We start from the raw sequence: 56,023 nt of genomic DNA, 5'->3' as shown, positions 1-56,023 counted from the left end.
CTACCGCCTACGGCGAAGGATTCGCTTGTGGGGAGCCAAATCGACGTTCTCAGGACAACATTCCTCGCCTCCCGGCACAAGCGGGTTCCCTTGTCGTGCCACTCGTTTCGCTACGGGTGGCGACAGAGTCACGCTTCGGGTCGTTCGGACCCCTCTCAAACGGTCCACCCCACAGCCCATTACCCGCAACCACTCCAGCCAACGCATTCGCGCGCACCAACACCGCGCCCACCTTGCTTGAGCACGCCCGCACGGTACTTAGGATGCTCCCTTCACCGTTGTCCAGGCTGGGTTTCGCCCGCGCTCGGCCTGTTCCCGTCCATGTTCCCGGCCGGCTCCGGCCTGCGCCCGGCCTGGTCTCGCCCGTGTTCTGGCTGGTCTTGCCCGCGCTTGGCCTGGTCCCGCCCGCCGTGCTCAGGCTGGTCAAGGCCGTACGCACGGCCACTCCCCTTGCCGAGTCCGCCCACCCCCGGTCCCACCAGCCGGTCGCTCGCGACGTCCGACCCGCGCGACGGTCCCTGCCGGCAAGCCCTTGCCGCGTCGGCCTATGGCGGTGCGTACCGGCCAGGTCGCTTGCCGCGTCCGCCTACGCAGCGCGCTCCTGACCGGTTCGCGTGGCTGTTCACGGCGGTGCCGGCGGTGGGTCGTGACGCCGGATGTCTCGGTGCCGCGACCCACCGGGCCGTCAGGCGGGAACCGGCACCTTGCCCCGGTTGCGCCGGCGCCGGCCGCCGCTCGACTCCTCGGGCCCGTCCGTCGAGCTCTCGTCGTCGCCGGTGGAGGACCCCTCGTCGTCCGAGTCGGGGACCGCCGGGACCTCCGCGGTGTCGGCGTCGGTCGTGAGCTCCGCCGCGTCGTTCGGCGCGGTGAAGCCCTCCATCGCGGCGAACTCCGTGCCGTCGAACGCGGCGTTGATCGCGTTGTCGAGCTCGGTCAGGACGTCCTCCGCGAACGGGTCCCGGTCGGCGTCCGCCGGCTCCACCATGGTCGTGACGAAGCCGCCGAGCTCGGCGTCGTAGTCGCGCTGCCGCGGCAGCGCGTTGATCGCCACCACCGGTGTGCTCGGCTGGCCCGCGATGTGGGCGTCCGACAGCTCGTCGTCGATCGAGCTGGTCGCCGTGTTTGCCTTGACCCGGGCGAACTTCGCCCGGCCACGGGCCAGGTCGTGGCCGATGGAGGTGGCCTCCAACTCGTACGCCACCCGCTTGGCGTGGTCCTCGGTCTCCCAGTTGCGGCTCGACAGCTTGCCGGTGATGATCACCGGGTCGCCGACGTGGACGCTGCGGATCACGTTCTCCGCGAGGTTGCGCCAGCAGGTGACGCGCAGCCGGAGCTGGTTGCCGTCGACCCACTGCCCCTCGCTGCGGTCGTAGCGCCGTGACGTGGCGGCGACCTTGAAGGACGCGACCAGCGCCTTGCTCTCTTCCAGCCGACGGCAGTCAGGCTCGTTGAGCACGTTGCCGACGATGGTCATCGTCGTCTCGTTCATGTCCGTCTCCCTCCCGTGTTAAGGACTCGGGAGGAGCATCGGTCAGATCAGTCCTGCCCCGCTCGCGGCCGACGCCGGATCTGTGGATAACCGACCGCTTGTGGACAGGCTCACGTCAGCGCTGATGATCTGCTACGCGCTGGCCGTACACCTCAGAAAGCCGCATGGGCGAGGTTCGAGGTGAACACTTCCCAGACCCCGCGGCGGCGCACCAGCAACTTGCGCGACAGCAGGTGCGGGTCGCCGGCGAAGAAGATCCTGTCGATCGCGCGCCGGACCTTCGCGAGGCCGGGCGGGGACTGGGATCCGGTCACGATCACGGCGTCGCGCGCCGGCACACCGACCACGAGCTCACCGGGCACGGCACGCTCCAGCCCTGCCCAGAACGGCTCGGCGAGCAGCAACGTCGAGGCGACCCCGTCGAACTGGAGCATCAGCGCGGGCGGCGCCGAGCCGTTGGTCGAGGTTGTGCGCGGCCTGGCGGCGCAGCATCCGGCGGGGCATCTCCATGCGCTGCAGGTCGGCCCAGGTGACGAGGCGTTGTCCGAACGGCGGACCGTAGCTGTAACCGACCCCGAGGCCACCCATGAACTCGTCGACCACAGGCGCGAACACATCTTCGCGACGGATGTCGCGAAGCGGCGCGAGAACGGGGAGGAGCATGGGCTGCACGCATGCAAAGTAGGACGCTGACGGATGTGAGACAAGCTCTTGTTTTCGCACCATTTGCTTGCTAGTGCCCCGACGGGCCGCCACGAAAAATTGTCGGTGGGGGTCGGTAGTGTCCCGAGCATGGCGATTCGAAGACTCCACGCCGACGCGATCGGGATGTTGCTGGGCGGTGTGCTGGACGCTGTGTTCGGCGATCCGCGCAGGTGGCACCCTGTCGCGGGGTTCGGGCGGTTCGCAGGGGCGGTCGAGCGGCGCACCTATGCCGACGACCGGGCCGCGGGAGCGCGGTTCGCTCTTGTCGCCGTGGGTGCGCCTGTACTGGTGGCCGCGGCGACGGCGTGGTTGACCAGGCGAAGGCCGATCGCCCGCACGCTGGTTGTGGCCGGTGCGACCTGGGCCGCGTTGGGCGGCACGAGCCTCGCGCGGGAGGGACGGGTGATGGCCGACCGGCTCGACGGCGGCGACCTGGAGTCCGCGCGGGCGCAGCTGCCGAATCTCTGCGGGAGGGATCCGTCCGCGCTCGGCCCGCCAGAGCTGGCCCGGGCGACGGTGGAGTCCGTCGCGGAGAACACGTCGGACGCCGTCGTCGGCCCGCTGTTCTGGGGCGCGGTCGCGGGGCTGCCGGGCATCGTCGGGTATCGGGCGGTCAACACGCTGGATGCGATGGTCGGTCACCGCTCGGCTCGGTATGCGAGGTTCGGCACCGCCTCGGCGCGCCTCGACGACCTCGCCAACCTGGTGCCGTCGAGGGTGACGGCGGCGCTGACGGTCGCCGCCGCGCCGGCCGTCGGAGGGCGGGCCGGCGAGGCGCTGCGGGTGTGGCTGCGCGACGGAGGCCGGCATCCGAGCCCGAATTCGGGGCAGTGCGAGGCGGCCGCCGCCGGCGCGCTGGGGATTCGGCTGGGCGGCCGCAACGTGTACGGGTCCCGGGTCGAGCACAGGCCGCACCTCGGCGACGGCGGGCCGCCCGCACCGCGTGACGTCCGCCGGGCCGCGGCCTTGTCCGTCGTCGTCGGCGCGGCCGCTTTAGGCCTCGCGTGCGCGCTCCGGGTAGGCGCCGCTCGCCGCCGCGACAAGCCGACCGGTGTCAGGCTGCGGGGCGAAAGCGCGGCGTGAGCGGGAGCGGAAGGCGTAGTGCTTGGCGGCGGAGCGAGGCGGGAGATGCTGGCGTGAGCGGATCCGGGCGTAGCGGAAGGCAGCGAGCGGTGAGTGCAGCGCTTGGTTCGCGGTGGCGGTGGAGCGCGGCGGAGGGTGACGGCGTGAGTGGTTCAGGGCGGATCAGAGGGCTGCGAGCCGTGGGTGCAGCGCTTGGCCCGCGGCGGCGGCTCGGAGCGGAGGTGATGGCGTGAGCGGGCTGCTGGTTGCCGGCACGACGTCCGACGCGGGCAAGAGCATGCTCACCGCGGGAATCTGCCGCTGGTTGCGCAGGCGGGGCGTGGACGTCGCTCCGTTCAAGGCACAGAACATGTCGAACAACTCGGCGATCGCGGTGGACGGCGGTGAGATCGGCCGGGCACAGGCGCTGCAAGCGTATGCGTGCGGGTTGGAGCCCAGCGTCAGGTTCAACCCGGTGCTGCTCAAGCCGGGCTCCGACCGGCAGAGCCAGGTCGTCGTCCTCGGGCAGGCGACGGGGTATATCGGCGCTCGCAACTACCACGAGATCAAGGACCGGCTGCGCGGCACGGTGCTGGAGACGCTGCGCGAGCTGCGGGCCAAGCACGAGGTGGTGATCTGCGAGGGCGCCGGGAGTCCGGCAGAGATCAACCTGAGGGCCGGCGACCTGGCCAACATGGGCCTCGCCAGGGCGGCGGACCTGCCCGTCATCGTGGTCGGCGACATCGACAGGGGAGGGGTGTTCGCCGCGCTGTACGGCACGCTCGCCCTCCTCGACGCCGAGGACCAGGCGCTGATCTCGGGCTTCGTGATCAACAAGTTCCGCGGGGACTCGGGGCTGCTCCAGCCGGGCGTCGACTCGCTCACGGAGCTGACCGGCCGGCCGACGCTCGGGGTGGTGCCCTGGTCCACGGAGCTGTGGCTCGACGGCGAGGACTCGCTGGCGTACGACGGGCGGGTCCTCGGCCGGCCCGCGGCGCCGCGTGGCGGACAGTGGCTGCGGGTCGCCGTGGTCCGCCTGCCGAGGGTGTCCAACGCCACCGATGCCGAGGCGTTCGCCGCGGAGCCGGGTGTGCAGGTGCGGCTCACGGTCGAGCCCGCCGACCTCGCCGACGTGGACCTGGTCGTGCTGCCGGGCACCAAGTCCACTGTGGACGACCTGCAGTGGCTGCGGGAGCGGGGTCTGGCGGATGCGGTGCTGGCCCACGCGGCGTCCGGCCGGCCGGTTCTCGGGATCTGCGGCGGGTTCCAGATGCTGTCCGAGCGGATCTTCGACGACGTGGAGAGCCGCCGCGGCGCAGCGCCGGGGCTGGGGCTGCTGCCGGTGGAGGTCACGTTCGCGGACCGCAAGACCCTCGGACGCGTGACCGGCACGGGGCTCGGGTCGCAGCCGGTGCGGGGGTACGAGATCCACCACGGCGTGGTGAGCCGGGCGGCGGAAGGCCTGACGCCGTTGATCCGCCTGGCCGACGGCACGGGTGAGGGCGCCGTGTCCGGCAACGTGTTCGGCACGCACTGGCACGGAGCGTTCGAGACCGACGAGTTCCGGCGGGCGTTCCTGACCGAGGCCGCGCGCCTGGCCGGCCGGCACGGGTTCCAGGTCGCGCCGGACACGTCGTTCGCGGCGCTGCGGGAGCGGACCGTCGACGTGCTGGGCGACCTGGTCGAGGAGCACCTCGACACGACGGCGCTGTGGCGGCTGATCGAGGGCGGCGCACCGAGCGGCCTGCCGACCGTCGTCCCAGGTTTGAGGGCGCCCGCCCCGAGCGCACCTCGCGCCGAGCCCGCATCGGCCCCATCGCCGGTGGCGGCCGGCGACGTCTCGGGGTCGCCAGGTGGTGCGGGCGGCGGAAGTGCCATGGTGGATCGGGGGGTGTCATGAGCGCCGCGGGCGGGGGCATCGGGACGTACAGCGCGCTGGCCAAGGAGGTCCTCGGCCGGGAGGCGCGCCTGGGCGACGTGCGGCTGGTGGCGGTCGACGGGCGGGCGGGGTCGGGGAAGACCACGTTCGCGGGACGGTTGGCGCGGGCGTTGCGGCACGCGGGTGTGGACGTCGCCGAGTTGCACACCGACGACTTCCTGGACGGGTGGGCGGAGCTGGAGGCGTGGCGGCCGAGGCTGGAGCAGTGGGTGTTCGCGCCGTTCAAGGCGGGTGAGGACGCGCGGTACCGGCGGTATGACTGGGCGCGGGAGCAACTGCGCGACGAGTGGGAGCCGTTGCGGCGCCCGGACGTGCTGGTCGTCGAGGGGGTCGGCAGCGCGGGGGTGCGGGACCTGACGTTCGCCGTGTGCGTCCACGCGCCGCGGGCGCTGCGGCTGGAGCGGGGGCTGATCCGCGACGGCGAGGCGTTACGGCCGCAGTGGGAGCGGTGGATGGCCGACGAGGACCGGTTCTTCGGTGAGGGTGCGGCGCCGCGGACGGTCGACGTGCACGTCGACGGGGCGCCGGGTGAGGAGCACGACCCGCAGAATGAGTACTTCATCCTCGCGGGCGGGTAGACGGGCGTTGCGCAGGTGCGGGACGATCCGGGAGGCGGCCGGACACGATCCGGATGCGACGGGGAGGCGGAGCTAATGACCACGAACGACGTGCAACGCCGGCGGGTGGTGCTGACCGGGATCAGTTCTCGGGCGTGGGAGCACCCGGCGGACAGGGGCGCCCTGGTGGCGCTGCGGGAGTTGCGCGGGTTCGACGACGCGCTGAAGTCGCTGCACGCCCTGTGGAACGAGCGGGCGTGGCGGCTGGAGTTCCTCGGCAACGCGATCCGCGTCGACCACCGGCAGTTCCCGCGGGTGCACCGGCTGATGGCGGAGGCCGCGGCGTCGCTCGACATCGCCGACCTGCCCGAGCTGTACGTGCACAGCGACCGCTCGATCAACGGCATGTGCATCGGCATGTCGAAGCCGTTCATCGTGATCAACCGGGGCTGTCTGGAGCTGCTCGACGACGAGGAGCTGCGCTGCCTGCTCGGGCACGAGCTGGGGCACCTGGTGAGCGGGCACGCGGTGTACCGCACGATGGTGCTGATCCTGACGGACTGGGCGGTGCGGCTCGCGTGGCTGCCGGTCGGGTCGATGGTGCTGCGGGCGATCGTGGCCGCGCTCATGGAGTGGTGGCGCAAGGCCGAGCTGTCCGCGGACCGGGCCGGGCTGCTCGCGTGCCAGGACCCGGCGGCGTCGCTGCGGCTGTCGATGAAGCTGGCCGGCGGCGGTGACCTGTCCGAGGTCGACACGACCGCGTTCCTGGAGCAGGCCGCTGAGTTCGAGCGGGCCGGTGACCTGCGGGACAGCCTCATCAAGATCCGGATGGTGACGGCGCGGTCGCACCCGATGCCGGTGGCGCGGGCCGCCGAGGTCCGGGCGTGGATCGACCGCGGGGAGTACCAGCGCATCATCGGCGGCGAGTATCCGCGTCGCGCCGACGACGGGGACGCTTCGGTCAGCGAGGAGATCAAGGCGGCGGCCGCGTCGTACCGGGAGGCGTTCTCACGGTCGCAGGATCCGCTGGTGTCGCTGCTGCGCAAGCTCGGCGACGGGGCCTCGGAGGTCGGCGACTGGGTCGGCGCCGGCGCGGGCAAGATGCGCGGCTGGATGCGCGGAAACGGGTCCAACGGCACAGACGACCAGTCGGCGAAGTAAGTTCCGGGTATGACAGTGCTCACCGAAGAAGAGCTCCGCGCCGCGATCCGGCGGGAGATGCCCGGGGTCCGCGCCGATCTGGAGCGGCTCGTGCGCATCCCAGGCATCGCGTTCACGGGGTTTGACCACAGCCACGTCGAGCGTTCCGCCGAAGCGGTGGCGGAGCTGCTGCGCGGCGCCGGGATTCCGGATGTGCGGCTGGTCCGCAAGGGTGGGCAGCCGGCGGTGCTGGGTCGCAGGCCCGCGCCGCCCGGAGCGCCGACGGTGCTGCTGTACGCGCACCACGACGTCCAACCGGTCGGCGACCGCTCACAGTGGCTGAGCGACCCGTTCGAGCCCGAGGAGCGCGACGGCCGCCTGTACGGGCGCGGCACCGCCGACGACAAGGCCGGCGTCATGGCGCACATCGCGGCGCTGCGCGCGTTCGGCGACGACCTGCCGGTCGGCGTGGTGCTGTTCATCGAGGGCGAGGAGGAGTTCGGCTCCGAGTCGCTGGAGGACCTGCTGCGCGAGCACCGCGACGAGATCGCCTCGGACGTGATCGTGATCGCGGACTCGGGCAACTGGGACGTCGGGCAGCCGGCGTTGACGACCGGGCTGCGGGGCATCGTCAACGGGTTCTTCGAGGTGCGGGTCCTCGAGCAGGCCGTGCACAGCGGCATGTTCGGCGGTGCCGTGCCCGACGCGCTGATCACCCTGTCCCGGTTGATCTCGACGCTGCACGACGACGCGGGTGACGTCGCGGTGGAAGGCCTGATCAGCACGCAGTCGGCGCCGCTGGACTACCCCGAGGACCGGTTCCGCGAAGAGGCCGGCATGATCGACGGGGTTCAGTTCATCGGCAGCGGGCGGCTGGTCGAGCGCCTGTGGACGCGACCGGCGATCTCGATCCTCGGCATCGACGCGCCGGCCACGGAAGGCGCGCCCAACGCGTTGATCCCGGTCGCGAAGGCCAAGTTCAGCGTGCGGATCGCGCCCGGTGACTCGGCGCAGCGGGTGTACGACACGATGGTCGCCCACCTGGAGCGGCACGTTCCCTGGGGCGCGAAGGTCACGGTGACGCTCGAGCAGCTCGGTGAGCCGTGCGTGATCGACGCGACCGGGCCGGTGTACGAGGCGGCCCGCCAGGCGTTCACCGAGGCGTGGGACGGCGTGAGCCCGGTCGACATGGGCGTGGGCGGGTCGATCCCGTTCATCGCGACGTTCCAGGAGATGTTCCCCAAGGCGGCGATCCTGGTCACGGGCGTCGAGGACCCGAGCACCAGGGCGCACGGGCCCAACGAGAGCCTGCACCTGGGCGAGTTCGAGCGGGTCTGCATCGCCGAGGCACTGCTGCTGGCGAAGGTGGCCAAGGTCGCCGACACCGCCTGACGCAAACCCGGATCGTTCCGGCCCGGCCACTGAGCCGGGCCGGCACGCTCGCCCGCCCGGCGAGGACGAACCACCAGGCCACGAAGGGGCAGGCCGCGCCGCGCTGGGACGGATCGGGCCGCGACAGGTCAGACCGCGACGCTGACGGAACGCCACGCCTGAACCACCGCGCACGAATGTCAGATGACAAGGCCGCGGTGCTGAGGGGTCAGCGGGCCGCGGCCGGAACGTGTCAGAAGGCGGGGACGGTCAGCTGCGCGGGGGCAGCTTCACGACGCTGACGAAGAACTCGTCGATCTGGCGGACGACGGCGATGAAGCTGTCGAAGTCGACCGGCTTCGTCACGTAGGCGTTCGCGTGCAGGGAGTAGCTGCGCAGGATGTCCTCATCGGCCTGGGAGGTGGTCAGGACGACGACGGGGATGCGGCGCAGGTCCGGGTCCTCCTTGATGGCCTGCAGGACCTGGCGGCCGTCGACGCGGGGCAGGTTGAGGTCCAGCAGGATGAGGTCGGGCCGGGGGGCGTCCGCGTGCGGGCCCTCACGGCGCAGGTAGGCCAGGGCCTCCTCGCCGTCCTGGACGACGTTGAGCTTGTTGCGGACCTTGTGCTCCTCGAACGCCTCCTGCGTCATCAGCACGTCGCCCGGGTCGTCCTCAACCAGGAGCACCTCGATCGGCAGGGACGACTCCCTGGGTGCGGTCATTGAACGGACTCCTCAAGCGAAGACGGTGACGCAGACGAAGACGAAAGCGCGGCGGCGGGATCAGATGCAGGTACAGGTACAGGTACAGGAAGCGTGAACCGGAACAGCGTACCTTCGGCCTGCGACGGGTCGATCCAGATCCTGCCGCCGTGGTATTCGACGATTTTCTTCGCGATCGCCAGGCCGATGCCGGTCCCGGGGTAGGCGTCCTTCGCGTGCAGGCGCTGGAAGATGACGAAGACCTTGTCGGCGAATTCGGGCTCGATGCCGATGCCGTTGTCCTCGACGCCGAACTCGTACTCCTCGCCGACCTGCTGGCAGTCGATGAGGATGTGCGGGGTGCGGTCGGGGTGGCGGAACTTCAGCGCGTTGCCGATGAGGTTGCTGAAGAGGGCTCCGAGCAGCGGTTCCTCCCCTCGTACGACGGGCAGGTCGACGAAGGTGATCTCCGCGCCGGTCGACTCGCGCAGCGACTCGAACTGCTCGGCCGAGTCGACGACGACCTTGTTGAGGTCGATGTCGGAGAAGCCGCTGGTGAGCCGGCCGATGCGGGAGAAGGCGAGCAGGTCGTTGATCAGCCGTTGCATGCGCTGGGCGCCGTCGACGGCGAAGGCGATGTACTGGTCCGCCCGTTCGTCCAGCTGCCTGGCGTACCGACGCTGCAAAAGCTGACAGAAGGAGGCAACCTTCCGGAGGGGCTCCTGCAGGTCGTGGGAGGCGACGTAGGCGAACTGCTCGAGGTCGCGGTTGGATCGGGTCAGCTCGGCGGCCTGCTGTTCGAGCATCCGGTTGGCCTCCTCGACCAGCCGGCGCGCCTCGACGACGTCCTGCAGCTCGGTGTTGATCCGCCGGCGCATCGTGTCGACGTCGGCGGCGAGCGCGGCCAGCTCCGGGGGGCCGCCGCCGGTGATCGGGTGGTCGTAGTTGCCGCCCGCGACGATGCGCACCTCGGCGGCGAGCTCGGTCACGGGCTGGGTCACCAGCCGCCGCAGGAGCAGCGCCAGCGCGACGCCCGCGAAGATGATCACGATTCCGGCGAAGACGAGCAGCACGATCAGCACGTTGCCGGAGGACCGGACCTCGGCGGCGACGGTGTCGCGCCGGGTGTTCAGTCCGCTGCGCAACGCGTCGATCTGGCTGGAGGCCGCGGTGTAGACGGCCCGCGAGGCGGCGGTCGGCGTCGCGCGTTCGGCGCTGGGGCCGTCCGTGCGGGTCTGCGCGATCAGCGGTTCAGTGATCTCGCGTCGGAACCGTGAGGTCGCCGCCGCGACGTCGTGGACGGTGCTGAGCAGGGCGGGCTCGTCGGAGAGGAGCCGCTCGGTGTCGGCGAGGATCTCCGTCTCGGACTGCTGCGCGGCCTTGTACGTGTCGAGGTCACTCTCCCTGCCGGTCAGCAGGAACGTGCGGGCGCTCGTCTGCTGGCGCAGCAGCTGCGAGTTCAGCTGCTCGGTGTTGACGAGCGCGGGCGTGAGCCGGTCCATCACCTTCGCCGTGTCCGCCCGGTTGGCGGCCGCGGTGACGGTGGCGCTGACGGCGATGAGCCCGAGCAGCCCCGCGACGACCGCGCAGAGCGCGATGATCCGGCGCCAGAGCGACCATCCGGTCGGGTTCAACGAGAACTCCTCGGGTCCAGCAGCAGCACGGCGATGTCGTCGGACAGCGGCCCGCCGTTGTGGCCCTCGGCCTGCGCCGCGAGCCAGGCCGGCAGGTCGCGGGGGAGCGCGCGGCCGGGGTCCTTCAGCACGTCGACGATCCCTTCGATGCCGAGGCGTTCGCCGCCGGACGCGTCCGGGCCGGCGCTTCCTTCGATGAGGCCGTCGGTGTACAGCAGGAGCTGCCAGCCGGGTTCGCCCAGGCGCACCTCGGTGGCAGGGCGGGGGACGCCGGGCATCACGCCCAGCACGAGCCCTGGCCGTACGGCACACGGCTCGACCCGGTCGCCGGCGATCAGGATCGGGGGCGGGTGGCCGGCGAGCCGGATCCGGGCGGTGCCCTCGGCGAGGTTGACGGTGGCGACCGCGACCGTGGCGAACAGCTCGTCGGTGCGCCGCTCGCTCACCAGCACCTGCTCCAGCGAGTCCAGGATGTGGTCCTCGGGCACGCCGGCGAGGACCAGCGCCCGCCAGGCGACGCGCAGCGCCACCCCGAGCGGCGCCTCGTCGACGCCGTGCCCGCAGACGTCGCCGATGAGCAGGTGCAGGTGGGTGCCGTCGACGCCGATCGCGTCGAAGAAGTCGCCGCCGAGCAGGCCCCGGTCGCGGCCGGGCCGGTAGATGGACCACAGGTCCGCCTGTACACCCGCCATGATCGGTTTTGGCAGCAGGCCGCGCTCGAGCCGGGCCGACTCCGCCTGCCGCAGCTCCGATTCGCGCAGCAGCCGGGCCTGCTCGTCGGCCCGCTTGCGTTCGACGGCGTAACGGACGGCCCGCGACAGGCCAGTACCGTCGACGGCGCCCTTGACGAGATAGTCCTGTGCGCCTTCGGCGACCGCCGCCGTGCCCAGGTGCTCGTCCTCCAGGCCGGTGAGCACGCACACCGCGACCCGGCCGGCGTCGTGCAGCACCTGCCGCAGCCCGTCCAGGCCGCTCGCGTCGGGCAGCCCGAGGTCGAGCAGCACGCAGTGCACCTCGCGCAGCAGCGGCCGGGCCTCCCGCATCGTCTGCGCGACCCTGACGTCGAACGGCGCGTCGGCCTCCGCGAGCAGCTCCTGGACCAGGAACGCGTCGCCGGGATCGTCCTCGACGAGCAGCACCCGGATGCGCTCGCCCGTGTGCAGGCCGAGGCGCCGGTTGCGCAGGTCGGCCGTCGTGCCGACGTCAGGCATGCGCACACCCTCCCGGCGGGTGCGGTAGTTGTCGCGCGGCACACATGTGGACGATCCTTCCCTACCTGTCGACTTCGTGCATGTGCGGGTGCAGTGTCTCAGCCGGAGTGGCCGCCGTCACCACACGTCCGTTGCGTCCTACCGGTGGATAGGCTTCCCGCGTGCACGGGCTCGAGAACATCGTCGGACTGATCGCCGTCGTCGTCGCCACCTCCGTGGTGGCCCGGCGGATCGGTGTGCTGTCACCCATCCTGCTGGTGCTGGTCGGGATCGGTATCTCCTTCATTCCCGGCGTGCTGGAGATCGAGCTGGACCCGGAGATGGTGCTGCTCGGGATCCTGCCGCCCATCTTGTACGTCGCGGCGCTGGAGACCTCGGTTCCCGCGTTCCGCTTCAATCTCCGGCCGATCCTGCTGCTCGCCGTCGGACTGGTCCTGTTCACCGCCGCGGCCGTCGGCTTCACGCTCCACGCGCTCCTGCCGCAGGTGCCCCTGGCCATGTGTTTCGCGCTCGGTGCGGTCGTCGCGCCGCCCGACGCGGTCGCGGCCACCGCCGTCGCCCGCCGCATCGGCCTGCCGCGGCGGATCGTCACCGTGCTGGAGGGCGAGAGCCTCATCAACGACGCGACCGCCCTCGTCACGCTGCGGGTGGCGGTCGCCGCCGCGGTCGGCGAGGCCGTCGACACCTGGTCGATCACCCAGACGGCGTCGCTCGCCGTGCTCGGGGGTGTCGCCATCGGCATCGTCGGCGGCATCGTCATCGGGTACGTGCACAAGAAGATCGACAACCCGCTCATCGACAACGCGATCTCGCTGCTCACGCCGTGGGTGGTGTTCCTGCCGGCGGAGAGCATCCACGCGTCCGGCGTCGTCGCGGTCGTCGTCGCCGGCCTCTCCCTCGGCCACCGGATGCCGACGCTCATGTCCGCCGGCTCCCGGCTGCAGATGGATGCTTTCTGGCGGATGGTGAAGTTCCTCCTCGAAGGGGCGGTCTTCCTCCTCGTCGGCCTGCAGCTGCGCGCGCTCATCGAGCAGGTCGAGCGGTCCTTCTGGTTCACGGTCGGCTGCCTCGCCGCCGTCGTCGGGGTCGTGATCGTCGCCCGGATCGTGTGGCTGTTCCCCACCGTGTACCTCGCCCGGCTGATCCCACGGGTCCGCCGCCGCGACCCGTCGCCCACGTTCGCGGCGCCCGCCGTCATCTCCTGGGCCGGCATGCGGGGCGCGGTGACCCTCGCCGCGGCGCTCTCCCTGCCGTCACCGCAGCAGGCCGGAGCCTATCCGCGCGGACTCTTCGTGATCCTGGCCTTCGGGGTGATCGTGGCGACGCTGGTGCTGCAGGGCGCGACCCTGCCGACCGTGGCCCGCTGGCTGAAGGTCCCCGGCGACGACGAGAAGGAGGACGCGCTCGCCGAGGCGTCGGTGCAGCACGAGGCGAGCCGGGCCGGCAAGGCCCGCCTGGAGGAGGTCGCCGACGACGCGCCCGACGGGGTCGTCGAGCGGCTGCGGCAGGTCGCGCTCAGCCGCTCCAACCTCGCCTGGGAGCGCCTCGGCCGATCCGACCGGGAAACGCCGTCGGCCGCGTACGCTCGCCTGCGGCGCGAGATGCTGAACGCCGAACGCGAGGTCTTCCGGCGCGCCCGCGACACCGGCAAGATCCCCGAGGAGACGCTGCGCCAGGCGCAGCGCGACATGGACCTGGAAGAGTCACTGCTGGAGCGAGGAGATCTGTGACCTGCCCGCACATCGAAGCCGCGGAGAAGCTGGACATCCCAGAGGTCGAGGGATGTCCGGAATGTATCGAGATGGGCTTCACCGACTGGGTCCACCTGCGCCAGTGCCTCACCTGCGGGCACGTCGCGTGCTGCGACTCCTCCCCGCGCCGGCACGCCACGCAGCACTTCCTCACCACCCATCACCCCGTCATGCGCTCGATCGAGCCCGGCGAGTACTGGCGCTGGTGTTACCTGGACGAGACCATCGGCTAGCTTTTCCCGCCCTTCCTACCTGCGGGTATGCGTTTCTCAGCGGTTTCTAAGGAGACGCCGGACACAATCATCACCAGTTGGGCATGGAATGGAGTGCATTCGTGTTGCCATGGTCAACGGGGAATGGTCGACTGACGACGGGGTAGGGGGCGGACCATGGTGAGCGGGGCATGGTAGACGCGGTCATGGACCTGGTGGCAGCTCCCGGTGTCCTGTACGCAACGATTCTCGTCCTACTCACCGTCGACGCGTTCGTCCCGGTCGTCCCGGCCCAGGCCCTGATGATCGGCGGCGGCATCCTGTCCACCACCGGCCACGTCCAGCTGCTGCTGCTCGTCGCCGCGGGTGCCGTCGGCGCGGTCTCCGGCGACCTCCTGGCGTTCCTGCTCGGCCGCCGCCTGGCCCGCCGCGACGCCGGCACCCCGGACCGCATGACCCGGCGCAAGCCCAGGGCGATCACCCTGCGCCTCAACGAAGCCATGCGCAAGCACATCTTCCTGGCCGTCCTCCTGTGCCGCTTCGTCCCCGCCGGCCGCATGATCACCGCCATCTACGCCGGCCGCAACGGCGTGTCGACCCGCCGTTTCGCCTCGTACGACGTCCTGGCCGCCACCCTCTGGGCCACCTACGGCGCGCTCCTCGGCCACTTCGGCGGCGAGGCGATCGCCGACTCGTCCTGGCTCCCGCTGGTCCTGGTGGCCGCCGCCGCCCTGCTCTTCCTCGCCGGCGCCCCGCTGCTCAGCTTCATCGGCCGCCTCCGCCGCCGCTCCACGCCTGCCCCGGCGCTCGCGCTCGCTTCGTCCGGTTTCGCGGTAGCGGGGGCTCCTGCTGCCATCCCGGCCGGCGCAGCGGATCCGGCCCCGCAGCCGCCGGCCACGGGTGTCGTCAGGCCTCGCCGCTCCTTCCTGGGTGCGGGCCTGGCCGCGAAGGTGGGCTTCGTCGCGCGCGCCGTCCGCGCCGCCGGCGGCATGCCTGTCGTCGCCGCCGCCCCGCAGCCCGTACGCCGCCGCTGCCGCCGCTCGGCCGTCGAGACCCTCGCCGCGGCGGAGCCCTTGGCCGCCATCGAGGTCCTGGTCGCCGCCGAGGCCGTCGCCGCCGCCGAGTCGGTCGTGGTCCAGGTCAACGGTTACAGAACGCCAGCTGACCCCCCTCTGGGCAGGTTTGGCTCGGCTGCAGTGATGCGCGCGACACCCTGCTCGTGAACCAACGACGGCGAGCACGCCGCCGCCGGCCGGTGAGATGTGCACTGGTCCCGGAACCAACGTCGGCAGGTGCGGCGCCAGCGGTTGGTCGGATGTGGGTGGGTTGTGAACGCCACCGACGGCGAGTGCGGCGCCGCCGGCCGGTGCGATGTGCACTGGTTTGAACACCAACAACGGCGGGTGCGGCGCCGGCGGTTGGTCTGATGTGGGGTGGGTTGTGAAGCAAGGACATTCCGGCCACCCGGACGACCACCACACGACCCATGCGAGAGCCGCGACCGGCCCCTGACTGCTCGGGGCGGCGTGTGCGAGTTCGCCGGCATTGCGGGTCGATCGTGGCCATGGCCGGTGTGATCGAAGTCGTGTGGTGGCCGTCCGGGCGGCCAGGCTCGTCCTTCGATCATGGTGGTGGCTTGAGGGGTTCAGGTTCGCCGACCCATGGGGGTAACAGGTCAGGCCAGAACGGTGGGTGGGTTCTTCCTGCCCGACTAAGGGCCGGACGCTAGGTGGCGCGGTTGCGGTGATGTTTCCCGGCCCGCCGTCCTCGCATGGTCCAGCGCCGTCGAGGGCGTCATTCGATACGCCCACACGTCGCTGGCTTCACAACCCACCCAAATCACACCGACCGCCGGCGCCGCGCTCACCGCCCTGGGCTTTCATGACCAGCGCAACGCACCCTGACCGCGGACCTAGCCTCCGCCGCCGCGGTCTTCTCTGTGGGGCGGTCATGGCGGTGGTTGGCGTGATCGAAGTCGCGGGGTGGCTGTCCGGGCGGCCAGGGGTGTCCTTCGATCACGGTGGCGGCGGCTCTCATGGGTGCGGTCCGTGTTGTGGGGGCTTGCAGGGAAAAGGCAGGGGCGCGGTGCCAGTGGATGGCGCCGCGCCCCTGCCTGATGGTCCTGCCTGAATTACATGCCGATCTGCTGGCCGTTGTCGTTCCAGGTGTTGTTGCTCCACTGGGGGAGCTGGGACGCCTGGAAGGCCTGGGTGCCGTAGTAGCCGCCCTTGGGCCAGAAGCCGCCGCCGGACTGGCGCATGAACTTGTTGTTCGTGATCTTGCCGTTGGTGATCTTGTAGTTGGCGTCGTACCAGTAGAACGAGTAGCCGCCGCCGTTCATGAGGTTGCTGTCGACCACGACGTCGTTGATGGAGCCGATGTCGGCCTTCAGCAGGATGCACGACGTCTGGGTGTGCTGGTTCTCCAGGCGGTTGTGCAGGATGCGGATGTAGATGGCGTTCGTCGACTGGATGACGTCGTTGTGCTGGGCGGAGCCGGTGCCGCCCGGGTCGTGCAGCCAGGAGTCCTGGACCGTGCCGCGGCCGTCGATGCGCAGGATGTCGCCGGAGCCGTGGGCGTTGACCCGCAGAAGGGTGTAGCCGGTGCGGCCGATGAGGGCGATACCACCGGTCGACGCGTCCTTGAGCTGGCCGTCGATCTCGGTGTCCTCGATGCGCAGGTTGGCGTTGTCGTCGGTGGAGGTCACGGCCTGGACGTTGACCACGCGGATCCGGCTGTTGCGGATCGTCACGTTCTTGGCCTTGATCTCGATGTGGCCGTTGATGTCCTTGCCGTCGATGACCGTGCCGGCGACCGTGATCGTCATCGGTCCGGTGTACGGCGTCAGCGTCACCTTCTTGCGCGTGTCACCGGGCAGGCCCTGCGGGTAGCCGGTGTTGTGCGCGGCCGGGTATCCGGCGACCGTGTAGGTCGCCGGCACGCCACCGCCGCCACCGGGCGCGGGCGGCTTGGCGCTGGCCGAGGTGCCGGTGCTCTTCGACGGCGACGCCACCGGGGACACGGACGTCGACGGCGCGGTGCCCGTGCCGGCCGAGCCGGAGGGCTGCGCGCCGCCCGCGCTCGCCGAGGGGCGGGGCGCCGAGCCGGTCGCCGGCAGGTCCTTGCAGGCGGACAGCGCGCCGGTGGCGAAGAGTGCCGCGGCGACGAAGCCCACGCTCGTGCGGCGTAACGGGCGGCGGTTGGTGGAAGCGTTGTCGGGCGTGCTCATGTGCTGGGAATCCTCCCGGATCAGTCGACATCCGTCAGTCGACGCGGCACCTTGGCCTGTCGGAGCTTTTCGGCGTGAATGCTCGGTTGGTAATTCCGCTCCTTACCTTCGACTGCATATGTCAGGCGAGAAACCGGGCGCGATTCATTCTCGGCAATGCCGTCAAGATCGGCGTTCGGTACATCGCTCGCAACCTTGCGTAACCGTATTCCGGGTCGAAGCATGCCACGGTTCGCCAGGGGAGTGAAACCCTACGGAGTGCCGTTGTGGCAACCTTTAGGATTCTTAAGTCATGCCTAAGAAATAGCACGACCGGAAAGCGGCACGATAGCCCCGGATCGGGCATATCGGCGGGCGCCGAGAGTGGTCCAGATCACTCAATCGAGCGCGCGGCCGGCGCAGCGGCTTTCAAGGTCGCCACGTTGCGCTGAACCATACAGCTAGATAGCCGTCTGGCCTAGTCATGGCGGGTGTGATCTAGCCGATCACCCCGCGCGGCAGCGCCCGGGCGGCCGCCCGAGCGCTGACAGAACCGAAATGTCCGAAAAAACGGAGAAACGGAGAAGCTAGGAGCGGAACGGGTCGTGGTCGGTCAGCAGCTTGTCCAGGCGCGCCTGATCGACCCGCTGGACGACGCCCGCGGATTCCTGGTGGTCACGGACGCACTTGGCGAGGGTGAACGCCGACGTGACGGTGTAGAGCAACCCGATGGCGAGAAACGCGCGCATCCACTGGTTGACCGGCAGGTAGGCGATGCCGATACCGAGGCCGACCACCGCGACCCCGAACGAGACCGCGGACTGCAGGAAGAATGCCGTGGTGGTCTTCGTGGGCACTGGTGTTGTCATGCGGACGAGTCTCGTCCGCCACGTGGCGGAAGGCCTGAGTAGACCTACTCAACCAGGGCAGGTACCGGAAGCTCGATCTTGTGAGCCCGCTGCCACGCCGAGACCACCTCGTCGGTGACGTGCACCCGGAAGTAGTCGTTGGCGCTCAGCCGCGCGGTCACCGGCTCCTCACCCTCGGCCAGCAGGCTGGCGGGCACGAGACGGAACTCGTTCTGCACGGCGGCGCTGAGCCGGCGGTGGCCGTCGATGACGTAGTAGTCCGGCCCGGAGTGCCCGATCGTCAGCGGCTCCAGCGCCTCCGGCCCCGCGTCCCCGATCGAGGCGACGAAGGCGCCGTCCACCGAGTCCAGCGAGTCCAGCGAACGGGTCGGGTAGATCCGCATCGGGTCCAGCAGCAGCAGCGGCGGCCCCTCGCGGAGGATGTCGCCGCCGAGGCGGCCCTCGAAGGCGTCCACGATCATCGCGACGATGTCGTCCGGCCGCGCCCGCGTGCTGTCGCAGACCAGGTCGTAGTTGCGCAGGCGCAGCTTGTCGGCGCCATACCGGGTCAGGAACCGCACCCGCTCGCTCTCGCTGCGGCCGTGCAGGCGCTCCTTGGCCTCCTCCAGCGTCGCGTAACGCTCCACCTCGCTGTGCGGGCGGGCGAGGACGCGGCGGGCCGCCTCGTTGGGCTCGGTGATGAGGTGCACCTTGAACGCGTCGTGGAAGAAGAACCACGCGAGCCGGCTGTCGACGATAAGCTGCTCGCCGGACTTGGCGATGTTGCTCTGCAGCTCGTCCACCGCGCTGTCGATCGCGTCGTCGAGCTCGGCGTGGAGGTTGAGCTGGAGCGCGGTCATGCCACGTTCCTCGGCCATCTGCCGGTACATGTCGCCGACGCTGATGCGCCGCAGTCCGAGTCGGCTGGCGAGCTCCACCGAAACGGTGCTCTTGCCACTGCCGAGGTCGCCGTTGATGACGACGGACCGGTGATTGCTCATGCGCAACTCTCTAGGTAGACCCGCGGGGCAGTCCAGGTCAGGAGCCTAACACGCCCACGTTGCGCGCTTTTCAAGGCGTCAAGAGCCGAATTCCGAATTGCATTCTGATAGTCAATGGAATCGGCCGTATCGTTCGAGCGCCCGGAGCAGCTCCGGTTCCGGGGGTTCGCCGGTGTACGACGAAAGCTCCGCCTCCAGATATGGCAGCAGCCGCGGATCGCCCGTCGCGGCGGCGAGCTCGCACAACGCCTCGAAGATGATGAGCAGGTCGGCGACGGGATCCGGGTCCGCCAGAAACGACAGCAGCTGCGGCATGGCCCGCTCGTCCCCGCGGACGGCCAGGCCGTGCACCGCCTCGGCGCGGGTGTCGGTGTCGTCGTCGTCGAGCCGGGCGGCCAGCGCCTCGCGCAGCGCGGGGAAGTCGGCGTCGCTCTGCCGGGCGAGGCCGAACGTGGCCCAGTCGCGCACGCCGGGCTCGACGTCGGCGGACAGCTCGATCAGCGCGTCGAGGGCGGCCCGGGTCTCGCGGCCCAGCAGCCCGAACACGACGCCGCCGCGCACGTCCGCGTCCGGGTGGGCGCGCAGCCGCACCAGCGGCGCGACGCTGTCCTCGCCGGCCATGTGCCCGAGCGCCACGGCGAGGCTGTACAGGACCGCCGGGTCGTCCTCACGCGCGATCATCGCCACCAGCAGCGCCGTGGCCTCGTCCCGGAACGGCCCGTCGGCGGCACTGCGGCCAGGAGAGGCCCGGTGGCCGGAAACGCCCCCGCCGTCAGGAGCGGCCCCAGGGTCGGAAGCGGCCCCGGGGTCGGGACCGGGCGTGCCGAGCACGGTGCCGAGCTGGCCGAGGACCTCGGCGGCGAGCTCGCGGCGGGACGGCTCGGCGGCCCGCCCGAGCCGGGCGGCGATCCCGAGGGCCTCCCGGCCGCCGTGGACGTGCAGGTGCGTGACGAGCTCCCACCGGCGGTCCTCGTCGGCCCGCAGCGCCTCCTCGAAGGCCCGCGCCACGTCCGGATGCATGACCGCCATCGTGGCCGCCGGGTCACGGGCGGGCAACGCGGTTTACGGCACGGGGTCCTTGGTGCCGTGCGGGGTCGACGGGTTGCAGCGCCGGATGCGGGCCGCGGTCAGCCGGGAGCCCTCGACGAGCCCGTACCGCCGGACGGCCTGCAACCCGTAGTCGCTGCAGGTCGGGAAGTGCCGGCAGTGGGTCGGCAGGCGCGGCGACAGCCAGCGCTGATAGCCGCGGATCGCGGCGACGCCCGCGCGGCCGGGGCCGGTCGTGGTGCGGCGCGGTGCCCGCCGGGGCGCGGCGATCGCCATCAGGCCGAGCAGCGAGCCGAGCATGAACGGGTTGCAGTCGCAGGCGTCGCAGTCGCACCCGTCGCCGCTGTCGCGGTTGCGGCGGCGCTGCTGCTGCTGATTGTGCCGCTGCTGCTGTTGGTTGTGTTGCTGCTGTTGGCGGCGGCGGCGGTCGCGGCGGTGCCGCCAGATCGCCACGGCGTCACCGATTCCGATTCGCGCCATGGGCGGCATTGTGTGGCCGATCGTCCGTGTGATCAAGGACCGGTCGTGTTTCTTACTGAATGAACACCAAAACGCACCCGGATGGCCGACTTCGTTCGGGCGGCCGGGAATGTCCGGACAGTCCCGGACACCCGAACGAAGTCGAACAACCGAGTGCGTAGGTGATCTGAACAGCTCTGGTGGGTCGCCGGCCCCAGGGGCTGAATCCAGGGGCCGGCGTGGTCAACCACACCGTCAGGAGCTTCGGTCGCGCGGAGCTCAGCTGCCCGCGATGGCCGGGCCACCGTCGGTGTGCAGCTCGGTCGCCGAGGCGAACGCGCTGTCCAGGCGGGCCTGGAGGGCGTCGAGCTCGTGGAACTCGCTCGAGGAAGCCGACTCGGAGCCCTCGGCGGCGAAGACGTGGTCGGTCTCGGCGGCGGAGTGGTCGTAGGAGGTGAAGTCCGACTCCTCGTACTGCGCGCCGCTCGGGTCGGTGTAGGAGACGTGGTGGCCCTGGTCGAAGCTGGTGTTCTCGGCCGACGCGTGGTCCTGCTCGTAGACGTTGAACTGCGAGTCGTAGTTGTTCTCGCTGGCGTCGACCTGGTGCAGCTGGTCCAGCGCCTCGTGGTTCTCGCCGGTCTCGACGTGACCGTAGTCGGTGCCGCCGTCGTACTCGCTCATTTGGTGCTCCTTCTGGTGTGGGAAGTTCTTCGGTGTGGCCTTGCGATGCATATGACGTTACGGCCGGCCGCACTCCCTCGAATCCCAGAAACGTGCCACCGTCAGGCGGCGCCGAGCGCCGTGCCGAGCGCCGCGGCGGTGGCCGCGTCGGCGGGGAAGAACGACTCGATGGCGAGCTCCGCGACGGTGACGTCCAGCGGCGAGCCGAACACCGCGGTGATGCTGAAGAACCGCAGCTCGACGCCGTCCTGGCGGATCCGCAGCGGCACCACGACGTCGTGCGGGGCGGGCGCGGGGCCGTCGCCGCCCGGGTACGCCGACAGCTCCGCGAGCAGGTCGGACAGCGCCGGGTCGCCGGTGGTGCGGGCCTGGCGGTCCAGCCGGCCCAGCAGGTGCGCCCGCCACTCGCCGAGGTTGACGATCCGCGGCGCGAGCCCGTCCGGGTGCAGCGACAGGCGCAGCACGTTGACCGGCGGCTCCAGCAGCGCCGGCGCCACCCCCGCGACCAGCCGATGGACAGGCGCGTTGGCGTCGAGCATCGTCCACAGCCGGTCCACCACCACGGCCGGGAACGGCTCGTGCCCGGTCAGCACCTGCCGCAGCGACGCCCGCACCGCCCGCAGCTGCGGCGCGTCGAGCCCGCCCTCCGGGTACGCGGGCGCATAGCCGCCGGCGAGCAGCAGCGCGTTGCGGTCCCGCAGCGGGACCTCCAGGTGCTCGGTGAGGCGCAGGATCATCGCGCTGGTCGGCTTGGAACGGCCCGTCTCGACGAAGCTCAGGTGCCGGGTCGAGATCTCCGCCTGGATCGACAGCTCGAGCTGGCTCAGCCTGCGCCGCTCCCGCCATTCCCGGAGCAACACCCCCACAGGTTGCGTCATGCGGCGATGGTACGAACCCAGACGGAAGCGTGGCCATTACCTCGCGGGGAATCGACCGGGCGCGCGGGCGTCGGCAGGCTGGACGGCATGAGCGACTACGAGAGCATCGTCAAGCGGTACATCGAGGTGTGGAACGAGACGGACCCGCAGGCCCGCCGGGTGGCGATCGACGCGCTGTTCACCGAGGACGTGACGTTCGCCGACCCGATGGCGGCGGCCCGCGGCCAGTCGGAGATCGACTGGATGATCGGCGGCGTGCAGGCCCAGTTCCCGGGCTTCGTCATCACCCCGCTCGGCGCCGTCGACGGCCACCACGACCAGGCGCGGTTCGGCTGGGAGATGGGCCTGCCGGGGCAGGAGGCGCCGGTCGCGGGCTTCGACGTGGTCACGGTCGCCGCGGACGGCCGGATCAACCAGGTCCTAGGCTTCCTGGACCGGGTGCCGGCCCAGGGCTGACCGCGCCGGGGCGGCGGCCCGCAGGCAGCGCAGCCCCGAATACACCATCCACACCGGCGTCGTGGTGGTGATGACCGCCGCGGCGAGTGCCGTCGGGGACAGGCTGGCGGACAGGCTGGCGGACGTCATGGCGTGCCAGGTGGGGCTCAGCGCCGACAGGGCCGCCCCGCCGAGGACGAAGAACGCGCAGACGCCGATCGCCGCCATCCCCGTCGCGCGGGCGAAGCCGCCGCCGACGCTGACGAAGCGGCTGCCGGCCCCGCAGGCGACGGCGGCGAGCAGGCCGAGGAGCACGACGGAGTAGCCGGCGTAGTCGACGGTGCGGGCGAGGACCATGTATCCCCAGCTCGGCTGCCACGACCAGCCGGTAGCCGCGGACCGCCACGCCACCTCGGAGATCACCTGCTGGGCGGCGACGGCGCCAGCGACGAGGAGGGCGGTCCGGCGGGCCTGCAGCAGCGCCAGCTCGCGCTGGTAGTCCGCGGCGAGCTCGCGGACCGTGCCGAACTCGTCGACGGCCAGCCGCGCCGCGGCCGGGGCCGGCAGGCCGGCCGACTCGTGGTGCGCGGCGGCGTCGTGCAGGCTGTCGCGCACCTCGGTCAGCAGCTCCCGCTTCGCCGCGCGCGGGCCGCGCAGCGCGGCGCCGAGCGAGGTCACGTACGCGTCGATAACCACCCGCCAAGTATCGCGGAGCCCGGGACGGTGCGATTGGGGGTTGTCCCTGAGGTTTTCCCCGATGTGGGGACCGCCGTGAGCAGCGAAGCTACATGTAGCAAAGCTACCTATGAAGGCGAACGGTGAAGGGGACGACGGTGCGCAAGTGGCTTCTCGGTGGGCTGGGCCTGCTGCTCCTGCTCTGCGGGGGTGGCGTCGCGGCCGTCGTCTGGCTCGTGTCCGGCACGGCCGTGGACACCGTGGGCAAGGTCGCGTTCGACCGGCCGCTCAAGATCCCGCCGCTCGCGCCGTCGACCGTCGGCGCGGACGGCACGCGGGTCTTCGACCTCACCGCGCAGCCCGGCGGCAGCGACCTCGGCCACGGCGCGAACACCCGCACCTGGGGGTACAACGGCGGCTACCTCGGCCCGACCCTGCGGGCCGCGCGCGGCGAGCGGGTCGCGGTCAACGTGCACAACCGGCTCAACGAGCCGACGACCGTGCACTGGCACGGGATGCACCTGCCGGCGAAGGTCGACGGCGGGCCGCACCACCCGATCCCGCCCGGCAGCGACTACCAGGCCGCGTGGACGGTCGACCAGCCGGCGGCGACGCTCTGGTACCACCCGCACCCCAGCGACCGCACCGAGCGGCAGGTCTACCGCGGCCTCGCCGGCCTGTTCATCCTGGACGACGACCAGCAGCCGGCCGGGCTGCCGCACGAGTACGGCGTCGACGACGTCCCGGTCGTGGTGCAGGACAAGAGGTTCGACGGTGACCAGCTGAGCATGAGCGACCGGTTCGGCAGCGACGTGGGCATCCTCGGCGACGAGATCCTCGTCAACGGCACTCTGGGCCCGTTCCTGGACGTGCGGACCGCGCTGGTGCGGCTGCGGCTGCTCAACGCGTCGACGGCGCGGGTGTACGACTTCACGATGTCCGACGGCCGCCCGCTCACGATGATCGGCACGGACGGCGGGCTGCTCGCCGCGCCGTACCCGACCGATCACGTGCGGCTGTCGGTGGGGGAGCGGGCCGAGGTCGTCGTCGCGATGCGGCCCGGGGAGCGGGTCGAGCTGCGCAGCCGGGCGACCGGCCTCGGCAGGTTCCACGGCGGCAGCGACTCGTTCGACGTGCTGCAACTGCGGGCGGCGGGCGACCTGAAGGCCGCGACGCTGCCGGAGAAGCTCGCCGACATCCAGCGGCTGGACCCGAAGCAGGCGGCGCAGCGGCGGACCTTCACGTTCCAGGGCCGCGACATCAACGGCGACGGGATGGACATGGACCGGGTGGACGCCGTCGTCGTCAAGGACACCACCGAGGTCTGGAACGTCGCCAACGGGCACGACACCCCGCACAGCTTCCACATCCACGACGTGCAGTTCCAGGTGCTGTCGGTCAACGGCGCCGCGCCCCCGCCGGAGCTCGGTGGCTGGAAGGACACCCTGTTCCTGGAGCCCGGCCGGCGCTACTCGGTGATCGCCGCGTTCGCCGACTACGCCGACCCGACGACGGCGTACATGTTCCACTGCCACGTCCTGCGGCACGAGGACGAGGGAATGATGGGCCAGTTCGTGGTGGTCGAGCGCGAGGGCGACAAGCCGAGGCTGGGCCACAACTAGAACAAGCGAAGCTGGGCAACAACGAGGACAAGCGAGGTGCCGGGCCCCCCGTGGCGGCGCGGGGCCCGGCACGTCTCGCAGGCGCGTCCGTCGTCCCCGTGTGCGCCGCCGCCGGGTCCGCGGCGGCGGTCCGGCGTCGGCGGCAACCCAACGAGAGCCGCTCTGTGACGGGCATGACACATGGATCACCGCTCCCATGTCAAGAGCAACGTGGACGGGTGGTGTCGCGGATCACCGTGGCGGGCCGAGGTGGCGCCGCAGCGCGACCGGAAGCTCCCGCTCTGTGCCGGTCCAGGCGGTGTGGCCATCGGGCCGGACGAGGACAAAACGGTCGTTCAACGCGTACGTCAGACGGTCGTCGTAGCCGACCGGCGCCGAGGGTGCGAGCAGGACGTGCCGTCCGGCCCGCAGCAGCTCGTACAGGCGCGAATCCGGAGGAAGCGGCACGTCGGGCTGCCGGGGCGCGTCGGGGTAGTCGATCCCGATGCCGGACACCGTGCCGGCGGCCTTGCGCATGATCGTCGGCACGTGCAGCAGCGCCCCGCCGAGCAGGTTGCGGCCGGCCCGCGCGGCGCGGGAGTGCAGCATCGCGAGGCGGATCAGCCCGCCGCTGCTGCGCAGCACCAGCGCGCCGACCGGGTGCCGCTCGCTCTGGTACGTGTCGAGGAGCCCGTCGGGGGCCCAGCCCTGCGCGACCGCGGCCAGCTTCCAGCTCAGGTTCGCCGCGTCCTGCAGCCCGGTGTTCATGCCCAGCCCGCCCGCCGGGGAGTGCACGTGGGCGGCGTCGCCGGCGAGGAAGACGTTGCCCTGCCGGTACTGCGGCACCTGCCGCTCGTCGCTGTGGAAGCGCGACAGCCAGCGCGCCTCCCGCATGCCGAAGTCGGTGCCGAGCGCCCGGCGGGTCACGTCGCGGACCTCGTCGAGGTCCAGCGGCGCGCTGTCGGGCCGCTGTGCGAGCCGGTCCCAGCAGAAGACGCGGAACCACCCGTCGCCGAACGGCGCGACGAACGCGAACGCGTCGCCGACGGCGTTGACCGCGAGCACGTCCCGCGGCGCGTCGGTGAGCCGCACGTCGGCGAGCATGATCGAGCGCAGCACCGCCTTGCCGGGGAACGGCATGCCGATCGCCTCGCGCACGGCGCTGTGCACGCCGTCGGCGCCCACGACGTAGTCGGCGGGGTGGGCCCCGTCCTCGGTCAGGACCGCGTCCCCACGCAGCCCGGTGACCGTCGCGCCGCGCACGATGCGGGCGCCCAGGTCCAGCGCCCGCCGCTCCAGCAGCCGCTCCACGTGGTACTGCGGGGTGATCAGCAGGAACGGGAAGCGGGTCGGCAGCATGCCGAGGTCGACCCGCACGCGGTTGAACAGCCGCAGCCTCGACACCGGCGTCCCGGTCGCGACGAGCTCGTCGGCGAGCCCGCGGGCGTCGAGGTGCTCCAGGGTCCGCGCGTGCACGCCGAACGCCCGGGTCAGGTTGGACTCGCTGGTGCGCCGCTCCAGGACGGTCACGTCGGTGCCCGCGGCGGCGAGGTCTCCCGCGAGCAGCAGCCCGGTCGGCCCGGCGCCGACGACGACGGTCTTCATGGCGTCCTCCTCATCGATGTCAACAAGCGTTGGCCAACAAATGTTGACTCCGATTGCCGACGCATGTCAACGGCCGCCTTCGCCGCCACCGCCACGCTCACCGTCGACGCCGGGCACACCACCACGGCCGTCGGGCCCTACCAGTTCGGCCACATCATCGAGGACATCAACCACTCGATGGAGGGCGGACTGCTCGCCAACGTGGTCCGCAACGGCACCATGAAGGAGGGCACCGCCAACCCGCCCTCGTCGTGGTCCCTGGTCACCGCCGGTGGCGGCACCGGCAGCATCGCCGCCGACACCGCCGGGCCGCTCAACGCGGCCAACCAGCGCGCCCTGCGCCTCACCGTCACCGGCAACGCCCCCGGGCAGCGCGTCGGCGCCGCCAACGGCGGCTTCTACGGCATCGGCGTCCGGCCCTCGACCACCTACCAGGTCGCCTTCTGGGCGCGGGCCACCGCCGGCTTCACCGGTCCGCTCACGGTCACCATCGAGAGCACCGGCGGTGCTGTCCACGCTACGTCGAGTGTCTCCGGCCTCGGCACCGGCTGGCAGAAGTTCACCACCACGCTCACCACCGGCCCGGGCGCGCCGGTGTCGACCGCCAACCGGTTCGTCATCGCCGCGAACGGCGCCGGCGCCGGCCAGTCGGTCTGGCTCAACGTCGTGCAGGCGATCGGCCCGACGTTCCAGGCGACCGGCAGCCTGCGCCGCGACCTGGAGCAACTGATGGAGGACACCAGGCCCGGCTTCTTGCGCGTGCCCGGCGGCAACTACCTCGAAGGCGCCGTCATCGCCAACCGCTTCGCCTGGAAGAACACCATCGGCCCGGTCGAATAGCGGCCCGGCCACCAGAACGACGCCTGGGGGTACTGGTCCACCGACCAGTTCGGCCTGCTCAACTACCTGCAGATGGCCGAGCAGGCCGGCGCCGAGCCGATGCTCGGGGTCTTCGCCGGCTACACGCTCAACGGCAGCGTCACCCCGCAGGGCGAGATGCAGCAGTACGTGCAGGAGGCGCTCGACGAGATCGAGTACGTCACCGGCGGCACGAACACCACGTGGGGCGCCCGGCGCGCCGCGGACGGGCACCCGGCGCCGTTCCCGCTGCGCTACGTCGAGATCGGCAACGAGGACTGGTTCGACCGGACCGACAGCTACAACGCCTACCGCTACCCGATGCTGTACGACGCGATCAAGGCCCGCCACCCGCAGCTGCAGATCATCGCCACCAGGGCGGTCACCAGCCGGCCGATGGACGTCATCGACGACCACTACTACAACAACGACCCGGACGCGTTCGCCGCGCTCGCCACCCGCTACGACGGCGCCGACCGCAACGGCCCGAAGGTCCTCGTCGGCGAGTACGGCGTCACCAACGGCAGCCCGACCAACCCCACGGGCACGCTGTCCGGCGCGCTCGCCGAGGCCGCCTTCATGACCGGTCTCGTCCGCAACGCGGACCTGGTCATGGGCGCCGCCTACGCCCCGGCGCTCACCTCGGTCGACGACTGGCAGTGGTCGTCGAACCTGATCGGCTTCAACGCCGTCAGCTCCTACGGCTCGCCGTCCTACTACGTGCAGAAGATGTTCGGCACCACCGTCGGCGACCACGTCGTGCCAACCACCCTGAGCGGCGGCAGCGGCCTCACCCAGGTCGCCACCCGGACCACCGGCGGCGCCGTCGCCGTCACCGTCGTCAACCGGTCCGGCGCAGGCGTGGACACCCAGGTGAACGTGACCGGCGCGGCGAGCGTCGGCGGCACCGCGACCGTCACCACGCTCACCGGCGACCCGAACGGCCGCAACTCCATCACCAGCCCGACGGCCATCGTGCCGGTCACCACGACGCGCGGCGCCGGGCCCAGCTTCACGCACACCTTCCCGGCCAACTCCGTCACCGTCATCCAGCTGTCGACCACCGGCGGCGCCACCCCGGTCCTGCCGGTGGGGCAGGGCGTCTCGCTGCGGTCGTACAACTTCCCGACCCGGTTCCTGCGGCACTACAACTCGGAGGTCTGGATCGCGGCCAACGGCGGCACCGCGGCCTACGACAGCGCGACGAACTGGGCCGCCGACACGACCTGGCGGATCGGCACCCCCTGGTTCCGCAGCGACGTGAGCGTCGCCGGCGGCTTCCACTCGCTGCGGGCCACCACGCCCGGCTTCACCGACCGGTACGTGCGGCACCAGTCCAGCCTCGGCATCCTGAGCCAGATCAGCGCCTCGTCGCCGGTGCTGGACCGGCAGGACGCCACGTTCGACGTGGTGCCGGGCCTGGCGGACAACAGCTGCTACTCCTTCGAGTCGCGCAACTTCCCCGGTACCTGCGCCACAACGACTACCGGGTCAAGCTCGCGGCGAGCGACGGCTCCGCGGGCTTCAACGCCGACGCGACCTTCTGCGCCAGGGCCGGGGTGCGGTTCCAGTCGTACAACTTCCCGGACATGTACCTGCGGCACTACAACAGCGAGCTGTGGATCGCGTCCAACGGCGGCGCCCGGCCGTCGGACAACCCGGCCAACTACGTGGCCGACACCACGTGGGTGGTGACGGCGCCGCTGGGTTGACCTCAACCGCTGTTGAAGTTGCACCGTGACGAGGTGCAGAAACGCAACGCGCTCACGGTCGGCATGGTCACGCTGGTCACGTTCGTCGCCTTCGAGGCGGTGGCCGTGACGGCGGCCATGCCGACCGTCGCCCAGGCCCTCGACGGCCTCGCCCTCTACGGATTCGCGTTCGGCGGGCCGTTCGCGACCGGGATCGTCGCCACCGTCGCCGCCGGCACCTGGTGCGACCGGCGCGGCCCGGCCCGCCCGATCCTCGCCGGCGTCGTGCTGTTCTGCCTCGGGTTGCTCGGCGCCGGCCTCGCCACCGGCATCTGGACGCTCATCGCCGGCCGCCTCGTGCAGGGGTTCGGCGGCGGGCTCATCACCGTGGCGCTCTACGTGGTCGTCGGGCGGGCGTACCCCGCGTCGGCGCACCCGCGCGTCTTCTCCGCGCTGTCCGCCGCGTGGGTCCTGCCCGCCGTGGTCGGCCCGGCCATCGCCGGGCTCATCGTCGAGCACCTCGGCTGGCGCTGGGTCTTCCTGCTGATCGCGATCGCGACCCTGCCCGTCGCCGCGGTGATCGGCCCGCACCTGCGTCAGATCGGCGGCACCCCCGCCACGCCGGGTGCCCGGGCGGGCGTCCGCCTCCCGTGGGCGGCCGGCGTCGCGGCGGGCGTGCTGCTGATGCACTGGGGCGGCCAGCACGGCGGGCTCGCCCTCGTGGCCGGCGGGCTGCTGCTGGTCGCCGTCTGCGGGCCGCGGCTGGTGCCGGCCGGCACGTTCGGCGCCCGCCGCGGCCTGCCGAGCGTCATCCTCGTCCGCGGGCTCGCCGGCGCCGCGTTCATGCAGGCCGACGTGTTCATCCCGCTGCTGCTCACCCGCGAGCGCGGCCTCACCCCGTCGCTGGCCGGGCTCACCCTCACCGCCGGGGCGCTGCTGTGGTCCGCCGGCTCGTGGATCCAGGCCCGCCAGGGCCAGCGCTTCAGCCCCGCCGCGCGGCTGCGGACCGGCCTGTCGGCGATCGCGCTCGGCGTGCTGTCGGCGGTCGCGCTGGTCGCGCCGGCCGTCCCCGTCGCGGCGGTCGTGGCCGGCTGGTGCGTCGCCGGGTTCGGCATGGGGCTGGCGTCGCCGACGGCGTCCACGCTGGTCCTGCAGCTGTCCCGGACCGACGAGCAGGGCGTCAACAGCTCCGCGCTGTCGGTCGCCGACTCGCTGCTGACGACGGTGGTGCTCGCGGTCGGCGGGGCGGTGTTCGCCGCGCTCGTCACCGCCGGGCCGGTCGCCTACGTCGCCGCGTTCCTGATCGCGCTGCTGCCGGCGGTCGCCGGCGCGCTGCTCGCCGGCCGGGTGGCCCCGGGGGCGACCGCCACCGCCGCCGGCCCGGACCCGCGCGAACTGTCGTTGTCGCGGGCCGACTAGGCGCATTGCGCCGCCGCGGTCCGGGTAGCGTCGGGGAATGACCAGCCCGAGCCGCGCCCTGACCCGGGTCGAGGCGCAGACCCGAGCCGCACTCGTCCGCGTCGGGGGATACGCGGTCTCCCTCGACGTCACCGACCCCGCCACGTACGTCTCCCGCACCGTCGTCGACTTCGCCTGCGCCTCACCCGGCGCCGCCACCTTCGTGGAGATGAAAGACGTCCGGCCGGAGCGGATCCTCCTCAACGGGCGGCCCCTGGACCCGGCCACGCTGGACGGCAACCGGCTGCCGCTGCCCGGGCTGCGCGCCGCCAACCGGCTCGAGGTGACGTTCTCCGCGGACTACTCGCGGACCGGCGAAGGGCTGCACCGCAGCGTCGACCCCGAGGACGGCGAGGTCTACCTGTACGGGCAGGCGCCGCTCGACGAGGCGCAGCGCATCTTCGCCTGCTTCGACCAGCCCGACCTGAAGGCGCCCGTCACGCTGACCGTCACCGCGCCTCCACAGTGGACGGTGCACGGCAACGCGCCGCTGCGCCAGGCCGGCGACGGCGTGTGGGCGTTCGAGCCGACCCCGCCGATCGCGCCGTACCTCTTCACGGTGCTCGCCGGGCCGTGGCACGTCCGTACCGCCGAGCACGACGGCATCCCGCTCGGCCTGCTCTGCCGCCGGTCCCTCGCGCCGCACCTGGACGCCGACGCCGGTGAGCTGTTCGCCGCCACGGCCGCGAACCTCGACCGCTACCACGAGCTCTTCGGCGTGCGGTACGCGTTCGGCAAGTACGACCAGGCGTTCATCCCCGACTTCCCGGGCGGCGCGGTCGAGAACCCGGGCCTGGTCACGTTCAAGGAGGAGTTCCTCTTCCGGACCGTGGCCACCGACTACGACCGCCTGCGCCGCTTCGTGGTCATGGCGCACGAGCTGGCGCACATGTGGTTCGGCAACCTCGTCACCCTGCGGTGGTGGGACGACATCTGGCTCAACGAGGCGTTCGCCGAGCTGATGGGGTGGCGGGTCGCCGCCGAGACCGGCCGCCACCCCGGCGCCGCCGCGGACTTCGCGGCGTGGCGCGAGCGCTGGGGCATGCTCGCCGACCGGCGGCCCTCCACGCACCCGGTCGCGCCCGACGACGTCGCCGACACCGCCGCCGCGTTCCTCAACTTCGACGGCATCTCCTACGCCAAGGGCGCCGCGGCGCTGCGGCAGCTGTCGGCGCTCCTCGGCGACGACGTGTTCCTCGCCGGGCTCCGCGCCTACTTCGAGCGTTTCCGCTTCGGCAACGCCGGCCTCGCCGACTTCCTCGCCGTGCTGGGCTCGGTGGCGGGCACCGACCTCGACGGCTGGGCCGACCTGTGGCTGCGCAGCACCGGGTTCAACACGTTGCGCCCGCTGCCCGGGCCGTCGGGCCTGACCGTCGAGCAGACCGGTGCGCCGCTGCGGCCGCACCGGTTCCGGATCACGGTGTACGACAGTCACGGCGCACGCGTCCGGGACGCCCCCGTCATCCTCGACGGCGGGTCCGTCGCGGTGGACGGGCGGTCCGGCCTGCCGCCCGGCGGCGTGCTGCTCGTCGACGACACCTACGCGAAGGTGCTCCTCGACCCCGCCAGCCTGGCGGCGCTGCCGTCCGTCCTGCCGGCGATCGCCGACCCCCACGCGCGGGCGCTGCTGTGGACCGCGGCGATGGACGCCGCCGGCGAGGGCGAGCTGTCACCCGAGGCGTTCCTCACCCTGCTGGAGGCCGCGCTGGCCGGCGAGGCGGAGACGAGCGTGCTGGTCGAGGTCCTCGCGTACGCCCGGGACGACCTCGCCCGGCGCGGGCTCGTCGACTTCGGCCCGCTCGCCGCGATCTGCGCCGCGGCCCTGTCGGCGGCGGCGCCGGGCAGCGGGCGGCAGGTCGCGCTCGCGACCGCGCTGACGACGGTCGCCGGTCCGCCGCACGTCCCGACGCTCGCCGACTGGCTCGCCCCCACCCCGGTCTCGGTGCTCACCGGCGTGGCGGCGCCCGCGTCGTCGCCGCTGCTGCCCGCGCCCACCGGCGCCGCGGGCCTCGTCGTCAGCCAGGACCTGCGGTGGGACGCGCTCGCCCGGCTCGCCGCGCTCGGCGCCGCGTCCGCGTCCGACGTCACCGCGGAGTCCCGGCGCGACCCCGGCAGCCGCGGCGCGGAGAAGGCCGCCAGGTGCCACGCCGCCCTGCCCGACGCGGACGCGAAGGCGGAGGCGTGGGAGATGATCGTGCGCGAGGAGCGGGCCGGGGTCGCGATGGCCGCCGCGGCCGGCTTCTGGCAGCACGGCCAGGAGGAGCTCACCGACCCCTATGTGGAGCGCTTCTTCGCCGACGCGCCCGCGATGGTGTCCGGCCGCTACCAGCTGTTCGCGAAGCTCATCGTGCGGCAGGCGTTCCCCCGGTACGCCGGCCGGTCGCGACGGCTCGCCTCGGTCATGCTCGCCGAGCGCTCCCTCGACCCGATCCTGCGCCGCGAGGTCGGCGACGCGGCGGCGGAGCTCTCGTTCGGCCCCGGTGTCGAAAACGGCGGCCGCCGTTCGACGCGTTGACAGTTGCTGGACCACGACAAGGGAGATCCACGATGCGCTACATGCTGATGCACAAGGTCAACGACGCCGACCCGGCCGCCTGGTCGCCGACGCCCGAGTTCCTGGCCAGGATGGGCGGGTTCATGACCGAGGTGAACAAGGCGGGCGTCCTGCTCGCGGCCGAGGGACTGCGGCCGAGCGCGGAGGGCGCGGCGGTGATCCGCGTCAAGAACGGCGCGCAGACCGTGGTCGACGGGCCGTTCGCCGAGGCGAAGGAGGTCATCGCCGGGTTCGCGATCCTGCAGGTCCGCGACCACGCCGAGGCCGTGGAGTGGGCGCAGCGCTTCACCGCGCTGTTCGACGAGATCGAGATCGAGGTCGAGGTCCGCAAGGTGGCCGACTTCGGCTGACGCTACGTTGGTGCCGTGACGCGAGCGGACACCCATCAGGCGATCGAGGCGGTCTGGCGGATCGAGGCGGCCAGGGTCATCGCCGGGGTCGCGCGCATGGTCGGTGACGTCGGCCTCGCCGAGGAGCTGGCCCAGGACGCCCTCCTGGCGGCGCTGGAGCAGTGGCCGGCCGAGGGCGTGCCGCGCAACCCCGGCGCCTGGCTGATGACGACCGCGAAACGGCGGGCGATCGACCAGATCAGGCGCCGGGAGCGGTTCGAGGCCCGGATGCCCGACCTGCTGCACCCCGACACCGCCGAGGACGAGTTCGAGGCCATCGGCGAGGACACCATCGAGGACGACCTCCTCCGGCTGATCTTCACCGCCTGCCACCCGGCGCTCACCGCCGAGTCCCGGGTGGCGCTGACCCTGCGCGTGCTCGGCGGCCTGTCCACCGACGAGATCGCCCGCGCCTTCCTCGTCCCGGGCGCGACCGCCGGCCAGCGCATCAGCCGGGCCAAGAAGACCCTCGCCGACGCGCGGGTGCCCTTCGAGCTGCCCACCGGCGCCGACCGCACGGCCCGGCTCGGCTCCGTTCTGGAGGTCATCTACCTCATCTTCAACGAGGGCTACTCCGCCACGGCCGGCGACGACTGGATGCGCCCGGCGCTGTGCGAGGAGGCGATGCGTCTCGGCCGCGTCCTGGCCGGACTGATGCCGGCCGAGCCCGAGGTCCACGGCCTGCTCGCGCTCATGGAGATCCAGGCCTCGCGCTCCGCGGCCCGCACCGGCCCGTCCGGCGAGCCGATCGTGCTGCTGGAGCAGGACCGCTCGCGCTGGGACCGGCTCCTCATCAGCCGCGGCCTGGCCGCCCTGTCGACCGCGGAGAGCCTCGGCGGCGGCACGTACACCCTCCAGGCCGCGATCGCCGCCTGCCACGCCCGCGCCGCCACGGCCGCCGACACCGACTGGCACCGCATCGCCGCCCTGTACGCCGAACTGCCCCCGTCCCCGGTCGTCGAGCTGAACCGGGCTGTCGCCGTCTCCATGGCCGACGGCCCGGCGGCCGGCCTGGCCGTCCTCGACCCGCTGCTGGAGGAGCCGTCGCTGCGTGGCTACCACCTGCTCCCCACCGTCCGCGCCGACTTCCTGCTCAAGCTCGGCCGCCGGGACGAGGCGCGGGCCGAGCTGGAGCGAGCCGCGTCGATGACCCGCAACGAACGCGAACGCGCCCTCCTGCTGGACCGGGCGAGCGGCGTCTAGCGGGCGCCGGCCGGGGGTGAGCGCCGCGCCGACCGGCACGGCAGGGCGGACACCGCAGTCCGGTGCCCGCCCTGTCGCGTACCTAACTCAGCAGTGGCCGAGGTCTTCCCAGTTGGCGGTCCAGCCGGGTTCGGAGCCCTGCGTCCACCACTTGGCGCGCCACAGGTGCTTGCCCTGGCCCGAGGCGGGGCCGTTCGGGTCGCCGTACTTGCTCTTCTCGTGCTTGACGGTCTGGCCCGTGGTGTAGACGGCGCCGATCGACCACTCCGGGGCGGCGTTGCAGCTGGTGGCCGGAGGGGTGGAGACCGACGGCGACGCCGACGGGGACTTGGACGGTGACGCGGAGGTGGTGGGCGTGGCCGAGCCGGTCGGCGTCACGCACGGACCGGCCGAGTCGACCGTGTCGGTGAAGGAGTTGCCGGCCGAGCGGTACGTGCCCGCCTGGCTGGTCACCTGCGCCGGCGTGAGCACCTGGTTCTTGGCGAACAGGACCCAGTCGACCTGCTGGATGTAGGTCGACATCCCACCGGTGTGCGCCGCCGTGTCGATGAACCAGAGGTTCCAGTTGATGGTCATCGTCTGGCGGGGGTAGAACTTGCCGGAGTGGTCGCCCATCTGGACGCCGTCGATGTAGTAGATGACGTGCCCGTTCGCGACGGTGACCACCAGGTCGTGCCACCCGTCGAAGCTGCGCCGCTGCTCCGAGTGGACGTTGTCGGCGAACCAGGGTTCGTTGCGGTAGGTGTACCAGGTCGTCTGGTAGTTGATCGGACCCTGCTCGCCCCAGCCGCCGTTCGGCAGATACTCCGAGATGTCCAGCTCGCTGTAGGTGGGGTCGAGGTCACCGTTGAGCGGGCTGATGGTGAAGAACGTCTCGTTGATGTGGTCGCCGTCGTTGCCGCTGACGGGCGTGTCGGTGAAGCGGACCCGGCTCGCGTAGGTGCCTTCGAGGTAGCGCTTCTGCGAGGAGTACAGCTCGGCCTGGTTGGTGCCGCCGCCGGTGCCGTCGGTGGAGGCCTGCAGCTGGAGCACCTTCTGACCGCCGTTGGTCGGGAAGGTGATGCTGTTGGCCGACCAGGTCGCGCCGGGCACGCCGGGACCGCCGGCGTACGTGCGCGGCACCCACCCGTGACTGGTCAGCGTGGGGTCCGACGACGAGCTGTAGTTGAAGTCGTCGAACAGGTAGCCACAGTTGTTCGCCGCGGCCGCGGCGGTGCCGACGGTGGCCGCGGTGACGGCCACGGCACCTCCCGCACCGAGCAGCGCGACGCCGGCCGCGACGGTGGCCAGAGATCGACGTTTGCCAATGGACATGGGCACAGTCCTCCTTGAGGGGAAAGGAGTTTGACGGACCTTACTTGACCGCGCCGGCGGTCATACCGGCTCGGATGTGCCGTTGGAACGCGACGTAGGCGATGAGCACCGGCAGCATTGCGATGGTGAGACCGGCGAACAGACCGCTCCAGTCGCTGCGATACCCCTGACTGACCGACAGGGCGGCCAAACCCTGCGCCAGGACATACCGATCTGGGTCGGGGTTGAGGACCAGCGGGAGCAGGTACTGGTTCCAGAGCCCGAGGAAGTTGAAGATGCCGACGGCGACGAGACCGGGACGGGCCATGGGCAGCATGACGCGGAAGAACACCGCGCCGTGCGAGCAGCCGTCCAGGAACGCCGCCTCCGCCACCTCCGTGGGGAGCGTCTTGAAGAACGCGTGCAGGAAGAAGACCGTGAAGGGCACCGCGTACGCGGCGTAGACCAGGATCAGCCCCTGGTAGGTGCCGAGCAGACCGAGCTGCTGCACGACGAAGAACAGCGGCACCAGGGCCAGGAACACCGGGAAGAACATGGCCGCGACGAACACGTAGTAGATGAACCGGTTGCCGCGGAACTCGTAGCGCGCCAGGGCGTAGGCGACCAGCGAGCCGAGCAGCATCGTCAGCAGCAGGCCCCCGCCCACCACGATCAGGCTGTTGAAGAAGTACCGGCCGATGTTCGCCTGGCTCCAGGCCCGGGCCCAGTTGCCCCACTGCGGGTCCGTGGGCAGCGACCAGGGGTCGTTGAGGATGTCGTTGTCCTTCTTGAAGGAGCTGACGATCGCCCACAGCAGCGGCAGCGCGGTGACGACCCCCCAGAGCAGCATCGCCAGGTGCACCGGGAAACGCTTCATGACAGCTCCAGCCGTTCTTTGCGGCCCGACCGCAGGGCGAGGATCGCGAGGGTCAGGGTGGCGAAGAACAGCGCGACGCCCATGGCCGAGGCGTAGCCGAACTTGCCGTAGGTGAAGGCGGTGCGGTACAGCGAGAGCCCGATGACCTCGGTCGCACCGTCCGGCCCGCCGGGCCCGACCGTCATCACCTGCACGATCGCGAACCCGTCGAGGGCCCCGATGCCCAGGTAGACGAACGCGACCTGCACGGTGTCGCGGACCAGTGGCAGCGTCACCTTGCGGAAGGTCGCCCAGCCGCCGGCGCCGTCGAGCAGCGCCGCCTCGAAGAGCTCCTTCGGGATGCCGTCGATGGCCGCGCTGAACAGCACCATGTAGAAGCCGACCGACGACCAGACCAGCACCGCCATGACTGCCGGCAGCGCCAGGGACGGGTCACCCAGCCAGCTGCGGGCGAGCCCGTCGAGGCCGAACGCCCGCAGCGCCCCGTTGAGCAGGCCGTTGGTCGGGTTGTAGACGAACTGCCACAGCACCGCGATGACCACCAGCGACAGCAGCTGGGGGAAGAAGTACACGATCTGGTAGGCGCCGGACCCCCGGATCCCCTTCCGGCCGCTGCCGCCGCCGATGTGCAGCATGCTCGCCAGGAACAGGCCCAGCGCGATCGTCACGACCGGCACGCAGATGAGCATGACCGCGTTGTTGCGCACGGCGTCGAGGAAGAGGGAGTCGCCGCCGAGGCGGGCGTAGTTGCCCGCCCCGACGAAGTGCGCCTCGCCGGCCACGCCGGTCCAGTCGGTGAGCGAGAGGTAGAACGCCTGCCCGTACGGCGACAGCACGAAGATGACGTGCAGCACCAGCGCCGGCGCCAGCGCACCGATGAGGAACCGGAGCCGACCGTGTTTCATCAGCGGGTGTACTTCTTGACGGAGCTGTCCTTGGCGATGGCGTCGGCGGCCTTCTGGATGCGGTCGGCCCACTCGGCCGGCGTGGCCCGCTTGTTGATCAGCTCGCCGGTGGCGTCGTCGACGGCCTTGGCCAGCGGCGCGTACCAGGTGCGGAAGCGGAACGTGAAGGCCTCCTTGCCGGCGGCCTTGACCGCGGCGCTGGTGGAGTCCAGACCGCTGGACAGGGTGAGCCCGTCGGTGGCGCCGACGACCGCGGGCAGCGTGCCGGCGCTCTCGGCGAAGCTCTTCGCCGACTGCTTCGAGAACAGGATCCGCAGGTATTCCATGCCGCCGGCGACGTTCTTGGCCTTGGACGGCACGATGAAGGCCTCGCTGCTGGCGGCCTGGATCGCCGCGCCGCCCATCTTGTCCGAGGCGGTGCGGGCCGGCACGGCGCCCATCACCATGTCGAAGCCCTTGGGTGCGACGTCCTTCTGCTCGGCCTCGAGCCAGGAGCCGCAGGGGATGAACGCGGCCTTGCCCTGGCACCACGCGGCCTGCGACTCGGTGTGCGACAGCGCCTCCGAGCCGGCCATGATGTAGCCCTTCGCGGCGAGCTCGGCGAACGCCTCGGCGGCGGCCTTGAACGCGTCGGACTTCCAGGCGTTCGGCTGCAGGTTGTCCACGGCCTTGAGCAGGTCGGTGCCGCCGGTCTTCGCCGCCATGGTCAGCAGCGGGTCGTTCATGTACTCGGGGTACTTGCCCTGGTAGGTCCAGGGGGCGATGCCCGCGGCCTTGATCGTGGCGCAGAGCGCCATCATCTCGTCCCAGGTCTTCGGGTACGTCCAGCCCTTGCTGGCGAAGAGCGGCTTGCTGTACCAGAGACCCCATGCGGTGTAGGTGAAGTTGAGCACGAGCGTCGAGCCGTCGAAGGTGCCGTCCTCGATGACGCCCGGCAGCAGCGTGTCCTTGACCTTGACCGCCGGGTCGTCGAACGACGGCGCCTCCAGCAGGTCCTTGAGGTCCGACAGCTGCTTCGCGCCGACGAGCGTGGCGAGGTCGAGGCGGCCGGCTCCGGTGTTGTCCACGACGTCCGGCGGGGTGTTGGCGACGAAGCGCGGCTGCAGCGCCTCGCCGACCTTCTGGATGCCCTTGTGGTCGATCGTGGCCTTCGGGTACTTGGACGTGTACAGGCCCTCGGCCTTCTTCGCGTAGTCGTCGCCGTAGCCGCCCTTGAAGATGACGACCTCCAGCGGCGCGTCCTCCTTCACACCGAGCGGGTTGGTGGAGCTCTTGGCGCCGGTCTCGGCCTTGGTGTCGCTGTCCTTGCCACTGGTCACACACGCGCTGAGCAGCGGGAGCGTGGCCCCGGCGGCGACCGCCGCACGGAGGACGGTCCGTCTTGTCGGGTACGGTTGGGCGAAGGGTGATGGGTTCATGACTGGGCCTTCTCTCCTAAGCGGTACGCCGGATGCGCCCGGCGTACCGCGCTTCGAGTGCTGCGTTGTGCTCCCGCCCGCCTGGAACGTTGTCGGACAGGTAGACCGGCGGCGTGACGCCGAGTGCCAGCAGCCGCGCCACCACTTCGGTGACGATCTGCTGGGCCAGCAGGGCCGCGGTGATCGAGGAGACGGCGCCGACCGCGCCGCCGCCCGGCAGGGGCAGCGACGCGTCGCCGTAGGGTGCCCCGTTGTCGAGGACCACGTCGGCGAAGTCGCTGAGCTTCATGCCGCTCTCGTGCCGCGAGTCGACGCGCGAGGAGTGCTCGAGCGACGTGATCGCGATGAGGGCGTGCCCGCGCTGCTTGACGAGCTGCGCCATCTCCACCACGGCGCCGTTGACGCCGGAGTTGGAGGCGATGACGAAGGTGTCGTCGGGCTTGACGGGGGCGAGGTCGTAGAGCCGGTGCGCGACGGTCGGCGTGCGCTCCAGCTGCGGGTCGGCGAGGACGGTCGACGGGTCGCCGCCGTAGAGGACGATGTCGCGCAGGGCGATCCTGTTGGTCGGCACGAGCCCTCCGGCGCGGCCGGCGATCTCCATCGCCAGGGCCTCGGAGTGCCCGCAGCCGAACGCCTGGATCACCCCGCCGGCCTGCAGCGTGGCGGTCATCAGGTCGGCGGCGTGCGCCACCAAGTCGGCCTGGCTGCTGGTGACGCGGTCGATGGCGGCGCGGATCACCTCGACGTAGTCCCCACTTCTGATGCTGGTCACAGCGGCTTTTCCCTCCGTGGTCGCTTGCGGTTGCTGTTCGTGTCGGGCACGCGGTGCGCGTCCACAGCGCGCACCGTGAGCTCCAGGGCCTCGGCGGTCCGTTCATAGGTGCGCTGCGCGACCGCCACGTAGATGAGGTCCAGGACCAGCAGTTGCGAGTGCAGTGCGGAGAGGGCCGCGACGCGGAAGGTGGTCTCGTGGACCGACGTCGTGAGCACCACGTCGGCGACCTCGGCGAGCGGCGAGCGGCCGAACGACGTCACCGCCACCGTCAGCGCGCCGTGGTCGGCGGCCTCGGCGAGGGTCTCGATCGCCTCGCGGGTGCGGCCGGAGTGCGACAGGCCGATCGCGACGTCGCCGGGGCCGAGCAGCGCGGCGTTGGTCAGCGCGGTGTGACTGTCCGACCGGTACCAGACCGGGACGCGGATGCGCTCCAGCCGGAAGGCCATCTCCCGGCCGGCGGTGCCGCTGCTGCCCAGCCCGAAGATCTCGACCCGCCCGGCGCCGGCGATCGCCGCGGCGACCCGCTCGACCTGCGCGACGTCGAGACCGGCGGCGGTCGCCTGGATCGCCCTGGTGTCCGCGGCGGTGATCACGTCGAGCACCCCGTCGAGGGGGTCGTCGGGCGCGATGTCGCCGCTGATGTCGGTCTCCCAGCGGGCCTGCTCGGCGCGGCCGGTCTCGGTCGCGATGGCGACCCGCAGGTTGGCGTAGCCTTTGAAGCCGAGCGTGCGGCTGAACCGGGTCACGGTCGCCGTGGAGGTGCCCGACCGCTCGGCAAGGTCGACGATGCTGGCGTGCGCCGCGGTCTCGGGGTCGTTGAGGATGGTCTCCGCGATCTTCCCGAGGGCATCCGGCATGGTCGGCCCCTCGATGCGCAGCCGCCCCAGCAGCCCGCCGCTCTCACCGGTCACTACGGTCATCCTTTTCATCGTCCTGTCTTGGCGATGAAAATTACGACCACTTCAACTTCTAGTCAATAAGCATTTTCTATGTTTCCATCATCGCCATGGTGCTCATCCTCGGGGTCGATGCCGGTGGTACGGCCTCCAAAGCGGTCGTCACCTCGGCCGACGGGACGGTCCTGGGGCGCGGGGCCGCGGGTCCGGGCAACCCGTCCGCTGTCGGGTCGGCGGCCGCGGTTGCGATCGGGGCGGCGGTCCGCGAGGCACTCGGCCCGCACGATCCGGGTGGGGTCGTCGCGGGCGTGGTGGGAGTCGCCGGGGTCAGCATCCTCGCTGATCCCGGCGTCGCCGCCGGCTTCGCCGACCAGTGGGCGGCCATCGGCCTGACCTGCCCGGTCCCCGTGGTCGCCGACGTGGTGACCGCCTACGCCGCGGGGGCCACCGCGGACCGGGGCGCCGTGCTGATCGCCGGCACCGGGGCGGTCGCGGCGCTGATCGACGGCACGGAGGTCGTGCGCGCCGCCGACGGCCTCGGCTGGCTGCTCGGCGACGAGGGCTCGGGCCTCTGGCTGGGCCTGCAGGCGGTCCGGCACGCGGCGCGGCACTGGTCGTCGTCGGGGCTCGCCGTCCGGGTGGCGCTGCACGCCGGCGTCACGTCCGCCGACGACCTCGTGCACTGGGCGCAGCGGCTGCCGCTCGGGTCGTTCGCCGCCCTCGCCCCGGTCGTGTGCGAGTTCGCCGCCGACGGTGACCCGGCCGCCGCCGCGATCGTGGCCGAGGGGGTGGACCGGCTGCTCCACACGCTCGACGCCCTCGATGCTCCTGATTCGGCCGTGGTACTGGCGGGAGGGCTGCTCACCGGGCCGACGCCCGTCCGGGCGGGGGTGCTGGACGCCCTGCACGACCGTGGCGTCGAGGTCGGCACCGCCCATGACCCCGCCCTGGGCGCCGCCAGGCTGGCCGCTCAGCTCTGGTCGAGGCGCACCGTGACGTCGACCTGAAGGAACGCCCGCAGTCGGCCGGCCTCGGCCAGTACCGACGCCGCATCGTCATCGGTCAGGCGACGGAACGGCGAGATGGTCAGGGCCTCGGCCGTCACCGACCAGATGCCCGCGACGAACCCGTCGACCAGGAAGGTGGGGTGGACCATCGAATAGCCCGGGCAGACCTTCGCGCGGTCCTCGTCGGCGATGATCCGGGTGCGGTCCTCGTGACTGAGCACCAGGTTGTCGAACTCCGGCAGGAAGCGCACCGGCGGCTCCTCGTCGCCGCCGCACACCGGCAGGTCCGGCAGGTCGAACAGCTCCTGCCCGCGCTCGTCGCGGTAGACCCGCAGCCGGTGCCGGTGCGCCTCGACGTCGTCGCGCAGCCGCTTCATCCCCGACCAGTTCTGCAGGTCGGGGACGCTCGCCGGGCCGCACGAGGCGAGGTACCGCCGCAGCAGCGTCCACACGTCCGGCCGCTCCTCCAGCGGCCCGCCCAGCCAGTCCTCGGCGAGCGCGCAGGTCACGTGCCCGCGGCGGCGCCAGACCCCGGACGGTGGCGGGTGCACCAGGTTCTCCTGGAACTGCACGACCCAGGCCAGGGCGATCCCCTTGCGGCCGGGGAACCGCTCGCCGAGCGCCTTCGCCAGCTTGGGCCGGGTCATGGCCTGGCCGCGCAGGATGTCGCGCCCGGCCGCGCCGATGTCGGCGATGTCCAGCCCGGCGAACTCCTTGGCGAACGGCGACAGCCCGCCGGTCCCCAGCCGCTGCTTGAGCATGGGCCGCAGCCAGCGGTAGTCGGCGCCGGTGGTCAGGTGCTGGGTGCGCCGCAGCAGCCCGGCGCGCACCACCCGGCGGTCGGTGAGCGCCTCGACGAGGTCCTCGTGCCGCGCCCGGCGGGTCCTGGTCCACAGGCCGACGTAGGGCGCGTCGACCTCCTGCGCCTGCACCGCGACGAGGTGCGCGACCACCTCGTCGACCGGGCGTGGATCGGGCTCGCCATCGGGCGTCGTCAGCAGCTGGCGCTGCAGGTAGGTGCGGTTGAGCTGCCGCTTCGTGAGGATCACAGCGGTCACGCTAGTCGGAGTTGCGGTCAGGACCGGTCCTGAATCTGGTGATCTTGTCGAAGGCGATCGTGCCGTCGGCGTGCTCGCCCGCCGGGGCGTAGCCGGCCGCCCGCAGCGCCGCCAGGGTCTCCGCCACCGGCAGCGCGCTGGCGTAGACGGTCGGCGCGAGCTCGGTCAGGCCCAGCCTGGCGAGGCTCTTCACCCGCGGCAGCTCCGCGAGCAGCGTCGGGTCGTCGCTGCGCAGCACGCACGCGACCGGGCGGACCCGCACCGACCCGTGCCGGCGGGCGAGGTCGGTGACCAGGTACTGCAGCGGCTGCGGGACCCGCCCGCCGGCCGCCGCCTCGCGCAGCGACGCGAGGAGCTCGTCGGCCGTCGCGCCGGTGTCGAACGCGCGGCGCACCGACGCCTCCGAGAAGCGCCACGTGTGCCCGCCGCCGCGGGACTCCCGGTCGGCGGCGAGATCGAGGAACGCGGCGAGCTGCGGCGCCGGCGCCCCGGTCACGACGGCGGTCAGGTCGCTCTGCAGCAGCATCGTGCGCTGCGCGGCCGGGATCAGCCGCTCCAGCTCGGCCCGCAGCGCGGACCGCTGTGGCATGCCGTCCAGGCCGGCCTCGGCGGCGAGGGCCCGGCACAGGGCGGTCGGCGCGTGCAGGGCGCCCAGCCCCATCAGCTCCAGCTCCCGCCACAGCATGGCCGTCGTCGGGTACGCCTCCTCGGCGTCCGCTCCGGTCAGCAGCGGCCGCATGTACATCTGCAGCGCGTTGACCCCGTCCAGCGACGGCAGCGCGTAGCCGCCCGGCAGGCCGTTGAGCAGCGAGACGAGGCTGCGCCGCAGGACGCTCACGGCCTCGTCGCGATCGGTCCGCAGCAGCACCGGCACCTGCGGGTCCAGCGGGATCGCGTGCATGACCAGCCAGGCGGTGAGCAGCTCGCCGTACTGCGCGGGCGGGTCGAGCTTCAACCAGTCGTCGTAGTAGGCCGACGGCGCGATCCGGTTGTCCGTCACGCCGATCAGCCCGGTGACGGCGGCGAGCGTGAGCCACAGCCGCATGCCGGTCTCGTCGCCGCCGAGCGCCTTGCCGAGCCGGCGCAGCTCCCGCAGGCCGATCCCGCCGTCCTTCAGCATCGGCACCGGCGCCCGGCCGCACGCCTCCAGCAGGGCGGTGACGTGCGCGAGCGCGCCCCGGACCGCAGCGGCGCCGTCGCGCTCGACCATCTCGGCGCTGACCTCGACCGGCACCTGCAGCGGCGGCGCCGGGTCGAAGTCGGCGCGGAAGCCCTCCCGCAGCACGACGCCGACCTCGCTCGGCAGCACCGCGGCCATGCCGACGGGGTTCCACATCAGCAGCCCGTGGTCGACGGCCCACCGCAGCGGCGTGGACCGGTTGGTGCGCAGCGCGCCCATCTGCCGCGGGTCGAAGAAGTACGGGTCGTCCTCGGCCAGCGACAGCAGCAGGTCCTTGGTGGCCTCCGGCGCCTGGGCGAACTTCGCCCGGACGGTCGACGCGTCGGCGAGGGCGGCGCAGACCGCGCCGAGCAGCGACGTGCGGTCCCGGCCGACGGGCGCGTCGAGGTTGTACGCCATGCGCTGCAGCCGGTCCAGCGGCAGCTGCACGAGCTCCAGGCGGGCCGACGGGCCGAACCCGTAGCCGCCGACGATCACCTCGTGGATCGGCGCGGTGCGGATCCAGTCGCCGTCGGGCCAGGCGAGCGCGTGCCACTCCAGCCGCCCCAGCACCATGCCGAGGTCGGCGTCGTGCCCGGCCACGCCCAGCAGCCCGGCGAGGTCGGCGCGGCGGGTCCCGGCGGCGCGCAGCGACAGCGCCTCGGCGACCTGCAGCTCCGGCAGGCTGAGCGCGGCGACCGTCGCCGTCACCGTGGCGGGCTCCAGCAGCAGCGCCGCGAGCTCCTTGAGGGCCTTCGTGCCGCGCGGCGCCGGCCCGGCGGACAGGTGGCCGGCGGCGAGCTCGGCCAGCCGCGGCTCGGGCAGGCCGGACAGGAAGTCGAGCATCGTCCTCATGGCGACCATCATCAGCGTCGCGGGTGCGCCACGAAAAACTTCCACAGCGTGTCGGTCGCCCCGATCTGCCCCGGCGCCTTGAGCTCACCGACCGTCGCGCCGAACCACGCGTGTGCACCGCCGTCGATGACGTAGGCCTGCACGTCGCTGCCGTCCCCGCAGCGCGTCGTCGTCTCGTGTACGCCCGGTGCGGGGCTCGTCTCCTTGGGTGCTTCGCAGCCGAGGCGCTTGCGCCAGGTGCCGACGCCGGTCGTGAAGGTGGCGGCCTGCGGGTCGGCGGCGCCGATGAGGGTCACCACCGACACCGGGGCCGCCGGCCGGTAGTCCGCCGCCTCGGTCCGCCCGCCGGCGAAGCCGCCGCTGACCGCGCCGATCGCGGCGAACACGCCCGGCGCCTCGACCGCGGCGCGGTAGCTCAGGTCGGCGCCGTTGGAGACGCCGGCGAGGAACACCCGGCCGGGGTCGGCGTGCCACCGCTCGACGAGCAGCGCGGCGACGGCCTTGACGAAGCCGACGTCGTCCTGCACCCCGCAGCAGCCGAACGCGTTGAACTGCCCGCCGGCGCCCTCCGGGTACGCGACGAGGAAGCCCTCCGCGTCGGCCTTCGCGTCGAACCCGGTCAGCTCCCGCATCGTGGCGCCGCTGCCGGGCTTGTGGTGCAGCGCGACGACCGCGGGCATGGTGCGCGCCGGGTCGTACTGCGGCGGCACGTGGAGCTGGAACGTGCGCTCCTTGTCACCGACGGTGACGGTCAGGGCGTGGTCACCCTTGCCTTGGGCCGCCGTCGCGGCCGGCGCCGCCGGCGGTGCGTCCTTTGTGGAGCAGGCGGTGAGCATGATCAGCGCGAGCAGTGCGTAACCCCGTCTCATGCCTCGTCAGCGTAAGGGTGGTAGCGCATCTCCACCTGCCCGATCGCCCTCTGTCACGGCGAATTTCATCGATCAACAGTATTTTCCCGGATGAATCACCCAAACCCGGACCAGTTCCAAATTTCCTGCCCCACAACGGCTGTCGCTCGCGCCCGCCTCGGTCTTATGTTGTCGGACGTCAAGTTTCGTATGGTTGGAGTCGTCGTGGAAAACACGCTGTTCAGGAGGGTCGCGATCGGCACCGCCGCCGCGACCGCGGCCGTTGGGCTATCGACCATGTTCGCTTCGCCCGCCAGTGCGCACGCATCGGGGGCGTCCGGCTCCGCCGAGTGCGTCTCCGTCGACGGCAAGTACGAGGTCACCTGGAAGCTGACCAACGACTACAACAAGATCGTCACGCTCAGTGATCTCACGTTGGTGCTCGACCAGAAGGCCACGACGGTCCTGTCGACCACCCAGGTCCCCACGACGATCGCCGCCCGCACCGGCAACCCGCTCACCCAGGTCTCGTTCACCTCGGTCGTCGAGCGCCCCGCCACCAAGGTCAAGATCACGTACAAGGCCAAGTGGGCCGACGGCTTCGGCGCCGACGTCGCGAGCGGCTGGGTGGCGCTGACCGGCCCGTGCCCGTCGCCCTCCCCGTCGCCGTCGAAGTCCGCCTCCCCGTCGCCGACCCCGTCCGCCTCGAAGCCGGCGACGCCGTCCGCGTCCCCCAGCCCGAGCCTGCCGGTGACCGGCTCCAGCAGCACGCTGCCCCTGGTCGGCACGGGCGCCGCCCTCGTGGTGGGTGGCGCCGCCCTGGTCGCCACCCTGCGCCGCCGCCAGCGGGTCACCTTCAGCGCCGAGTAGCCCATGACGTGGAAGGGGGAGCCTCCGTGCTCCCCCTTCCCGTTCGCCGCGGCGTTTCAGAGCGTGAAGTAGTCGCGCAGGTGGGCGATCTGGCCGTCGCGGACGCGGAAGATCTGAACCAGCGACATGCCGCCCGCGCCGGTGAACGCGGTGTCGATCTCGGCGATGAAGACGCCCGGGTCGGCGGTGGCGTGCAGGACGTAGCGCGAGCGCGCGACGTCGACGGCGGGGGTGGGGGCGGCCGGTCGCGCGTACCAGGCGGCCATGCCGGCGCGGATCGCGTCGCGGCCCTCGAGACGGTGTGGGTACGGGCCGGCGGGCGGGACGAGCGGCGCTTCGAGGATGCCGTCGGGGGTGAAGAGGGCGGCCAGGGCGTCCGGGTCGCGGGAGAGAGCACCGGCGTGGATGTAGCGCTGAAAAAGTTGCTCCATCCTCAATCGTAACCGGGCACCCGGGGCGGGTGCCCGGTCAGCCCGCCGGGGAGGGTGTCCCGGCGAGCCGGGTCGGGGTGAAGCGGCGCAGGCGCAGGCTGTTCGCGACGACGAAGGCCGAGCTCAGCGCCATGGCACCGCCGGCGATCATCGGGTTGAGCAGGCCCGCGGCGGCGAGGGGGACCGCGGCGAGGTTGTAGGCGAACGCCCAGAACAGGTTGCCCTTGATCGTGGCCAGGGTGCGCCGGGCCAGGCGGATCGCGTCGGGCACGGCGGTCAGGTCGCCGCGGACCAGGGTGAGGTCGCCGGCCTCGATCGCGGCGTCGGTGCCGGTGCCCATCGCCAGGCCCAGGTCGGCCTGGGCGAGGGCGGCCGCGTCGTTGACCCCGTCGCCGACCATCGCCACGACGCGGCCCTCGGCCTGGAGGCGGCGGACGACGTCGAGCTTGCCGGCGGGCAGGACCTCCGCGATGACCTCGTCGATGCCGACCTCCGCGGCCACCGCGTGCGCCACCGGGGCGGCGTCGCCGGTGAGGAGGACGGGGCGGAGCCCGAGGTCGCGGATCCGGCGTACGGCGGCGGCCGACGACGGCTTGACGGTGTCACCGACCTCGATCAACCCCCGCACCGCCCCGTCCCAGCCGACGCCGACGACCGTCTCCGCCCCGCTGGAGGGCGCGACGTCCGTCGCAGCGGAAGGCGCGACGTCCGTCGCGGGGGAGGCCATGACGGCCGTCGCGGTGGCGGGCACGGCGGCTGTCGCGGTGGGAGGCGTGGCGGCTGTCGCGGTGGGAGGCGTGGCGGCTGTCGCGGTGGGAGGCGTGGCATCGGAGAACGGCGTCAGGCCTTGTGCGGCCAGGAACGACGGGCGGCCGACCCAGACGGTCCGGTCCTCGACGATGCCGCTGACCCCGTGGCCGGCGTGGCTGGAGAACGACGCGACGGCCGGCCGGGCCGAGGACGGCACCGCGGCCGCGACGGCGCGCGCGATCGGGTGCTCGGAGGCGTGCTCGACCGCGGCGGCGAGCCGCAGCGAGGACGGGTCGCCGTGGACCGACAGGACGGACATGCGGCCGGTGGTGACGGTGCCGGTCTTGTCGAGCAGGACGGTGTCGACGCGACGGGTCGACTCGAGGACCTCCGGCCCGCGGATCAGGATGCCCAGCTGGGCGCCGCGCCCGGTGCCGACGAGCAGCGCCGTCGGCGTCGCCAGGCCGAGCGCGCACGGGCAGGCGATGATCAGCACCGCGACCGCTGCGGTGAACGCCGAGGCCGCCGAGCCGCCGGTGCCGAGCCAGAAGCCGAGCGTGCCCACGGCGAGGGCGATCACGATCGGCACGAACACGCCGGCGACCCGGTCGGCGAGGCGCTGCACGTCGGCCTTGCCGCTCTGCGCCTCCTCGACGAGCCGCGCCATCTGCGCCAGCTGTGTGTCGGCGCCGGTCCGGCTGACCCGCACGACCAGACGCCCGGACGTGTTGACGCAGCCGCCGACGACCGGGTCACCCGGGCCGAGGTCGACGGGCAGCGGCTCGCCGGTGAGCATGCTGACGTCGACCGCGGACGTGCCGTCGAGCACGACCCCGTCGGCGGCGACCTTCTCGCCGGGCCGGACGAGGATCGTGTCGCCGACGGCCAGCCGGTCGACGGGCGTGCGGTGCTCGGTGCCGTCGGCCGCCAGTACCGCGGCATCCTTGGCGCCGAGGGAGAGCAGCGCGCGCAGTGCGGCCCCGGCCCGGCGCTTGGCGCGCGCCTCGAAGTAGCGGCCGGCCAGGATGAACACCGTCACCCCGGCGGCGACCTCCAGGTAGATCGCGTCGGCACCGGCCGAGCGGGAGACCGTGAGCTCGAACGGGTGCCGCATGCCGGGCCGGCCCGCGTCGCCGAGGAACAGCGCGTAGAGCGACCAGAGGAACGCCGCCGCGGTGCCGACCGACACGAGCGTGTCCATGGTCGCCGCGCCGTGCCGCAGGTTGCGCAGCGCCGCCCGGTGAAACGGCCAGGCGCCCCACACGACGACCGGCGCCGCGAGCGTCAGCGACGCCCACTGCCACGACTCGAACTGCCACGCCGGCACCATCGCCAGCAGCACCACCGGCGCCGCGAGCGCCGCGCTGACCAGCAGCCGCTGCCGCGCCTCGGCGAGCGGGTCGGTTTCCTGTGCGGGTGCCGGCGCCGCAGGAACGGCGGCGGTGTAGCCGGTCTGCTCGACCGTGGCGATCAGGTCCGCCACCACCAGCGTCGGCGGGAAGACGACCCGCGCCTTCTCGGTGGCGTAGTTGACGGTCGCCGACACGCCGTCGAGCCGGTTCAGCTTCTTCTCGATCCGCGCCGCGCACGCCGCGCACGTCATGCCGCCGATGGTGAGCTCAGTTGTGGGCATGCCCGCCCCCGATCGCGGTCACGGTGAACTCCGCGGTGTGCACCGCGCCGCCGTGCTGGAACTGGAAGTACAGCCGGTGGGTCCCCGAAGCGGCGCCCTCGACCGCGAACCTGACCTCCGGTCCGCCGCCCGCGGGGCCGGAAGGGTGGACGTGCAGGTAGGCGAGGTCCCGCTCGGCGATCGCCACGAGGTGCCCGGCCGCCCCGAGATACGGCTGCAGGTCGGTGACCGGCCGCCCGTCCCGCTCGACCCGCAGGGTGACGCCGTCGTGGGTGTCGATGCGGACCGTGTACCCGTCGACGACCGTGCTCGCGGAAGGCGGCGGCAGGGGCTCCGAGTGCGGCGCCCCGGGCCCGTCGAGATCCGCCGTCAGGACGGTCGCCGCCGCGCCGGTCTCGGTGAAGTCGAAGTACGCCCGCCACGGCCCGCCGTCAGGCAGCGCCAGCGCCGTCCGCCAGGTCCCGTCCGCGTCCATGACCGGGTGCACGTGCTGGAACCCGGAGAGGTCCCGTCGCACCACGATCAGGTGCAGCGGCTTCTCGTGCACCGTCTCGAACCCGGTGACCGTCCGACCGCCGGCTCCAGCGATCTTGAAGCCGATGCCGCCGCTGTACGGGTCGACCGCCACCGAATAGCCATGAGCGGCGGGGCCGGACTGGCCGGTGGCGGCCGGCGTCGCGGCCGGTCCGCCATGGCCACCGTGCCCGGCGCCCGGATCGCCGCCGGCCTCCGGATGCGCCATGTCACCGGCCGGCTCGGCGACGGCGACGGGCCCGGCCAGCCGGCCGACCCCGAACGCCGCCCCGAACACCACCGCCAGGACCGCGCCGAACGTGGCGAGCCGGGCCGGCGTGTTCATGCTCGGAGCCCGACCACTTCGTAGCCGGCCTCGTCGACGGCGGCGCGGACGGCCTGCTCGTCGGCGGGTCCGTCGCTGGTCACCGTCACGGCACCGGCCTCCAGGTCGACCCGGACGTCCGTGACCCCGGGCACCTTCCCGACCTCGGTGCTGACCGCCTGCACGCAGTGCCCGCAGGTCATCCCCTTGACGGCGTAGGTCGTGGTGCTCATGTCGGCTCCTCCTGATACGGATGTGGATACCCCCCACGGGTACCTGGCAAACGTAGCATACCCCCAGGGGGTGTGCGCTAGGATGGGTGACATGACCACCGCCACGCCTCGCGGGTACACCGCCACGAAGGACCAGCTCCAGGGCCGGCTGCGCCGCATCGAGGGCCAGGTCCGCGGCGTGGGGAAGATGGTCGACGAGGACCGCTACTGCATCGACGTGCTGACGCAGATCAGCGCCATCCAGGCGGCCCTCGACAAGGTCGCCCTCGGCCTGCTCGACGACCACGCCCGGCACTGCATGCAGCACGGCGCCGAGGAGGGCAAGGGCGAGGAGATGGCCACCGAGATGATGGCCGCCGTCGGCCGCCTTCTCCGCCGCGGCTGAGCTCTCGCCACCCGACTGCGTGGAACGGCCGGCTCATGCCGGCCGTTTCTGTTTCATCCCGGCGTTTCATCCGGTAGTCGATCTGCCAATACCGCGGCCCGTGCCGAACACGTCAAGCGCTTGAACTGCTCTTGACAATCGGTGCGGGCCGATGCTGTGCTGTCCTCCGCTTAGTTACATTGATGTTTCATTTGTTACATCGGTAGCTCCGGGAGAGACGCTATGCCACGACAGGTGTTACGGCTGGTGGCGGCCGGTGCCGCCGTCGCCGTCGGACTGACAGGATTCACGCAGGCGCAGGCCGGTGAGGCCGCTCCGTCGGCGCGGGTGTGGGTGACGACCGTCGACCAGACGGAGCTCATGCACGAGCGAGCCCCGATCGCCTTCACGAAGGCGGCGGCCGGCAACCCGAACGTCACGATCACCGTGGACCCCAGCCGCGAGTACCAGAGCATGGACGGCTTCGGGGCGTCGATCACCGACTCGTCGGCCGCCGTGCTGTACCGGCTGAGCGCCACCGAACGCGACAAGGCCATGCGCGCCCTGTTCGACCCGGCCAAGGGCGACGGCGTGAGCTTCCTGCGCCAGCCGATCGGCTCGTCGGACTTCACCGCCGCGAGCAGCCACTACTCGCTCGACGACGTGCCGGCCGGGCAGAAGGACTGGACGCTGTCGAAGTTCAGCATCGCCCGCGACCAGGCGCAGATCCTGCCGCTGCTGCGCCGGGCGAAGCAGCTCAACCCCCAGCTGAAGATCATGGCGACGCCGTGGAGCCCGCCGGCCTGGATGAAGGCCAACGACTCGCTCGTCGGCGGTTCGCTCATCGACGACCCGAAGATCTACGCCGTGTACGCCGCGTACCTGACCCGCTTCGTCCTCGCGTACACCGCCGCCGGGGTGCCGATCGACTACATCACGGTGCAGAACGAGCCGCAGAACGGCGGCGTCAACGGCTACCCGACGACCGCCATGCGGGTCGCCCAGGAGGCCAAGGTCATCGAGATCCTCGGCCCGCTGCTGCGGCTCTTCAGCCCGCGGACGAAGATCATCGGGTACGACCACAACTGGGCCACCCACCCCAACGACGTCGTCAACGTCCCGCCGGGGCAGGACCCCGAGACGGACTACCCGTACCAGCTGCTGCGCAGCCCCGCCGCGAAGTGGCTCGCCGGCACCGCGTACCACTGCTACTACGGCGAACCGGCCGCGCAGACCGCACTGCACGACGCGTTCCCGACCAAGGGCATCTGGTTCACCGAGTGCTCCGGCTCGCACGGCGCGAACGACACGCCGGCGCAGTTCTTCCGCGACACGCTCAAGTGGCACGCCCGGACGATCGCCATCGGCACCACCCGCAACTGGGCGAAGTCCGCGGTCAACTGGAACATCGCGCTCGACTCGACGAACGGCCCGCACCTCGGCGGCTGCGACACCTGCACCGGCCTGATCACCGTCCAGCCGGACGGCACGTTCACCACCAACGCCGAGTACTACACGATCGGGCACCTGTCCCGCTTCGTGAAGCCCGGCGCCGTGCGGATCGCCAGCACCTCGTTCGGCACCACCGGCTGGAACGGCCAGATCATGGACGTCGCGTTCCGCAACCCCGACGGCTCCACGGCGCTGGTCGTGCACAACGAGAACGACGACCCGCGCACGTTCACCGTCGCGGCGGGCGACCGCACGTTCGACTACACGCTGCCCGGCGGCTCGCTCGCCACGTTCACCTGGCCCCGCAACCGGGTGTTCGACGACGGCCTCAAGCTGCTGTCGCTGAAGGGCGCCACCGCCACGTCGCTGCCGGCCTCGGCCGACGCGAAGCTGGCCGTGGACGAGGACGCCTCGACCCGCTGGTCCGCCGGCCAGGCGCAGGAGCCGGGCCAGTACCTGCAGGTCGACCTCGGCAACCGGACCACCTTCCGCCGGGTCGCGATCGACAGCGGCGGCAGCGTCGGCGACTACGCCCGCTCGTGGGAGCTGGCCGTCAGTGACGACGGCACCTCCTGGCGCGTCGTCGCCTCCGGCACGGGCGCCGGCCAGCTCACCAACGTGGACGTGCAGGCCCGCGCCCGCTACCTGCGGGTGACGAACACGGGCAGCAGCGGCAGCTGGTGGAGCCTCGCCGACATCCGGCTCTACGCATAACCCCGGGGGACAGGCGGGGCCCGCCCGCCCCGCCTGTCCCCTCCAACCCCCAGAAGGGACCCGCCATGTCCTCTCGGAAACGGCTCCTGGCGACGTGCGCCGCCGGCGCGCTGCTCGCCACCGGCGCCGCGCTCGTGGTCACCCAGGCGTCGCCCGCCCTCGCCGCCACCAACGCGAGCGTCTGGCTCACCACGCCGGACCGCGCCAACCAGCTCACGAAGAAGGCCGACGTCGCGTTCGGTACCGCCGGCAGCGGCTCGACGATCACCGTCAACGCCGGCACGACGTACCAGTCGATGGTCGGCTTCGGCGCGTCGTTCACCGACTCGTCCGCCAACCTGATCTACAACTCGTCGGCCCGCAACAGCATCATGAACTCGCTGTTCAACCCGTCGAGCGGGATCGGCCTGAGCTTCCTGCGCCAGCCGCTCGGCGCGTCGGACTTCTCGCTGAACTTCTACACGTACGACGACGGCAGCGCCGACCCGAGCCTGTCGCGGTTCTCGGTCGCGCACGACCAGGCGTACATCCTCCCGCTGCTCACCCAGGCCCGGTCGCTGAACCCGCAGCTGTCCACGATGGTCGTGCCGTGGAGCGCGCCGGCCTGGATGAAGACCAACAACAACCTGGTCGGCGGGTCGCTGAGCACCAACTACGAGGGCACCTTCGCCGACTACCTGGTGAAGTCCGTCCAGGCGTACCAGGCGGCGGGCGTGCCGGTGCAGTACCTCAGCGTGCAGAACGAGCCGCAGTTCTCCCCGCCCGGCTACCCCGGCATGCTGATGTCGGCGTCGCAGCAGGCCGCGATCATCAACAACCTCGCGCCGAAGCTGTCCTCGGCCGGCCTCGGCACGAAGATCCTCGCCTGGGACCACAACTGGGACAACACGTCGTTCCCGCAGCAGGTCCTCGCCGCGACCGGCAACAACACCGCCGGCACCGCCTGGCACTGCTACGGCGGCAACCCCAGCGGGCAGAGCACCGTGCGCAACGCCTACCCGAACAAGGACATCTTCTTCACCGAGTGCTCCGGCACCGAGTCGGGCAACACGGCCAACACGTTCGCCGACTCGCTGCTGTGGCAGGGGCGCAACCTCGCCATCGGCGCCACCCGCAACTGGGCGAAGACCGTGACCATGTGGAACATGGCGCTCAACCCGTCGCACGGTCCCGTCATCGGCAGCTGCACCAACTGCATGGGCGTCGTCACCGTCAACGGCGGGAGCGTCACGTACAACGCCGAGTACTACGTGCTGGGGCACCTGGCGAAGTTCGTCAAGCCCGGCGCGGTCCGCGTCGACTCGACCAACTACGGCCAGGGCGGCATCGAGAACGTCGCCTTCCGCAACCCCGACGGCTCCATCGTGCTCGTCGCGGTGAACTCCGGCGGCGCCCAGAACTTCCAGGTCTCCTACGGCGGCGCGTCCTTCGGCTACAACCTGCCCGCCGGCTCCATGGCGACGTTCACCTGGCCCGGCGGCCCGGTCACCCCGACGTCGCAGCCGCCGGCCACCTCGATCGACCCCACCAAGTGGTACCAGGTGATCAACACCAACAGCGGCAAGTGCCTCGACGACGCCGGCTGGGGCACCGCCAACGGCACCGCCCTGCAGCAGTGGGCGTGCGGCGCGGCCGGCGCGACCAACCAGCAGTGGCAGTTCCGGCCCACCAGCAACGGCTACTACCAGGTCGTCAACCGTTACGCGCCGGGCCTGGTCTGGGACGTCAGCGGCGGCACCGGCTCCACGGGCGACGGCACGCAGGTGCACCTGTGGTCCTACGGCGGCGCCACCAACCAGCAGTGGCTGCCGGCGTCGCTCGGCGGCGGGAACTTCCGCTTCACCGCCCGCAACAGCGGCAAGTGCCTCGACGTCCGTGACGTCTCCACCGCCGACGGCGCGCTGCTGCAGCAGTGGTCGTGCACCGGCGGCGCGGCACAGTCGTTCCGCCTGGTCGCCCAGGCCTGACCCCGTCCGCTCCGGGTGGTCGTCGCCGCTTCTCCGGGCGGCGACCACCCCGGCTAGGTGTCCGGGTCGCCGGGTGTGATCAGGCCGCTCTCGTACGCCACGACCACCGCCTGCGCCCGGTCGCGCAGCGCCAGCTTGGTGAAGATCCTCGCCACGTGGGTCTTGACGGTCGCCTCGGCGAGGAACAGGGCCGCGGCCAGCTCGGCGTTGGACATGCCGCGCCCGATCAGCGTGAGGACCTCGCGCTCGCGCGGCGTCAGCCCGGTGATCGTGGCGTCGGTCCTCGGCGCGACGTCTTCCTGGTTGGCGAAGCGCTCCACCAGCCGCCGCGTGATGGACGGGGCGAGCAGCGCGTCGCCGGTGCCGACGAGCCGGACCGCGTTGGCGAGATGGTCGGCGGTCACGTCCTTCAGCAGGAACCCGCTGGCACCGATCCGCAGGGCGGCGTACACGTACCGGTCGAGGTCGAACGTCGTCAGCATCAGCACGCGGCACTCCGGCCGGCGCTCCAGGATCCGCCGGGTCGCCTCCAGCCCGTCCATGCCGGGCATGCGGATGTCCATCAGTACGACATCCGGCTCCAGCGCCGCGGCGACCTGCACCGCCTCCGCCCCGTCGGCGGCCTCCCCGACGACGTCGATGCCCCGGGCGGTCAGGATGAGGCGGAACCCGGTGCGGATCAGCTCCTGGTCGTCCACCACGAGCACCCGTGGGTTTCCGGCGTTCACGGAGTGTCCTGTGCTCATGGAAGGCCCTGTGTTCGCGGCGGGCCCTGTGTTCGCGGCGGGCCCTGCGCTCACGGCGGGCCCTGCGCTCGCAGGGGGTTCTGCGCTCACGGGGGGTCCAACGGGATGCGGGCCCGGACGCGGAAACCGCCGCCGAGCCGCCTGCGGGCGTCGAGGTCGCCGCCGTACACCGCCACCCTGGCCCGCAGCCCGGTCAGGCCACGCCCGGTGGTCTTGGCGGGCTTCCCGGCGGGACCCGCCTTCAGCACGCTCGGGCCGGTGTTGAGGACCTCCACCCGCAGCGAGCGGTCCGCATACCGCACCGTCACCTCCGCCTTGCCGCCGTCGCCGTACTTCAGCGCGTTCGTCAGGCCCTCCTGCACGATCCGGTACGCGGTCAGGTCCACGCCCGCCGGCAGCGGCCGCGGCTCGCCCGAGATGCGGACGTCGACCGGCAGCCCGGCGAACGCGACCCGGTCCACCAGCGCCGACAGCCGGCTCAGGCTCGGCTGCGGCTCCAGGTCATTGCCTCTGGCGCCGTAGTGGCCCATGTCGCCGTGCTGACTCATGGCGCCGTTCTGGTTCGCGGCG

The 56,023-nt window shown here is 71.9% G+C and carries 49 protein-coding genes and 1 pseudogene; 21 read left to right on the top strand and 29 right to left on the bottom strand.

The genetic code is table 11. The features are described 5' to 3' along the window. Window positions 1–685: 685 nt before the first annotated feature. Together ssb and AB0J72_RS05105 are read right to left on the bottom strand one after the other, a co-directional pair. Entirely contained in the window at window positions 686–1,489 is an 804-nt protein-coding gene (gene ssb / locus AB0J72_RS05110) for a single-stranded DNA-binding protein (protein WP_363394546.1), read from the bottom strand. A gap of 152 nt (window positions 1,490–1,641) precedes the next feature. Next, a complete protein-coding gene (locus AB0J72_RS05105; protein WP_363394544.1) occupies window positions 1,642–1,923 on the bottom strand; it encodes a hypothetical protein in 282 nt (93 codons plus the stop codon). Between the two features lie 358 nt (window positions 1,924–2,281). Between AB0J72_RS05105 and AB0J72_RS05100 the strand changes: the two genes are divergently transcribed. From AB0J72_RS05100 to AB0J72_RS05080, 5 genes are all read left to right on the top strand, one after another. Beyond that, window positions 2,282–3,277, top strand: a complete 996-nt coding sequence (locus AB0J72_RS05100) for a cobalamin biosynthesis protein (protein WP_363394542.1) — start codon at window positions 2,282–2,284, stop codon at window positions 3,275–3,277. A 229-nt stretch (window positions 3,278–3,506) separates the two neighbouring features. Then, window positions 3,507–5,156, top strand: a complete 1,650-nt coding sequence (locus AB0J72_RS05095) for a cobyric acid synthase (protein ID WP_363394540.1) — start codon at window positions 3,507–3,509, stop codon at window positions 5,154–5,156. After that, the gene (locus tag AB0J72_RS05090; RefSeq protein WP_363394538.1) at window positions 5,153–5,773 is read left to right on the top strand and encodes a hypothetical protein; all 621 of its coding nucleotides are present in this window, start codon (window positions 5,153–5,155) and stop codon (window positions 5,771–5,773) included. Before AB0J72_RS05095 ends, AB0J72_RS05090 begins: the two co-directional genes overlap by 4 nt. 75 nt (window positions 5,774–5,848) lie before the next feature. After that, on the top strand, window positions 5,849–6,913 hold the full coding sequence (locus AB0J72_RS05085) for a M48 family metallopeptidase (protein ID WP_363394536.1): 1,065 nt from the start codon (window positions 5,849–5,851) through the stop codon (window positions 6,911–6,913). 9 nt (window positions 6,914–6,922) lie between these two features. After that, the gene (locus AB0J72_RS05080) at window positions 6,923–8,284 is read left to right on the top strand and encodes a dipeptidase (RefSeq protein WP_363394534.1); all 1,362 of its coding nucleotides are present in this window, start codon (window positions 6,923–6,925) and stop codon (window positions 8,282–8,284) included. 249 nt (window positions 8,285–8,533) lie between these two features. On the opposite strand, the gene AB0J72_RS05075 is transcribed toward AB0J72_RS05080, so the two are convergent. Genes AB0J72_RS05075 through AB0J72_RS05065 form a run of 3 tightly spaced genes read right to left on the bottom strand, consistent with a single transcriptional unit; the run spans window position 8,534 to window position 11,810 of the window. Next, the gene (locus tag AB0J72_RS05075) at window positions 8,534–8,986 is read right to left on the bottom strand and encodes a response regulator (RefSeq protein ID WP_363394532.1); all 453 of its coding nucleotides are present in this window, start codon (window positions 8,984–8,986) and stop codon (window positions 8,534–8,536) included. After that, window positions 8,983–10,599 carry an ATP-binding protein gene (locus AB0J72_RS05070; protein ID WP_363394530.1) on the bottom strand — a complete coding sequence of 539 codons (1,617 nt, stop codon included), beginning with the start codon at window positions 10,597–10,599 and terminating at the stop codon, window positions 8,983–8,985. The genes AB0J72_RS05075 and AB0J72_RS05070 overlap by 4 nt, the downstream gene beginning before the upstream one ends. Continuing rightward, entirely contained in the window at window positions 10,596–11,810 is a 1,215-nt protein-coding gene (locus AB0J72_RS05065; protein WP_344513762.1) for a fused response regulator/phosphatase, read from the bottom strand. The genes AB0J72_RS05070 and AB0J72_RS05065 overlap by 4 nt, the downstream gene beginning before the upstream one ends. A gap of 161 nt (window positions 11,811–11,971) precedes the next feature. Here AB0J72_RS05065 and AB0J72_RS05060 point away from each other — a divergent pair, with 161 nt between their 5' ends. The 3 genes from AB0J72_RS05060 (at window position 11,972) to AB0J72_RS05050 (ending at window position 14,996) form a co-directional block, all read left to right on the top strand. Then, entirely contained in the window at window positions 11,972–13,540 is a 1,569-nt protein-coding gene (locus AB0J72_RS05060; RefSeq protein WP_363394528.1) for a Na+/H+ antiporter, read from the top strand. 71 nt (window positions 13,541–13,611) lie between these two features. Beyond that, the gene (locus AB0J72_RS05055; RefSeq protein WP_344513766.1) at window positions 13,612–13,794 is read left to right on the top strand and encodes a UBP-type zinc finger domain-containing protein; all 183 of its coding nucleotides are present in this window, start codon (window positions 13,612–13,614) and stop codon (window positions 13,792–13,794) included. Window positions 13,795–13,964: 170 nt separating this feature from the next. Then, window positions 13,965–14,996 (top strand): DedA family protein, encoded by a 1,032-nt coding sequence (locus tag AB0J72_RS05050; protein WP_363394526.1) that lies wholly within the window; start codon window positions 13,965–13,967, stop codon window positions 14,994–14,996. Window positions 14,997–15,904: 908 nt separating this feature from the next. Here AB0J72_RS05050 and AB0J72_RS05045 read toward each other — a convergent pair. The 7 genes from AB0J72_RS05045 to AB0J72_RS05015 form a co-directional block, all read right to left on the bottom strand. Next, a complete protein-coding gene (locus AB0J72_RS05045; RefSeq protein ID WP_363394524.1) occupies window positions 15,905–17,002 on the bottom strand; it encodes a hypothetical protein in 1,098 nt (365 codons plus the stop codon). A 566-nt stretch (window positions 17,003–17,568) separates the two neighbouring features. Then, window positions 17,569–17,850 carry a YiaA/YiaB family inner membrane protein gene (locus tag AB0J72_RS05040; protein WP_344510446.1) on the bottom strand — a complete coding sequence of 94 codons (282 nt, stop codon included), beginning with the start codon at window positions 17,848–17,850 and terminating at the stop codon, window positions 17,569–17,571. Between the two features lie 44 nt (window positions 17,851–17,894). After that, a complete protein-coding gene (locus tag AB0J72_RS05035; RefSeq protein ID WP_363394522.1) occupies window positions 17,895–18,830 on the bottom strand; it encodes an AAA family ATPase in 936 nt (311 codons plus the stop codon). Window positions 18,831–18,941: 111 nt separating this feature from the next. Next, complete coding sequence (locus AB0J72_RS05030; protein WP_363394520.1) at window positions 18,942–19,850, bottom strand: HEAT repeat domain-containing protein; 909 nt, start codon at window positions 19,848–19,850, stop codon at window positions 18,942–18,944. 42 nt (window positions 19,851–19,892) lie between these two features. Continuing rightward, entirely contained in the window at window positions 19,893–20,357 is a 465-nt protein-coding gene (gene yidD, locus AB0J72_RS05025) for a membrane protein insertion efficiency factor YidD (protein WP_363394518.1), read from the bottom strand. Between the two features lie 258 nt (window positions 20,358–20,615). Then, window positions 20,616–21,017: a hypothetical protein gene (locus AB0J72_RS05020; protein WP_363394516.1), complete on the bottom strand. Its 402-nt coding sequence runs from the start codon at window positions 21,015–21,017 to the stop codon at window positions 20,616–20,618. A gap of 101 nt (window positions 21,018–21,118) precedes the next feature. Beyond that, window positions 21,119–21,895, bottom strand: coding sequence for a helix-turn-helix transcriptional regulator (locus AB0J72_RS05015; protein ID WP_354900170.1), 777 nt, complete (start codon window positions 21,893–21,895; stop codon window positions 21,119–21,121). Window positions 21,896–21,982: 87 nt separating this feature from the next. Here AB0J72_RS05015 and AB0J72_RS05010 point away from each other — a divergent pair, with 87 nt between their 5' ends. After that, window positions 21,983–22,351, top strand: a complete 369-nt coding sequence (locus AB0J72_RS05010) for a nuclear transport factor 2 family protein (RefSeq protein ID WP_363394514.1) — start codon at window positions 21,983–21,985, stop codon at window positions 22,349–22,351. Here the strand turns inward: AB0J72_RS05010 and AB0J72_RS05005 are convergent. Continuing rightward, the gene (locus tag AB0J72_RS05005) at window positions 22,316–23,026 is read right to left on the bottom strand and encodes a permease prefix domain 1-containing protein (RefSeq protein ID WP_363394512.1); all 711 of its coding nucleotides are present in this window, start codon (window positions 23,024–23,026) and stop codon (window positions 22,316–22,318) included. The genes AB0J72_RS05010 and AB0J72_RS05005 overlap by 36 nt on opposite strands. A gap of 137 nt (window positions 23,027–23,163) precedes the next feature. Here AB0J72_RS05005 and AB0J72_RS05000 point away from each other — a divergent pair, with 137 nt between their 5' ends. Next, on the top strand, window positions 23,164–24,627 hold the full coding sequence (locus AB0J72_RS05000; RefSeq protein ID WP_363394510.1) for a multicopper oxidase domain-containing protein: 1,464 nt from the start codon (window positions 23,164–23,166) through the stop codon (window positions 24,625–24,627). Window positions 24,628–24,858: 231 nt separating this feature from the next. Here AB0J72_RS05000 and AB0J72_RS04995 read toward each other — a convergent pair whose 3' ends face one another. Then, window positions 24,859–26,211 carry an FAD-dependent monooxygenase gene (locus tag AB0J72_RS04995; RefSeq protein WP_363394508.1) on the bottom strand — a complete coding sequence of 451 codons (1,353 nt, stop codon included), beginning with the start codon at window positions 26,209–26,211 and terminating at the stop codon, window positions 24,859–24,861. Between the two features lie 63 nt (window positions 26,212–26,274). On the opposite strand from AB0J72_RS04995, the gene AB0J72_RS04990 reads away from it, so the two are divergent. From AB0J72_RS04990 to AB0J72_RS04965, 6 genes and pseudogenes are all read left to right on the top strand, one after another. Then, window positions 26,275–27,051: a carbohydrate binding domain-containing protein gene (locus AB0J72_RS04990; protein ID WP_363394506.1), complete on the top strand. Its 777-nt coding sequence runs from the start codon at window positions 26,275–26,277 to the stop codon at window positions 27,049–27,051. A 72-nt stretch (window positions 27,052–27,123) separates the two neighbouring features. Next, a pseudogene (locus AB0J72_RS04985) lies at window positions 27,124–28,781 on the top strand (AbfB domain-containing protein). A 33-nt stretch (window positions 28,782–28,814) separates the two neighbouring features. Further along, on the top strand, window positions 28,815–30,179 hold the full coding sequence (locus tag AB0J72_RS04980; RefSeq protein WP_363394504.1) for an MFS transporter: 1,365 nt from the start codon (window positions 28,815–28,817) through the stop codon (window positions 30,177–30,179). A 37-nt stretch (window positions 30,180–30,216) separates the two neighbouring features. Next, window positions 30,217–32,733: an aminopeptidase N gene (gene pepN, locus AB0J72_RS04975; protein WP_363394502.1), complete on the top strand. Its 2,517-nt coding sequence runs from the start codon at window positions 30,217–30,219 to the stop codon at window positions 32,731–32,733. 32 nt (window positions 32,734–32,765) lie between these two features. Then, window positions 32,766–33,122 carry a YciI family protein gene (locus AB0J72_RS04970; protein ID WP_363394500.1) on the top strand — a complete coding sequence of 119 codons (357 nt, stop codon included), beginning with the start codon at window positions 32,766–32,768 and terminating at the stop codon, window positions 33,120–33,122. A gap of 15 nt (window positions 33,123–33,137) precedes the next feature. Next, window positions 33,138–34,364 carry an RNA polymerase sigma factor gene (locus tag AB0J72_RS04965; RefSeq protein ID WP_363394498.1) on the top strand — a complete coding sequence of 409 codons (1,227 nt, stop codon included), beginning with the start codon at window positions 33,138–33,140 and terminating at the stop codon, window positions 34,362–34,364. 87 nt (window positions 34,365–34,451) lie between these two features. Here AB0J72_RS04965 and AB0J72_RS04960 read toward each other — a convergent pair whose 3' ends face one another. Genes AB0J72_RS04960 through AB0J72_RS04935 form a run of 6 tightly spaced genes read right to left on the bottom strand, consistent with a single transcriptional unit; the run spans window position 34,452 to window position 40,489 of the window. Beyond that, window positions 34,452–35,678 (bottom strand): glycosyl hydrolase, encoded by a 1,227-nt coding sequence (locus AB0J72_RS04960; RefSeq protein WP_363394496.1) that lies wholly within the window; start codon window positions 35,676–35,678, stop codon window positions 34,452–34,454. Window positions 35,679–35,718: 40 nt separating this feature from the next. Continuing rightward, on the bottom strand, window positions 35,719–36,534 hold the full coding sequence (locus tag AB0J72_RS04955) for a carbohydrate ABC transporter permease (RefSeq protein ID WP_363394494.1): 816 nt from the start codon (window positions 36,532–36,534) through the stop codon (window positions 35,719–35,721). Then, window positions 36,531–37,439, bottom strand: a complete 909-nt coding sequence (locus AB0J72_RS04950) for a sugar ABC transporter permease (protein ID WP_363394492.1) — start codon at window positions 37,437–37,439, stop codon at window positions 36,531–36,533. The genes AB0J72_RS04955 and AB0J72_RS04950 overlap by 4 nt, the downstream gene beginning before the upstream one ends. Further along, complete coding sequence (gene ngcE, locus AB0J72_RS04945) at window positions 37,439–38,857, bottom strand: N-acetylglucosamine/diacetylchitobiose ABC transporter substrate-binding protein (protein ID WP_363394490.1); 1,419 nt, start codon at window positions 38,855–38,857, stop codon at window positions 37,439–37,441. The genes AB0J72_RS04950 and ngcE overlap by 1 nt, the downstream gene beginning before the upstream one ends. A 16-nt stretch (window positions 38,858–38,873) precedes the next feature. After that, on the bottom strand, window positions 38,874–39,629 hold the full coding sequence (locus AB0J72_RS04940; protein WP_363394488.1) for an SIS domain-containing protein: 756 nt from the start codon (window positions 39,627–39,629) through the stop codon (window positions 38,874–38,876). Next, window positions 39,626–40,489 (bottom strand): MurR/RpiR family transcriptional regulator, encoded by an 864-nt coding sequence (locus AB0J72_RS04935; RefSeq protein ID WP_344510463.1) that lies wholly within the window; start codon window positions 40,487–40,489, stop codon window positions 39,626–39,628. The genes AB0J72_RS04940 and AB0J72_RS04935 overlap by 4 nt, the downstream gene beginning before the upstream one ends. Window positions 40,490–40,638: 149 nt before the next feature. Between AB0J72_RS04935 and AB0J72_RS04930 the strand changes: the two genes are divergently transcribed. Continuing rightward, entirely contained in the window at window positions 40,639–41,535 is an 897-nt protein-coding gene (locus AB0J72_RS04930; protein WP_363394486.1) for a BadF/BadG/BcrA/BcrD ATPase family protein, read from the top strand. Here AB0J72_RS04930 and AB0J72_RS04925 read toward each other — a convergent pair. From AB0J72_RS04925 to AB0J72_RS04915, 3 genes are read right to left on the bottom strand one after another with little or no spacing between them, the layout of a single operon-like run. Further along, window positions 41,499–42,584: a winged helix DNA-binding domain-containing protein gene (locus AB0J72_RS04925; protein WP_363394484.1), complete on the bottom strand. Its 1,086-nt coding sequence runs from the start codon at window positions 42,582–42,584 to the stop codon at window positions 41,499–41,501. The genes AB0J72_RS04930 and AB0J72_RS04925 overlap by 37 nt on opposite strands. 10 nt (window positions 42,585–42,594) lie before the next feature. Further along, window positions 42,595–44,607 (bottom strand): helicase-associated domain-containing protein, encoded by a 2,013-nt coding sequence (locus AB0J72_RS04920; RefSeq protein ID WP_363394482.1) that lies wholly within the window; start codon window positions 44,605–44,607, stop codon window positions 42,595–42,597. An 11-nt stretch (window positions 44,608–44,618) separates the two neighbouring features. After that, window positions 44,619–45,476, bottom strand: coding sequence for a PHB depolymerase family esterase (locus tag AB0J72_RS04915; RefSeq protein ID WP_363394480.1), 858 nt, complete (start codon window positions 45,474–45,476; stop codon window positions 44,619–44,621). A 204-nt stretch (window positions 45,477–45,680) separates the two neighbouring features. Here AB0J72_RS04915 and AB0J72_RS04910 point away from each other — a divergent pair, with 204 nt between their 5' ends. Next, on the top strand, window positions 45,681–46,325 hold the full coding sequence (locus AB0J72_RS04910) for an LPXTG cell wall anchor domain-containing protein (protein WP_363394478.1): 645 nt from the start codon (window positions 45,681–45,683) through the stop codon (window positions 46,323–46,325). Window positions 46,326–46,381: 56 nt separating this feature from the next. Here the strand turns inward: AB0J72_RS04910 and AB0J72_RS04905 are convergent, their stop codons facing one another. Genes AB0J72_RS04905 through AB0J72_RS04890 form a run of 4 tightly spaced genes read right to left on the bottom strand, consistent with a single transcriptional unit; the run spans window position 46,382 to window position 50,210 of the window. Further along, on the bottom strand, window positions 46,382–46,756 hold the full coding sequence (locus AB0J72_RS04905) for a nuclear transport factor 2 family protein (protein WP_363394476.1): 375 nt from the start codon (window positions 46,754–46,756) through the stop codon (window positions 46,382–46,384). A gap of 37 nt (window positions 46,757–46,793) precedes the next feature. Next, window positions 46,794–49,139 carry a heavy metal translocating P-type ATPase gene (locus tag AB0J72_RS04900; protein ID WP_363394474.1) on the bottom strand — a complete coding sequence of 782 codons (2,346 nt, stop codon included), beginning with the start codon at window positions 49,137–49,139 and terminating at the stop codon, window positions 46,794–46,796. Beyond that, a complete protein-coding gene (locus AB0J72_RS04895; RefSeq protein ID WP_363394472.1) occupies window positions 49,126–49,998 on the bottom strand; it encodes a hypothetical protein in 873 nt (290 codons plus the stop codon). The genes AB0J72_RS04900 and AB0J72_RS04895 overlap by 14 nt, the downstream gene beginning before the upstream one ends. After that, window positions 49,995–50,210: a heavy-metal-associated domain-containing protein gene (locus AB0J72_RS04890; RefSeq protein ID WP_354900198.1), complete on the bottom strand. Its 216-nt coding sequence runs from the start codon at window positions 50,208–50,210 to the stop codon at window positions 49,995–49,997. The genes AB0J72_RS04895 and AB0J72_RS04890 overlap by 4 nt, the downstream gene beginning before the upstream one ends. A 91-nt stretch (window positions 50,211–50,301) precedes the next feature. On the opposite strand from AB0J72_RS04890, the gene AB0J72_RS04885 reads away from it, so the two are divergent. From AB0J72_RS04885 to AB0J72_RS04875, 3 genes are all read left to right on the top strand, one after another. After that, a complete protein-coding gene (locus AB0J72_RS04885; protein WP_344510398.1) occupies window positions 50,302–50,595 on the top strand; it encodes a metal-sensitive transcriptional regulator in 294 nt (97 codons plus the stop codon). A 234-nt stretch (window positions 50,596–50,829) separates the two neighbouring features. Then, window positions 50,830–52,740, top strand: a complete 1,911-nt coding sequence (locus tag AB0J72_RS04880) for a discoidin domain-containing protein (protein ID WP_363394470.1) — start codon at window positions 50,830–50,832, stop codon at window positions 52,738–52,740. Window positions 52,741–52,805: 65 nt separating this feature from the next. Beyond that, window positions 52,806–54,707 (top strand): RICIN domain-containing protein, encoded by a 1,902-nt coding sequence (locus tag AB0J72_RS04875; protein ID WP_363394468.1) that lies wholly within the window; start codon window positions 52,806–52,808, stop codon window positions 54,705–54,707. A 53-nt stretch (window positions 54,708–54,760) separates the two neighbouring features. On the opposite strand, the gene AB0J72_RS04870 is transcribed toward AB0J72_RS04875, so the two are convergent. Together AB0J72_RS04870 and AB0J72_RS04865 are read right to left on the bottom strand one after the other, a co-directional pair. After that, window positions 54,761–55,435, bottom strand: a complete 675-nt coding sequence (locus tag AB0J72_RS04870; RefSeq protein ID WP_363394466.1) for a response regulator transcription factor — start codon at window positions 55,433–55,435, stop codon at window positions 54,761–54,763. 104 nt (window positions 55,436–55,539) lie between these two features. Beyond that, window positions 55,540–56,023, bottom strand: a 484-nt coding sequence (locus AB0J72_RS04865; RefSeq protein ID WP_363394464.1) for an ATP-binding protein, incomplete at its 5' end; no start/stop codon positions are given.

This window comes from Dactylosporangium sp. NPDC049742, from assembly GCF_040674675.1.
GTDB classification, from domain to species: Bacteria; Actinomycetota; Actinomycetes; order Mycobacteriales; family Micromonosporaceae; genus Dactylosporangium; species Dactylosporangium maewongense.
This window is presented reverse-complemented; position numbering and strand designations above follow the sequence as displayed.

Excerpts from the sequence above, each read along its gene's own strand:
- AB0J72_RS05100 (WP_363394542.1), top strand. The coding sequence starts at position 2,282 with ATGGCGATTCGAAGACTCCACGCCGACGCGATCGGGATGTTGCTGGGC.
- AB0J72_RS05010 (WP_363394514.1), top strand. The coding sequence starts at position 21,983 with ATGAGCGACTACGAGAGCATCGTCAAGCGGTACATCGAGGTGTGGAAC.
- AB0J72_RS04915 (WP_363394480.1), bottom strand. The coding sequence starts at position 45,476 with ATGAGACGGGGTTACGCACTGCTCGCGCTGATCATGCTCACCGCCTGC.
- AB0J72_RS04935 (WP_344510463.1), bottom strand. The coding sequence starts at position 40,489 with ATGCCGGATGCCCTCGGGAAGATCGCGGAGACCATCCTCAACGACCCC.
- AB0J72_RS04900 (WP_363394474.1), bottom strand. The coding sequence starts at position 49,139 with ATGCCCACAACTGAGCTCACCATCGGCGGCATGACGTGCGCGGCGTGC.
- AB0J72_RS04990 (WP_363394506.1), top strand. The coding sequence starts at position 26,275 with ATGTCAACGGCCGCCTTCGCCGCCACCGCCACGCTCACCGTCGACGCC.
- AB0J72_RS05090 (WP_363394538.1), top strand. The coding sequence starts at position 5,153 with ATGAGCGCCGCGGGCGGGGGCATCGGGACGTACAGCGCGCTGGCCAAG.
- AB0J72_RS05030 (WP_363394520.1), bottom strand. The coding sequence starts at position 19,850 with ATGCATCCGGACGTGGCGCGGGCCTTCGAGGAGGCGCTGCGGGCCGAC.
- pepN (WP_363394502.1), top strand. The coding sequence starts at position 30,217 with ATGACCAGCCCGAGCCGCGCCCTGACCCGGGTCGAGGCGCAGACCCGA.
- AB0J72_RS05105 (WP_363394544.1), bottom strand. The coding sequence starts at position 1,923 with ATGCTCCAGTTCGACGGGGTCGCCTCGACGTTGCTGCTCGCCGAGCCG.
- AB0J72_RS04895 (WP_363394472.1), bottom strand. The coding sequence starts at position 49,998 with ATGAACACGCCGGCCCGGCTCGCCACGTTCGGCGCGGTCCTGGCGGTG.
- AB0J72_RS05055 (WP_344513766.1), top strand. The coding sequence starts at position 13,612 with ATGGGCTTCACCGACTGGGTCCACCTGCGCCAGTGCCTCACCTGCGGG.
- yidD (WP_363394518.1), bottom strand. The coding sequence starts at position 20,357 with ATGGCGCGAATCGGAATCGGTGACGCCGTGGCGATCTGGCGGCACCGC.
- AB0J72_RS04905 (WP_363394476.1), bottom strand. The coding sequence starts at position 46,756 with ATGGAGCAACTTTTTCAGCGCTACATCCACGCCGGTGCTCTCTCCCGC.
- AB0J72_RS05050 (WP_363394526.1), top strand. The coding sequence starts at position 13,965 with ATGGTAGACGCGGTCATGGACCTGGTGGCAGCTCCCGGTGTCCTGTAC.
- AB0J72_RS05075 (WP_363394532.1), bottom strand. The coding sequence starts at position 8,986 with ATGACCGCACCCAGGGAGTCGTCCCTGCCGATCGAGGTGCTCCTGGTT.
- AB0J72_RS05040 (WP_344510446.1), bottom strand. The coding sequence starts at position 17,850 with ATGACAACACCAGTGCCCACGAAGACCACCACGGCATTCTTCCTGCAG.
- AB0J72_RS04950 (WP_363394492.1), bottom strand. The coding sequence starts at position 37,439 with ATGAAACACGGTCGGCTCCGGTTCCTCATCGGTGCGCTGGCGCCGGCG.
- ngcE (WP_363394490.1), bottom strand. The coding sequence starts at position 38,857 with ATGAACCCATCACCCTTCGCCCAACCGTACCCGACAAGACGGACCGTC.
- AB0J72_RS05035 (WP_363394522.1), bottom strand. The coding sequence starts at position 18,830 with ATGAGCAATCACCGGTCCGTCGTCATCAACGGCGACCTCGGCAGTGGC.
- AB0J72_RS04970 (WP_363394500.1), top strand. The coding sequence starts at position 32,766 with ATGCGCTACATGCTGATGCACAAGGTCAACGACGCCGACCCGGCCGCC.
- AB0J72_RS04960 (WP_363394496.1), bottom strand. The coding sequence starts at position 35,678 with ATGTCCATTGGCAAACGTCGATCTCTGGCCACCGTCGCGGCCGGCGTC.
- AB0J72_RS05045 (WP_363394524.1), bottom strand. The coding sequence starts at position 17,002 with ATGAGCACGCCCGACAACGCTTCCACCAACCGCCGCCCGTTACGCCGC.
- AB0J72_RS04885 (WP_344510398.1), top strand. The coding sequence starts at position 50,302 with ATGACCACCGCCACGCCTCGCGGGTACACCGCCACGAAGGACCAGCTC.
- AB0J72_RS04875 (WP_363394468.1), top strand. The coding sequence starts at position 52,806 with ATGTCCTCTCGGAAACGGCTCCTGGCGACGTGCGCCGCCGGCGCGCTG.
- AB0J72_RS05080 (WP_363394534.1), top strand. The coding sequence starts at position 6,923 with ATGACAGTGCTCACCGAAGAAGAGCTCCGCGCCGCGATCCGGCGGGAG.
- ssb (WP_363394546.1), bottom strand. The coding sequence starts at position 1,489 with ATGAACGAGACGACGATGACCATCGTCGGCAACGTGCTCAACGAGCCT.
- AB0J72_RS04930 (WP_363394486.1), top strand. The coding sequence starts at position 40,639 with ATGGTGCTCATCCTCGGGGTCGATGCCGGTGGTACGGCCTCCAAAGCG.
- AB0J72_RS04890 (WP_354900198.1), bottom strand. The coding sequence starts at position 50,210 with ATGAGCACCACGACCTACGCCGTCAAGGGGATGACCTGCGGGCACTGC.
- AB0J72_RS04955 (WP_363394494.1), bottom strand. The coding sequence starts at position 36,534 with ATGAAGCGTTTCCCGGTGCACCTGGCGATGCTGCTCTGGGGGGTCGTC.
- AB0J72_RS04920 (WP_363394482.1), bottom strand. The coding sequence starts at position 44,607 with ATGAGGACGATGCTCGACTTCCTGTCCGGCCTGCCCGAGCCGCGGCTG.
- AB0J72_RS05065 (WP_344513762.1), bottom strand. The coding sequence starts at position 11,810 with ATGCCTGACGTCGGCACGACGGCCGACCTGCGCAACCGGCGCCTCGGC.
- AB0J72_RS05085 (WP_363394536.1), top strand. The coding sequence starts at position 5,849 with ATGACCACGAACGACGTGCAACGCCGGCGGGTGGTGCTGACCGGGATC.
- AB0J72_RS05015 (WP_354900170.1), bottom strand. The coding sequence starts at position 21,895 with ATGACGCAACCTGTGGGGGTGTTGCTCCGGGAATGGCGGGAGCGGCGC.
- AB0J72_RS04995 (WP_363394508.1), bottom strand. The coding sequence starts at position 26,211 with ATGAAGACCGTCGTCGTCGGCGCCGGGCCGACCGGGCTGCTGCTCGCG.
- AB0J72_RS05020 (WP_363394516.1), bottom strand. The coding sequence starts at position 21,017 with ATGAGCGAGTACGACGGCGGCACCGACTACGGTCACGTCGAGACCGGC.